Here is a 57671-nt window from a genome sequence, read left to right on the forward strand (position 1 = left end):
TGTCGTCTTCACCGCTATTTCAGCCAAGCAAACGCTCGACCGCGACCGTCCGAACGGTGGGCAACGCCTCCGCGGGAAGCGGCCCGCGAGCACGGCAATCCCATCGCGTAACGCATCAGGTTCGAGACCCCGCTGACCTCGGAATCCTGCAACTCCTCGCCGGGAATGACTGTCACGCCAATCCTCGAACGTGCTGCGGGAGCGGATCAGGAACATTCGGCCGTGGGGCAGCGAATCGAACGAGATCTCCAGAGCTTTCTCCGCACGTTGCCATGCGACCGGAGCAAAAGCGGCCGGAGTCGGATTGCGGCTCCTTACGCCGGAAGCTCCTTGCGCCCACACCCAATAAGGCGAGGGCTCGAATAAACTGCCACAAAACATTCCCGGCGGGATTTCCGGAAACCGACGCCTATGAGATCGACCTGGCGCCGCCGGGCGTTCATTGGGATGAGTTACCCGACGTGTCGACGACGCGGATAATATAAAACGCCCGGTCTTTGCCTGCCACGGATTCACTATAGGGAGTCGCCTCCCACAACGGACCCTCGACCGCCTCAAAACCCTGCAAATCATCGGATCGAAGGACGACGAAATGGGAAAGATCAGGAATCTCAGGGGAATCCCAATCCAGCCGGAGAATGTTATTCTCGATTCCGATCCGGATGTCGCGCGGTCCCGGAGGGGGCTGGGTGGAAGGAGCGGCGACGAAGATCGCCAACTCCACCGTATGGAGATAGCCGGCGCTGTTGCGGGCCTCCACCATGAAATAATTGATTCCTTCGGCTCCCTGGGGCGGCGTGCCGCCGAGAAGTCCATCCTCCGAGATCGTCAGCCACCCCGGGCCCGATACCTTTTCGAAGGTCAAGGTGGCCGAATCCGCTCCGTCCGCCAGATGGGGTCGCAACGACCTCAAGTAATCCCGACCGTAGGCCGCCTGGCTTTCGCGGATCCGCTCCGCCACCGCGAAGAATGGAGCATAGCGGCCCTGCTCGGGATGGACGACCGCCCGCAAGGCCGAGCCGGAATGCTTGCCCCAAGCCATGCGGAAGCCGTCGAATGTGATCCGCGGAGTTCCGTTCTCCCCAAACCGGACGAATACCCGGCCATCGAGATTCCGCTGGGGGATGCTCGACGAAACGGTCGGCGCTCCCAAAACGGATTCGGACGAAACATCCGCCGGGTTCAACCAGGCGTCCACCTTGCCGGTTTCCAAATCGATCCTCGCCAGAATGAGGTGCGTGACATTGCCGCCGAAGACGCCGGTGACTTCACCCCAGTTCAACACCCCGACCGATGAACCGACTCCGAAATTGGCGGCCTGGCTGCCGATATAAAGTGCGGCGCCATCACTGTCGAACAGAGTGATCCCGCTCCGGTCCTGCACCGAATTCACCGAAACCCGGTTGACCAGGAAGGAGACCCATACCCATGGACCGGTGATCGGTTCCAGCGAATAACGGCGGTTGACATCCACATTGAGGGCGGCGGTCATCGACAGGGACCCGCCGTCCTCGTTACCCTTGTTGACGTAACCCGTCGCGGAATAGGTCAGGTTCAGATTCGGGTTGAACATGATATTGGAGTTACCGCTCCAGGTGCTCCCCGCGGACCATCCCCTGCCGCCCGAGACTCCGCTGCTCGCGATCGCGACGGACTCGGTGCCGTAATCGTCCCGATCAAACGAATCGACCACCACCGTCGCCGGCACATGCACGGTGAAATCCGCTCTAACTCCCTTGGGATCGAACGACTGCCCGGCATCGTCCACCACCCAGGGAGCCAGCCAGCCCGGGAATGTCGAGGTCAATCCCATCTCGCGCCGGTCCAGACTCGGGATGCCCATTTGCAAGGCAGGAGAGCCCGGAAGGAAACGGAAGTCGCGATTGGCCAGATCCACGAACATCGGATCGGCAATCACGCTGTTCTCGTCGATGCCGTGCGACCGGTTCGTGTTGAGCCAGTTGGACAAGCTGCTTTGATTGGGAATGTTAGGAGCCCAAAAAATATTTTCATCCAGATTGTCCACCCGTTTGATGTCAGTGAAATTCGGCGCGCTTGGATCAACATGACTCGAGTCGCGGTAAAAGACGCGGTAGTCCTCCTGCAACTGCACCATCACATTGCGGCGAATCGTGCTTTGATCATAATCGAGGATCCCGATAGCCGGCCGCTGGGGACCGGCGACCAACCAAAACATACTGCCGACACGGTCGAGATGGGGATGCGGAAGCGGGTGCCCTCCCTGGTGAACGTGATCACTGCTGCGCGTATCCACGAAGACATTGTTCAAAACATCATTTCCTTTGGCGAAGGTGACAGCGGACCCGGAATTGTAGAATACGATATTTTCCTCAAATGTGGTCCAGTCCTGCTGTCCGTCGAACCGCACGACTCCGGCGGAATGCGCCGATAACGTGTGGTGAAAATAATTACGCCGAATCACGTTTCCGGTACTGGACATCCGGATGTAGAACGGATTTCCGTCCCCCAGCAATTCCACATTGCGATAGATCTCGTTGTAGGCGAAAATATTGTCGCGACTGTACAAATACGGACCGAAATCATGGATCGTGACCTCTGTCCCCGTCATGCTATCCATTTCCTCGAACGGAAGCCGGCTCCAATCGATCGTCCGGGCGAGCTCACGCTCCCGCGCGCCGAACCCGTGTTCCCGCCATTGCCTGGAAAAGTGAGCCGCCATCACCCCGCCGACGCTGATGCCGTTGTATGGGGTGTGGTGCACGCGGTTGTGCGTGACGGTGTTCTCACCGCTCTGCCAAATCAGGATCCCCGGGGTGTCGTGCTTCTCGAGCCCGACATGGTGAATGTGATTGTTATGAATACGATTCCCCCGGTTCATGAAATCCGCGCCGATCTTATCCCCGATGAACGCGATACCGGTTCCGCCGATGTAAGAGATCTCGCATCCCTCGATGGCGTTATTTTTTGAATACAAATCGAAGCGGATGGCGCCGCCACCGGTCGCGGTGAAGAGACTGTTTTTCACCACGCAGTTTTCAGTCCAGCGAAAGCGGACCAACGCGTTCGGTTTGTCCCAGAACTCCCAATCGTGCTGGAGCCCGACATCGTGGTCCTTCATGTCGTCACGGGCGCCGTGCTTGAACGTCAGCCCGTCGAACACCAGACCTGAGACCGGGATTTCGTCTTCCGCCGATCCCGCGATGAGAAACATCTCCCGCAGGGTCGGGATGATAAGACCGGTCGGCTTTTGGCCGTCGCGCGGCCAGTACCAGATTTTCCGGCTCTGGGAGTTCATGATCCATTCACCCGGTTCGTCGAGGACGTCCGGCACATTGGCGACGCGGAACCGGCTCGGATCATACGCGTTCGCCCGCCGGGCCAATTGGTATGTCCCGGCGACGGTGGTCCGGGCGATCCGATCGCCGGTATGCACGGACGCAAGGGGAAGCAGGTTGTGGCTCCATTGGAAAGTCGGAACAATCCAGATCTCGACATCTGCCATATTCTGGTAATTCCGCAGACTTCCCGGCGGAAAATGAAGCGTCTTCCGATCCAACACTCTGGAATCCAAATGATCCAGTTCTGGTTTCACCTCCGGACCGAGCGCCCGGGGCAACCGCCCCGCCTCGTCGAACATCGTGGTGAATCGATCGATGCCATCCGGAAAATCCGCCACCCACAACTTGCCCGACGCGGCACTGGCCAGGAACGCCGGATCCTGGGTGGCCTTGGTCCAACCGGTGACCGGCACCCCGGAGCTGAAAACCGGCCGCTCGTTGGAATACGCGGCGTAGGTGATGGTGAATCCGGGCGCGGCCGAGTCCTCCGGTCCGAAAACGATCGTCTCCGTCACCCGGTAGAGTCCTCCGCGGATCCAGACCCGGAAATTCCGCTGGGCGTTCACCCCTTTCAACTGCCGGATGGCGTCCCGCGCCTCCTCCACCGTTCGAAACGGGTCCGCCTTGGTCCCGGCGGCCCCCTCGACTCCATCGGTCGAGACATAGAGGGTCACCGTGGAAGCCCCTCCCCCGGAAGCCCAAAGGGTGCCCGTCCCGTGGCCGGCGACCAAAATGCCAACCGCCAACAGGAGGCCGGACAGGAAAGAAATGGTTCCCGTCCGCCCGCGTCGGAGCAAACGAGGTTTGTGCAAACTCTCGAACGACATAAAAAGTGATCCCGTATTTCGCTTATTCGACCCCGGTCTCGAACCGCAGCCGGAAAGAACCGTTTTCCTCGCCCATCGGCACGCGGATGCCACCTGTTTCGGTCAACATCTCCGGAGTGATATCCACCGGATCGGCATCATTCGAACGACGAAGAGTCACCCGTCCCAGCGAGTCGAGCGCGGTGACGGCCCGCAGCCCGGCTTCCTCGTCGGCGCCGTGGAAAATGCGGAGGTTGTCGAGGTTGATCCGGACGTTCGAGTTTTCATCCATTCGAACCTGAACGGATTGCGAGACGGATGTGATCACCCGCGAATTGTCCGTCACATCCGGCGAACCCAGGGCCGCCAACGAGGTCACGTTGGACGGATTGAACCAGGCGCTAAAGGTGTCATTGGCGATGTCCAGGCGGGCCAGAATCAGATGGGTCGTGGAGTCCGTGTTTCCCGGAACACTGGCCAGATTCAAGAAACCGATCCCTTGTCCGATCCCGAACTCGTCACGCCGGGTTCCGACGTAATAATTGTTACCATCGGCGACAAACACGACCCCGGTCCGGTCGGAATCACTGTTGACCGAAATCCGGTTGCTGAGAAAGGAAACCCAGACATATCCTTCAGTGATCGGCCCGGACGCGAAACCTCTATGGATGGAATCCCCGCCGCTGGTGTTCTTATACATCGATCCGCCGCCGACCCCTTCCGTTCCCGGGCTTGTGTTCAGGTAACCGACGGCATCCAGGTAGACGTAATTTTGGTTCGGCGCGAACTGGATGGCGGCGGAACCAGACCAAGGTCCCGTCCATCCCGCTCCGCCGAATTTTCCGGGCAGCGGTGCGAAAACGTCGCCGTATTCGTTCAGGCGGAACTCGTCGAAGGCAACGGACTTTCCGTCGGCAAGCGATGCTCCGGCGATTCCGGCCACCAACAAAATAGAAAGCCGACGGGCGCGAAGGAAAAGTGTGCGTAGATTCATTTGGCGTAATGGTTTGGAGGTTAAAATGGATTGGGTTCGATCATTCTTCATCCGGCACGACACGCACGCGGTAAAACGCTCTCGGCTCATCGGTTCGGACCATGATTTCCCCGGATGCGCTCAGCTTCTGCGTCGTCAGGTCGACCGGCTCCCATTGGTGCAGGTTCACTGATCGTTCAACAAACAGCGTCCCCATCGGTCCGGGATCGGGTTCCAGATTCACCACCGCCCGCAATCCCGCTGCTTGATCTTCTCCATAGGAAACACGAAGAGCGTCGAGATTCATCCGCGTGTTATCGGTGTTTTCGCGCAACCAAACCTGGATGGTCGGGGTCACCGACGTGAATGACCGGCTCGAATCGGAAAGATGGGGGGAACCCAACGCCGACAATGAACTGACATCCGCCGGATTGAACCACGCGCTGAACGTGTCGTTGGCGACATCGATCCGGGCGATGATTAAGTGGGTATTACCACCGGTGTTTCCGCTGACGCTCCCCAAGTCTTCGAGCCCCGAATTAGTCCCCAACACAAACCTATTCTGCCGGGTGCCAAAATAAATAATTCCTCCGTCGGTCGAAAGCTGCACTCCGGTCCAATCCGTCAGGGCGTTCACCGATAACCGATTACTCAGGAACGAAATCCAGACATATCCTTCTGTAATAGGCGCGGTGGAGAAATTCCGATCGATGGTCCCCTGTAAATTCACGTTGCGAAAGATCGACCCGCTGGTTTCGTCGGCTCCGCTGTTCACATATCCGATGGCCCCGGTGTAACGATAATTCTGGGTGGGGATGAAATTGTAGGTGTTATGTCCCGACCAAACCGACGTCCATCCGGTGCCTCCGGAGAGGCCCTGCAGGGAAAGCTGGGTATTTCCATAGTCCGCTCGATCAAAATCGTCGTAAGCCACGGTTTGGGCCATCGCCTGGACGCAGAAGAGGCTTGAAAGGCATGCGGCGGCGGGCGCGAAAAGGCGGGCAATCGTCTTTGATGTATCCATTGTTTCCGTTAAGTTTTAAGGGTTCGCGAGGACAGGATCGTCATTCGTGAGGTTTCCGATAGGCTATGACTATTCAACGAACGCGGCCGAACCGCGCCAAGGCGTTTCAATAGTAGAATCCAGACAATTCCTATGGGGAGGGCATGCGAATGCGCTTCCCCACGATGTCACGAGTCCGAAAAAGCGGAACTTCCCAAAGCCGAATCCCCTCGACTCCACCTTCGGGCAAAGACTGTTTGAGAAGGAAGAGAGGGGGGAGCCTCAGTAGGGCCCGGGCGTTTCGTCCTCGAACTCACCCCGGCTTCCGCGGGTGAAGCGCCGCATCAGTTCGGCGTGGGATTGCACCCCGAAGTGTCGGTAGATCTCCTTCACATAATCCGACACCGTGTGGACCGAAAGATTCAGCCGGTCGGCGATCGACTTCCGACTCATCCCTTCCAACAATAGCGCCAAAACCACCTGACACCGTCGGGAGAGATCGGGAGTTCTCACGCCGAAATCGTCCGGCCAACCGGCGGCGTGCAACCACGGCACTTCACTTAAAAGAATATGGGCGATCCGACGTTCCCGTTCATCGAACAACGGCTGGTCGGCCCGCCGGTAGATCCCGATCAAACTAAAACATTCCCGGTTCAGCGGTTTGGCCGAGAGCATCAACGGAGCAATGTCGGCGGCGATCCAAAGGGGATAAGTCGCCATCGTCGGAAACCGGTTCGTCGAATCGATCTGTTGCCGCAAACGGGTGATATGGGCCCCCTTTTCCTGAAGCTCTCGGGCAAACGGGGCCATCAATATTTTCATGTCCGGATGCGTGCTCGCCTTCACCAGTCCAACGAACCGCTCCTCATCGAATCCTCCATGCAACACCGATGCATACGAAGGATCCCGGTCGGGATGAAGATACGCCAACGACCATACCCAACTGTCGGCCCCGACCAACCCCACCAACCCTGCCATCAAAGCATTCTTCGCCGTCGCATGATCAGCCCGCAAAGCCGCAATTTCCGCCACCAGACGGACCATTGACCGAGCATCCGCCTCCGAGATCATAGGAATCATGAAAAAAATGAAATGGGCTCATCACTTTCCCCGGGCAAGAATATTTTGCCCCCCTCCAAAAAACCAAATAAGAATGCCACCGAAGGCGCCTCCCTCCCTGGCCTCGAAGACGACAAACTCCCTGGCGCCGAAGGCGACAAACTCCCTGGCGCCGAAGGCGACAAACTCCCTGGCGCCGAAGGCGACAAATCCTACAGCCCAGTCCGAAGGGCTGGGGAATCCGACATCAACAATCCGCGGCCTGAAGAGTCGCAATCCCGGACCGATCCAACCGCCCGCCGTCCTCCCTCCCCGGCCTCAAACGCGACACCCTCCCTGGCGCCGAAGGCGACAAATCCTACAGCCCAGTCCGAAGGGCTGGGGAATCCGACATCAACAATCCGCGGCCTGAAGGGTCGCAATCCGGGCCGATTAAACCGTCCACCGTCCAGCCTCCCTGCCGCCAAAGGCGACACCCTCCCTGGCGCCGAAGGCGACAAATCCTACAGCCCAGTCCGAAGGGCTGGGGAATCCGACATCAACAATCCGCGGCCTGAAGAGTCGCAATCCCGGACCGATCCAACCGCCCGCCGTCCTCCCTCCCCGGCCTCAAACGCGACACCCTCCCTGGCGCCGAAGGCGACAAATCCTACAGCCCAGTCCGAAGGGCTGGGGAATTCGACATCAACATTCCGCGGCCTGAAGGGTCGCAATCCGGGCCGATTAAACCGTCCACCGTCCAGCCTCCCTGCCGCCAAAGGCGACACCCTCCCTGGCGCCGAAGGCGACAAATCCTACAGCCCAGTCCGAAGGGCTGGGGAATTCGACATCAACATTCCGCGGCCTGAAGGGTCGCAATCCGGGCCGATTAAACCGTCCACCGTCCAGCCTCCCTGCCGCCAAAGGCGACACACGGTCATCCCCCGACGTCTTGTCAGGGCGCGGCCGCATGGACCATCATCCAGACCGCCATAGCCATCATCATCAGATTTTCCGAGAGGGAAACAAAGCCGAGCGGCACCTTGCTGCCCCCGCCGACGCAGGCGCACTTGAGATCGCGCTTCTCCAGATAAACGGCCTTGAAGACGGAGATCGCGCCGATGGTGCTGGCAACAAGGACAATCGGTGCCACCACCCAGGTGAACAGCGCGGCGATCATCATCGCCCCGCCGATCGTTTCGATAAAGGCATACACCGTGGCATACGGCACATATCGCCGCGCTACCAAGTCGTATTGAACGAAACCGGTGGCAAAGCCGTCCAAGTCCCGCAGTTTTTGTATGCCGAGCACGCACATACTGAAGGCAATGAACAACTCCGCCGTCCGGACCACGGAGATCTCTTCGGACATGGCCCAACTCGTAGTGAGGGCCATCAAGAGAGTCACCCCAAAGATCGCGATGACTGGCTGGTAGGTTTCCCCCGCCTTGAAATCCGGCCCCAGCTTGAGATGCTCCCGCAGTTCGTCGTAACCTCCGAGGCGCTCTCCTTCGAGAAAGATCTGAGGTGTCTCATCGACCTCGCGTTCCTCCTTGAAACGTTGGTTCGCCTCCATGCTTTCGAGGTGATGGTCGCTTACCTCAAACCCATTACGATTAAGGAGATCGAGAGCCTTGATCCCCCACGGACAAAGATGGTCGGGAGTGACCATGCGGTAAATGTCTGCTTTCCTCCTCATTTAAAGCGAATCGGGTTCGACAACGCCACTATCGGTCATTCCTGAAAATTCCGCAACGTTGCGATGAAGCCACGCCTTTCATCGATTCCCTGTCGCGTTACGCTAAAGTCGCTGGACCGCCCTCCTCCCTATTTCAGGGCAATTTTTGAGCTTCCTGATAGGCACACTATCCATCCCCCGCGACCGGCGGACGTCGCCAGAAACAGAGGGGCCGTCAATCCCCCTTTTCGGCCCTCACCCGGAAAAAACCGCGAGGCTCATTCGTCGGCCACGCGTAATGACGGATGGTCCTCGCAGGGGTCCGCTCCACTTCGGCGCCAGCATTCGGATGAACTTCCCAATCGTCCAGGAAAGCGGCCACCTCGATCCACACGGTTGTTCCTTCGACCATTCGCGAGCGCCCGAACCTGAGTGAGATCGATCCATCCGGTTCGCTCACCACCCTCGGCAAGCCACTACGATCGCCCTCCCTCAACCCCAGCGCGAAGGCGAGAAGATTGGGCACGCCCGGAATAAAACCGTCCGCCGCGGGATCGCCGGACAATCCGCCAAGTTCGCGGGCCGCCCAGGCCTCATAAGTCTCTGTTACCGTCAATTCAATGGGCCCGCTGATCACCTCTCCTTGCGTGTTCCAGGCCCGCAACCGATAAACTCCGGTGTCCGGTGCGATGACCCCATTCAATAACAATTCCAGAGAATTGACGCCCCCGAATCGCTCGTCGCCGTCCAGAGAAACCCCATCGCGAAGCCATTGGAAATTCAATTCGCTTCCCCACAACTCGGCGGCAATCGACACGGTTTGTCCCGAACTCCGGATCATTTCCGAAACATCGGCCAGCGCCCGCGGCTCAAGAAAATCCACGATGATTTCGAGAAGTTTACCAGCCGCGCCAAACTCGTTTTCGGCCACCAGGACCGCAGCGTAGGAACCGGCCGTGGCTGGAGCCCCCGTCAAACGTCCGGTGGCGGCGTCGATTTCCACTCCCGGGGGAAGACCGTAAGCATGGAAGAAGGCGGGCGAACCGTTGAGCGTTGGCAAGAAGTCGAAATCGATCGAGACGACTCCTCTCAAGGCCTCCCCGATTTCCCAGCTCGGGACCCTTTCACCCGGATCGGAAACAAACAGCCAGATCGTGCGCTGATCCGTTCCGTAGAGGTTTTCGACTGTCAGGATGACCGGGAAAAGTCCGCTTTCCGCGGGAACTCCGGCAATCCGCCATGGTTGAGTGTAACCGCTCAATCCCGCGGGAAGTCCTTCCACGGAAAAATTAGCGTCCCAGCTGGGACCGTCATACGTGATTGGATACGTAAACGCCTCCCCCACGCGGGCCACCGCCCCCTTTGGACTGGTTATCGCCGGAGGTTCCCCTGCGGCCGGCCGCACCGAAAATGGCACCTTGCGCAGAGGCGAGGTCCGGTTTCCGCTGATCGCTCCGAACGCGACTGTGCCTGACTGAAAGGTTTCGATCTTCCCCGAAACAATTCCGGTTCCGGAATCCAGCGAAAGCCCCGCAGGGAGATTGTAAGCGTAGAATAGAGCCTCCGGGTCATTCGATTTCAACTGGAACTCCACCTCTTCGCCGTCCAACAGATTCCAATGTCCGAAGTCCAACGGGTAAAGCTCAGGAGACCATGCCTCCGCCGAACCGAGAAAATGGCCCGGGCCCGAAGCGATGTAGCGATCTTCCCACAAGATCAGTGCTTCCAAATTGGCTTCGCCCGGTAACGTTCTCGCCTCCCAATGCTCACCGGTAGCCGAAGTAAAAATCACCGAGCCGGGTCCGATCATCGCCCACTCGTCCCGGCCATAGATCAGCGACCGGTAGGTCCCTTCCGGCAACCCTTCCGGATCCACCCCCTGCCAGGAAATACCGTCCAGCGATTCGAGCAGGATTCCTCCTTCTCCAACAATCATAAACCGGCCCCCGCCATGATCGATTGAAATCAGCGCCGCGTCCGTCCCGGAGTTCGCCGTCTGCCATTCCAGTCCGTCCGGGGAATACAGGATTGTTCCGCCTTCACCGATCGCTAACCAAAACGTCGGGTCCGCCCAAATCCGGATCAAATCGGCTTGGGTTCCAGAATCGACCGGCGTCCACGAGAGCCCGGTTTCAGAGGTCAACAGCGTTCCCTGCTCTCCAACCGCCACAAATCGGGTTCCGTTCCACGCCACATTCCGAAGGGTGGCCTCCGTCCCCGAAGCGACCGAACTCCACCCCGAGGCACCATTTGCCGACGTCCGGATCGCTCCCCCGGCGCCGACCGTAACAAATCGATTCGCTCCGAAGGCGACTCCATATGGGGAATGCCCCCCGCCGATCGATCCCGTCAACCAGAAGCCCGTCGCCAAGTCCCTGTAAACGGTCTGTCCGCCCTCTCCCACTCCGAGCAAACGCCCGCTCCCGAAGGCAAAGGAGCGCACGGCCGGAAAGTGGGTCCACCACCTGGGCCAGTTCGGTTCGTGTACCCAAAATTCAATCACATCAGAGGTCACCCCGTCTTCCCGATGGAATTCGACCTCATACGGATAAAGTCCGGGGGCGCTCGGCGTCCCTTGGATAAATCCTATCGGGTGCCAGGCGAGCCCCGGGGCGCTGCCGGTTGCCACCATCGTGTAAGGCAATCTGTATCCCGCCCATGGATGACCGACCTGCGGGTAATACTGAACAGTGACTCCGACGGCGCCTTCGGCCAATCGTTCCGTTAGAAACGGCGGATCCAACGCATGTTCCGGATGCACTCGCATGGTCCACCGGGCGATCGGTCCCGGGCCCCGCGAACCGACGGCGAACGCTTCGACAGCGAAAGTGCCGATTCCTTCCGGCACGCCCGAGATCTCTCCGGTGACCGGATCAAACGTCAGCCCCGCCGGCAAACCCGATACGACGAATTCTTCGACCGGTGCCGCCTCCCTTTTCAATGGGCAAAAATAGGGCTGCCCCACTATCAGATTCCCTCCGCAACTTGAAATCATCGGAAGCCATTCGCCGGAACGCGAGTAGACGCCCCCGTCGGAACTCAACCCAACCAGCCGGCCGTTCCCGTAGGCCATACCGGTCGTCCCGTACATTTCAGGGTGAACCCGCCGCTCCCAGGCATGGATGGCGCCAAGGGGCGTCGAGTAAAAATTTTTCGAACCGAATGCCAACAGCCTTTCTCCATAGGCAAAGACCTGTTGAACCGTATCTCCGATACTCAGGACCAACATCCAACTTTCCAGATCCGAAGAGCGGCAAACGAGACCGGGATCCCCCGAAACAAAGTAGTCCCCATCGTGATACACCGCGCTCAATAACCGGCCGACCTCGTTTACTTGTTGCGAGTCCCATTCGATTCCTTCAACCGAGACATACGCTTTCCCTTCGTCGCAAACCGCGAGAAACGTTCCCCCACCATGGGTCACATCGCGGAAATCCGCTGATGTTCCAGGCGAGCCGGAAGTCCACGCCGTTCCGTCAAGCGATGTCAAAACCGTTCCATCTTTCCCAACCGCGACGAACCGTCCGCTCCCGTAGGCGACCGCGCGGAGATCGGCCGTGACACCGGAGGATCGGTCGTTCCAAACGTCGCCGTCTTCGGATACCAGGATTCGTCCGCCCTCCCCGACGGCCACCCACAGATTTCCGCCATAGGCCAACCCGCGCCAGGCGAAACCATCCGGCGCCCGAACGACCGTCCAATTGATTCCGTCAAGCGATGCCAAGAGACTGCCGTCTTCTCCCCCGGCGATAAAACGGCCATTCCCGAACGCGATCGCCGTCATTTTACCGGCGGTTGCGCTCTCCTGATTCTCCCAACCATCCGGAGGAGGGATCACGTAACGAACCACCCGTTCCGCGGTCCCAAAATGATTGCTCGCTTCGAGAACCATCTCCCCCCAACCGGATACGCCGCTTTCCGGGCGCCAAACCTGAGTCAATAAATCGAACGACAAGCCGGGCGGGTTCTGAGAGATCCGCACCTCCGAACTCGCATCTCGACGGTTGATCACGAACATCTGGGGAGCAACGGTATCGGTCACCGTATAGTTTTGCGAAAGCCCCGGCGGCATTCCCTCGTCCGCAAAGATGGTGATCTCCCAGGGACGCGTTGGCGCGACGCCGGCTTCATTCTCCGCTCCCAGGAGCACCCGGTAGGTTCCGGGCGCTTCGACGCTCCCGTGGATCCGTCCGGAATTCGAATCGACCGCCAAATCTTCCGGCAGCCCAAATGCGTAATAACGATGCGGCTCATGCGTCGCCGATATCTGATACTCAATGGGCTCGCCTCGGGTATGGGTTGCGGTGGTCGAACTGACAATCTCCGGCGTCGGCGAAAGCCCGGGGATTCGCCGCAACAACCGCCCGCCCTCTCCGACGGCCGCCACAGTCGGACCGTGGTTCAAGGCGTTAAGATAGAAATCCGACCCCGCGAGCCGGTCCCAGAGCATCCCATCCGGCGAGGAAAATAGATTTCCCCCGCTCACCACAAAGAACTGGTCTTCCATGAACCCGATGTCGCGCGGAAATTGTGGGATTCGCTCGGGATTGACCGCCCACCGATCCCCATCGCGAGTCGTCCCGATCCACCCGTTTTGGTGCCCCACCGCGAAGCGTCCGTTTCCGTAGGCCACCCCGATCTTTCCGTAACCGAGATTCACCGCTGTGCGCGTCCAGGCGTTTCCATCCGGCGATACGGCCGCCCAGCGCACGGCTGCTCCCAGGGTCATCCCCCCTCCGCTCGCGGCGGCAATCAATCCACTGGAGGTCGCTTCCCCCTCCGTCCAGACTGTTCCGGCCTCCGAAGTCAAGACCGGTCCGGCCTCCGAGAACGCCATGAACTTCCCGTCAAGGAATTGTACCTTCCGCAGATCGCGGTCCGGTGCCGCCTCGACGTCTTCCCAGGTCTGTCCATCCGTCGACCGCAGGATGACTCCTCCGTTTCCCACCGCGACAAACACTCCCGCCCCATAGGCGACGCCCCGCAAATCGCCATTCGTTACAGGTGGCAAAACCTCCCATTCGTCACCATCCAATGAATACAAAATCAGCCCTTGATCTCCAACAACGACCCAACTCCCCTCTCCTTCCGCGATCCCCCTCAAAATCCCCTCGGTTGGCAACACGACGGTTTCAAATTCCTCCCGGGCCACCGCCAGCACCAGGGTTTCGCGGCGGATTCCGTGCAGGTTCGATGCTTCGATTTCGACCTCATAATAGCCGGGATCCACGATAACACCGGTCAAAATGCCAGTCGCCGGATCATAAACAAGACCGTCCGGCAAATTCGTCAGGAGGATCTCGCTGCCCGGATGAACCGGTTCCATTCGGATCCGCACATACGGCAAAGGTTTACCGGCTGCCAGTCGAACCGGTTCCGCCCCGGTAATCTCCGGCGGCGGCCCATCCAATGGATAAATCGTGACCGCCACCTGTTTCGAGGCGAACACCCCGTCGGCATTTCCCGCGCCGATCCGCATCTGATATTCCCCGGCCAATTTGGGGCGGCCGTCGATCAAGCCGGTGGATGGATCCAGGGTCAATCCGGGAGGCAGTCCGCTCGCCGTATAATGGACCGCCCCCGGGGCCGCGACTGCATATTCAAAGAGCCGCCCTTCCTGTCCCCATGCGGTCGAAGGCCCGGCGATGACCGGCGCGGCCGCCAGGACCCGCAATTCGCGCTCCACCGGTTCGGCCGGGTGATACCGTTCATCCCCGGCCTGGCTCGCGGTTAGAATCACCGTTCCCGCCGCATGCACGGTGATGACGCCGTCGACAACGGAAACGACTGTGGGGTCGCTGCTGGTCAACGCCACCGGCAATCCGCTGCTGGCGACGGCCCCGGCCGGGAACGGCGCCGCGCCCGCCACCACGGGAAACAAGACCGGAAAATCGATCGTCTGCGCGGCAGGGTGGATCGTCAAAAGACGCACCACCGGATCCGCCGCTTCGTAGCGGTGGTCGCCCGCCTGGCTGGCGGTGATCTCAACGGTCCCCGCCCGATGGATCGTTACGATTCCGTCGGCAATGCTCGCAATCACCGGATCCGAACTGACGAACGTCACCGGCAGACCGCTGGTTGCAGCGACTTCCAGCAGAAAGGGTTCGTCCCCGTATTCCTTGTCCGGCACCGAAGCAAATTCGATCGTTTGCGACAATTGCCCCACCTCCAAAACCCGGGAAACCACCGGTGCTGGATTGAACGCCTCATTCCCTTTCTGATAGGCGTGAATGGCCACCGTTCCGGCCCGCTGGGTTCGTAGTTTCCCATCGAATACATAGGCGATCGATGAATCGTCGCTGACAAACTCCACCGGCAACCCGCTGCTGGCGGTCGCTGCCGGAAAAAAAGCATCCCCGGGAGCAACCGGCTCCATTTCGGGAAAGTCGATATTCTGCGGCGTTCCGGTCAGCGAAATCGTCCGGGTGAAAAAACCGGTCGATGTGCCGTTCGCTCCGCCCGGCGCACGCATCTTCGCCCGAATCCACGACAGAGAACTTGAATCCTCCACAAGCTCCCACGCTCCTGTTCCATCCCAGGCCCCGGTCCCCAGTTCCTGCCAGACCTCTCCGTCAGCGCTCCCCGCAAAGGAGACCACATTGCCACCCGGGGACGATCCGCCGCGCCGCCAGCGAATTCTGTCTCCATCGACATAAAGGAAGTCGGCCGCGTCGTAATTGCTCAGACGAACCAGCGAGTTCCCCGGGGGAGCGCTTCCCGAGTAAACCACCGACAAAACCACCCCGGCATCAGGCGCCGGAGCGACCGCGCCAATCGAGCTAATCGACAAACTCTCCATAGTCGGCCGGAACGTTTCGACCGTAGCTCCATCCTCCGAGATCGCTGCGAATCCCCGGGCCTGCCGGGAACCGATGCTCGAAAACATTCCCCCTACCAGAATCCGTCCGTCCGCCTGTAAAGCCAAAGATCCAATGCCTCCCCCGCTCCCCGTGACAACGGCCGAATTGAAGGCGGTGTCCATCGCATAACTCGGCAGAAGCCGTCGCAATTGACCCGCCTCCACATAGAGGATCTTGCCATTCGGTTGAACCGCCACCGCCGAAACGGTCAGAATCGAACTGCCGACCGCCGCCCGGAAATCCGCGTCGACACTCCCGTCCGGATGAAGACGGATAAGCCCGGACGGTGGTGCGAAGTTGATGCTCAGGAAATTCCCCCCGACGATGATTCCCCCTTCCTGGTCCATCGCCAACACATAGACCGAACTCGTGGGGCCGTTGCCCTTGGCTTGATGAAAAGCGAGATCCGGCTGACCGTTGGACGCCAACCTGACCAGGCGAACTGGCCCCCATTGGGTCGAAAAATCCCCGCCGACCACGATCTTTCCATCCGGCTGCACCAAGATCGCCCGGACCTGGCCCATCAAAAAGGATCCCAGGTTGGCCGCGAACTCGGTGTCTCTCGTGCCATCCGGCATTAAGCGGATCAGTCCGCTCATCGCATGAGCAATCAGGATTCTTCCATCCGGTTGAATCGCGACGGTCCCCACTCCCCCATGCAAATTCAGCCCCGCGATATTTGTTCCGAATTCACCATCCGCGCTTCCATCCGGCAGAAGCCGGGCCAGGATTGGCGTCGTTCCGCCGACCACCAATTTGCCGTCAGGCTGAAAAGCCAGGGCCGAGATGCTCTGCGCTCCGGCTGGTTGTGGGGGGAAATCCGCGGCAAACGCCGCGGCAAAAGCCGCATCCGGCTCCCCTGGCACACCTCCGTCGGCCGCCGCCGCCGCCGGCGTCAGTCCGAAAACCGCCGTCACCCAGATGACAACGGCGGCGAGAATCCAACCGGATTCAATGCGGGAACGAAGGACAAAGCCGGACCTCCAAGTGGCAAATCGAGAGCAAGGCATATCGCAAAAAATCAGGTGACGGGAAAAGTCTCACCGCGCACCCAAGGGAGCCGCGGCACCGGAAAACATTCTTTATCGACTCAAGCGCCGCCGCAACTCCTTTCGGCCGCGCGCCATGGAAGATACGCGACACGACCCCCGTAACGATCAAGCCACGCCTTCATCGACCCGCCCGAAATAGAACGCCCCCAAGACACCCTCGAATCGTCAGTGGAAGATTCGCTACACGATCTCCGTAGCGATGAAGCCACGCCTTCATCGACCCGTCCTGGACAGAACTTGTTTTACGTTCGCCCCCTTCTACCTCGTCCATTTTATGCGAACTTGCCCAATCCTAACCGCCCCCGTCAACTGGTGCGCCCGGTCATAGGCGAACGTCCAGGAGGTCGGCTGGAATCCAACCCTCCGATTTGACCACCCTGCAACCCGCATGAACAGTGAAATTTCATAAAAGCGGTAGCGGGAGGACGGCTCCCAATCACCCAGATGGCGACCCTTCAGGCCGCAGAAAATTTGCCTCACCTACCCAGCCCTTCGGACTGGGCTTGTGAATTACGCGCCTTCGGCGCTGCGGAGGCTATGGGAGGGATGGCATCTGCCGTCCTTCGGTAGCGTCGGCTTCAGAAGAAGGTCGGCTGGAAGCCAACCCTCCGATTTGTGACCGGAGAACGGATCCGACCACCCAAAATAGCGACTTTTCAGCCTGCTGGAAAATCGGCCTCACTCCCAGCCCTTCGGATTGGGCTTTAATATTACGCGCCTTCGGCGTTGCGGGCCCTCGGTTTGGCACCGCATACCGACCCGGACCGGCACTCACTCGATCTCAACTTCAATGCGGACGAAGAGACGAGTGATGGCGGTTCCGGTGACAAGGACGTCGACTCGATGGCGTGGACCAGCGGCGCGTCGACGGTGATCGTGTTGCCCAGGATCGCGGTGATAACACGGGGCGTCTGCGCGCGGTAGGCCTGAGGAGTCCAGTTTTCAACATCGTCGGCGTGGGGAACGTTGTTGGCGAAAGCAAGATCCCTCAATTGATCCATCTTGATCGCCTCGATCCACGCTTGGTTCGGGGTGCGGTGGACCATCAAGCGGTCTCCCACGTTGAGACCGGCGGTGGAGGCGACGTTAAACGAACGCGCCCCACTCGGCACCACCGAATCGGTGATCGGCGTCTCGGTCCCGCTGATCCGGGCCCAGCCGGCGCTGCCGAAAAACTCAAACAGGTCGGACTGCGTGGTCGCGGTGAATCGAACGACGGTTCCGCCGGTGTGTTGGCCCTCCCCTCGGATCACGACCCCGTCGGCTTCGATCCGCAAGGAACGGGAAACGTGATAAGTCCCGGCCCGCAACAAAAGCGTCCCGCGAAATCCGGCGGAGGAAAGTGGCATGGCGCTGAGCGCGTCGATCGCGCCCTGTATCCGAGCCCGGTCGTCGTCGTTCCCCGGCAGCGGATTTAACGTGATCTCCACCGGGACCCATGGAATCGCCACCCCGCCTCCCCAATAACCGGCCCGGGAGAAATCAATCATGATGTTGTCGGTGGTGCTCTGCCCCTCGTTGGCGTAACCTTCGTAAACAAGTCTCCCGTCGGGACCGACCTGGACCAGCGACGATTGATTTTGGTCCGAAATACCGGCGGCCCCGCTCAGGACAAAGAGGGCGAGAAACAGGGCCGGGCGAAACATGCGAACGGATGGATGGATCATCAATTGAGGAAAGTCCGGATTCAGGGAAGAGGATGGCGGTTCATTCGATCGGACGCAAGCGGGAGCTCCTGCGGTGGAGCGTCTGCCCGGTTGAAATTCCGGCATCAGCCGGTCTTTAGATCAAGGTGGGGACGGCCTTAAGGCGGAACCCCAACAAGGGGGCCAGAAGAAATAGCACTGGCCAAATTCAACCGGTTCACGGGTATGTAATATCGAGGCTGTAATTTAATGTAATTGTAGAATATTAGAGCGGAAAACTTTCAACGAATTGACTTTATTAAGAATACCACCATACTGTTGAAAAACAACAACAAAAATACCCCCACAGACAAGACTCCTGAAAGTTCGTTTTCACTGTTGTTTTAAAGATGGGATTAAAAGAGATGTTTTATGGTTCTGTCGCTGCAGCGAACCGATGAATCATCGCTCATGTGGCTCAAACCGGTCAAGAGCGCTATGATTCACATCGTTAAAATGTTTCGATCATCACGTATACGCGCGCGATATGGAAGGTTGTTCCCCATTGAATGACCCGTCGAATTGAGGAAAAACCCACTGAAAATCATCAGCGAAGCCCAATCAAAAACCAGCACGGATTCACGGGAAGGATGCACGGATCAAGACTTCGTCATAAAACGATTCGGATTCCTTAAACACTGATGTAGTAATATTCTAGACCGACCGTAAACAGAGAACAAAAATAGATTACAATATCACTATTTTTGCTTTGCTACGACCTGCCGAACATGCTGAACTCATAAAAACCCGTTTGTTAAAGCATCGAACATCAATCTCAATCAATTCGACTTCCTTCTATTATGTCTCGACTGAAGCCACCCTCCGTATTCCTGTGTCTCCTATCTGCGGCGGCAGCCCTGCACGCTGCAGACCCCAAAGCAGCGCCCGACGTCATGATTTTATCGGAAGGAGAACAACCTCCGGAACACCTTCGGGATGAAAACCGGGCGTTCCAGGGAATTCCGGGCCTCGACGGCGCCGCCAACGGGCGGTTATGGGCAACCTGGTACGGAGGGGGCATCGGGGAAGGAGCTCCGAACGTCGTGATGCTGTCCACCAGCGATGACGAGGGAGCCTCATGGAGCGGCTTGCGCATGATCATCGATACCGAGGACCCTGTGCGCTGCTTCGATCCGGTGGTCTGGACGGATCCCGCCGACCGGCTCTGGCTCTTCTGGAGCCAGGCGATTTCCCACGGAGTTAATGCCCATACCTGGGCGATGATCACTGAAAACCCGGGCGACTCACATCCGACCTGGGGAGAGCCTTTTCTGATCGGGCCGGGAGTGATGATGAACAAACCGACCGTAATGGAATCCGGAGATTGGCATTTGCCCATCTCGGACTGGGAAGGACGTCGCCTCCGCACCCCAGGAGTCGCGACCGCGGCCACGGTCGTTTCGCGCGACAACGGACAAACTTTCAAGCCATTGGGAGCGGTTTATTCACCCGTGGAACACCGCCATTACGACGAACACATGTTAGTCGAGCGGAGCGATGGAAGCCTCCTGATGTGGCTTCGGACCCGATATGGAATCGGAGAAGCCGTTTCCGAGGACGGCGGGAAGACATGGAGCGACTTAACCCGTTCGGAAGTAGAACATACTTCGAGTCGCTTTTTTATCCGCAAACTGCAATCCGGCAACCTGCTTCTCGTGAAACATGGACCGCTGGATGAGGATATCGGCCGCACCCACTTGATGGCTTATATCTCCCGGGATGAAGGTGAATCCTGGGAAGGGGGACTACTATTGGAGGAACGCGATTGCAGTTACCCGGATGGTTTCCAGGCCGAGGACGGCACGATTAGGATCATTTACGACCGCAGCCGCCGAGGGGACAAAGAGATCCTGATGGCCGCGTTCACGGAGGAGGATGCCCTCGCCGGACAGGACGTCAGTGATAGAGTCCAAAGACGCGTCCTGGTGAATCAGGCCTTCGGTGATGTCGCGAACTTCTTTGAGTATGACGCCAATGAAGACGGCGAAGAACTCCTAACAGGTGACGCCGCCGAATGGCGTAATCAAAACAATGATACATTTGAGGCCCTCGTTTTGAATGCAAGGCTCTTCACCGACCGCGACTATACGTTGGCCCAGTTGCCCGAAGAACTGGAAGGAAGCCAATTCCTCAAAGGAAAGATAGGGAAAACGGAGGTAACCTGCACCCAGGGCGGAATCGTTTACGTGATAACCGCGTCGGACGGCCGCAACCAGTTCAGCTTGCACGACGAGCTCTTAAAGAAAGGCTTCACGAAGGCCGCGATCCCCGAATTCCTCCTGTTCAGGCACAGGCGGGGCGCTGACAACATCTGCTCGGTTTATCAAAAAGAAGTGACTCCTGGAGAGACTCTCGCATTCGGATCCTGGGGCATCATCGTGATGCCGTAGGCAAACCGGGGCTGAAGACGCCGCCCAGCTTAATAGATCCCGGCTCACCTATCGCCCCCGGTCTGCGTCGTCGGCGCCGCAGGGGGGCGAGGAACAGGTCCCGTAACGGTCCCACCGCCGAAAGTCAGCGTCACACGTCCGTAAGGATCATCGTCGTCTGGCGCCTGCTCGGTCTACAGCCGGGCGCCCGCCCGAGAATGCGCCTTCCGGCGGCGGGCAACCCCGCCGCGATCCTGCCTTTCACCGATTCTTCGCGCAACGCGACCACCGTCCGCTCCAGGAACTCCTGTCCGCCCGCATCGACGAAGAGGCGCTTGCTCCGGCCACTACCGGTGCCAGCGGTTTCCATCCGTTGGATTCCCTTCCGGATTCGCCGAGCCAGGAAATCGGGCACACTTAACTGCGGCGCCGGCATCCATCCGCCAGATTTCAATCCCGCTATTGGTTTAGCCGGACATTCCAATGGTGCAGGTTGACCCGACGACCGTCGGAAGCGTATGCGATACTTGATTGGATCAGGAGCGATTCCGGGACGTTCGGGTCGTATTTCCCAATCACTTCGTTGGTCGAATAAGAATCGAGATCATCGGTGGCACCTTTGTTCAGGAAAATCCCGTCGTCCCAGTGAATACCATCCTTCGAAGAATAAAGAACGAGATGGCGGGGGTCCGGACCAAAACTGCCGCTACGGCCGTGCATGAAATAAAGTCCCCCGACCCTCGCCGACATTTGCGGATTCCGGATCCGCTTCGCAAACGGAGTCGTTTGGACCTCCGACCAGGTCACGCCCTGATCATCGCTGGTCACATATTGCAAAACCGTGCCGTCGTCCTCGTTATTGTAGGTGTAAACAATGATGTCGCCGTTCGGCAACGCTCCGATCGTCCCATACCATTGGCTCTGGTCAAACGGTAGCACGCTTCTCTGGGAGAAACTTTCGCCGTTGTCGATCGAAACATAGAGGCGGAAAAACGAGGGGACACCGGACGGAGTGAACCTGTCATGAAATAATATATACATCGTATCCCCATGGGTCATTGACCCTTCATCTCTCGACAGTTGCCACTCCTCGGCCAGCGGATCCAATTCCTTCGGCTCGCTCCAGGTCCGGCCGTGATCGTAACTGCGCAGGAAAACCGGCGTGGTGCTGTCCCAGGAATAACCCGTGAGATCGGTATGCCTCCGGGCGATGGCGACAATCGTTCCGTTCGGCGCGGTCATAACTTCCTCGATCAATGCCGACCCGAATTCGTCCCCTTCCCAGATGTCCATCGAGTAATCGAGTATGTGCGGCTCCGACCAGGTCGATCCACCGTCCTCGGAGATCCGGTATTCGGCCCAGCCCGCTACCCCGTGTCCGTTGCGAACGGTGGGAGAAACATTACTGTAAAAAGCGAGAATGTCGCCGTTGGCGGCTTCAGTGATCGACTGCCCGCCGTGCCCGGACCGGTTCTCCGCCTGGTGGTCGACGTAAAGGAATCCTTTGTTGGGAAGATCCGGCGGCAGCACATACGAAAGGCTGTCATTCAACCGGGCTCGGGCTCGAAGAAAACCCCGGTCGCCCTGCCGGATTGGATCGGTCAAGCGAGCCCGAAGTAGCGTGTCACTCTCCTCCCAGGTGGTCACAATCGCCGGATGCGAGGTCCACCGCAACAGGTCGTCGCTTCCTTCGATCACGATCGAAGCGCCAGTCGCGTCAGCACTCCGGTTAACGGTAAGGGTCAGATGGTTCTCGACCACGGCTCCCCCCGAAACGGAGCCGTAAACCCGGAGGTTCTCCCCGGGCAGGCGACCGATGGCCAGAGTTCGTCCCTGGTCGATCTCACCACTGGCGCCCCACCCCGCCAAACGGAAGGTTGCCGCGGAAACTCCCTGGAGATCCGGAATTCCGCTCAAGTCCACCGGCGGGTAAAAGTGACCGTCGTTTAAATGACCCAAATTCAGTGGGAAGGGCGATCCGATGGGAACGAAACTCCCCGGACCGATACGGTAGCCCCATTGCGCTGTTGTGGGGCCACGACCGGCCGTTCGAAGATTCGCCTCGATCCGGGAAAGATCCAGCAAACCTCCGTCACTGGAAGCCACGGTGAATTCGATCCAATACCCGTCTTCCATGGCTGACGCAAAGTCGCTCCCGATCCCGCCCCACCCGCGCCCGGAAAAACCGTTGGCCAAACTCTGCTCCAATACACCGCCCCCCATCTCCAGGGTCGCTGTTTTCACTTGGACGGGCACGCGGGTGGCGTGGAGTCGACGAACCGTCCCAACCCCGAACGTATCCCAGGCGAGGACAAAATCATTCGATCGCTCGGTTGAAATAACTTCCCCCTGGGGTAACCCCTCCAACGATGCGCTGGTCGGGTCCATACCAAAGGCGTATTTCGCCAGATTGGAAACGTTGTTTCCACTCGCGTCGGCATGGAGGCGGCTCAGGTGGGCGGGGAGATTGTATTCAGAAATCCATTCAGCAAACCGCTGCATGGGAGTGTCTCCCGGGCTTACGTATCGCTGGTGAAGGTAATTCTCCACCAGTTCCAGCTCGGCATCGGACAAAGGCCGGTCGTATACCACGACCGCCGCGACATCTCCGGCGAAGAAATCCTGCGGGTCGGGAGCCCGGAATTCCGAATCCGCTCCGATCCGGGTGAACAGATGCCCCTCCGGAATGGCATCGGCTCCGGTGCCGGAGGCGGAGAATCGCCCGCCGGACTCATTCCTTACCGCGACCAGGGCCGTGCCATCCTCGTTCCAACGACTGATTCCAAGATGGAAGACGTCGGCGGTCACCGAGCCATTGGCGGTTCCGATGGTCCGGGCGCCATTGATGCGATTCCGATTCTGGACACGGAGACTGCCACTGGCATTGGGAAACATGTTGTGGACCCGGAATATGGTTTCGAGTTCGGGATCCTCGGGGTCCAGTGTGGTGAAAGCCGAGTTGATGACCCTTCGGTCGTCGAGGACGAAAGGCCGGAACGCAACCAGCGTAGTCCTGCCCCGCCCGTCAAAATCGACCGGGTTCGGCGCGATTTCCAAATACTGGTTTTCACCGTTAAATCGAACCACGCCCCGGCCGCTGGGGGTTCCTCGGAGGATGTAGGTTGGAGCAGGCGGAGGACCGTCGGGATCCCAAACATAGCCCGCGGCATGATTGCCCCGGCCGGAAAGGTCGGTCCAGGAAGTGACAAATCCTTTTTCATTCGTGACAACCTCGCTCGCGCTCAAGTGAAGGATCAACCCGTCGGTAACCGGTAACGCTCCCGCTCCCTCCGGGCCGGGTCCGGCGCCGAGGTAAACCTGGTGCAAAAACGATTCCACCTGTTCCAACTCACCCGGCGTAAGTTCGCGATCGAATACCGCCAGCGCTGCGACTTCGCCGGCGAAAAAGTGATCGGGAATCGCCGGGTTGCCGAAATCCGATCCCGCTCCGATCCGGGTATTCAAGTGGCCGAAAGGCTCCGCCGTGCCCCCGGTCGCGGACGCCTGGACACGCCCGTTCTCTTCGCCGACCAGGATAGCGACGGTTTCTCCGTCTTCCCGCCACAGGTTGACGCCAATATAAAATTTCCCGGTTTCCAGGGTTCCATCCGGAAGGCGGGCCGTGATGGAACCGCCGGAGGGGTTCCGATTCTGGACCGCGAGCCGTCCACCGGTTTCCGCCCACAAGGCGGATGTCCGGGTTCGGCCGTTGGGCTGGTCTTCCACGGGTTGAGCGGTGTCGATCCCGGAATGAGCGGTGTTGGTCACCCGTCCCGCCGTAGTGCCACCATCCAGAATGCCGGCCCGAAACACCGCTAGAGTCGTCCGCGCCCGACCATCAAAGTCGGCGGGATTGGCGGCCAGTTCGACATACCCTCCCCGGCCGTCGAAGCTCACCGCATCTTTCCCGGAAGGAGTAACCCCGGCGGCGATCGAAGGCAATGCCGGCCGGTCATCGACCCGCCAGGCGTGATTGCCGGACCCCGAACGGTCGTTCATTCGCCGGACCTGGTCCCCCTCCAACTCAAGCGCATCAGCGTCGAGATAAGCGACCAAGCCGCCGGTGACCGGGAAATCATAAGGTAAGGCGGACGAACCGCCCGCGGATTGACCGGTTGCTATCAGGCACCCGGTCACGAGGAAGCCAGCCGCGAAAGCGGAGAGAAGTGTTTTCATATTAAACGGGAGTGCTCGGCCGCGTGGAAACGACAGGGAATTTCACCAACCCATCGCCCACGGATTGGCGATCTGATCGATCGACTCGACGTGACCGTCGAGAAAGACGTAATTGCCGTTCCGCCCGTGCATCGGCTCCGTGGGAAACCCCACGAACGACGCGTCGCGCCCGTACCCGTCAGCGATCAGCCAAATTCGACTCGGCGGAATGTCCCGGGTCACATCGGAATACAAACGCGGATACGTGGGATTTTCGCCATCGCCTGGGTGCCCTAGCGGATGGATATGCCGCCCCCGACCGTCACGCTGACTGTCATTGGCCCGGTAGGGACGGGGCGATATCGGATCGCCGTCCCGCCGAATCGCATCCGTATTATACTTTTTCGCAAAAGAAGGACACATGAAGACCTGGACGATGTAGGGTTCTTGCCCGGGGATATAGTCGCCCTCCCCGAGATACGGAAGCATCTGCCGGACAAATTGCCGGTCGCTCCAGGGCGGAATATACCAGTGGGCCGGACCAGGCATGCGATCGCTTTCCGGGTGCTCACTCAGGAAAAGATGCACCGCCGCGCCGATTTGCCGAAGATTGTTTTGACAATTGGAATTCCGGGCGGATTCCCGGACCTTACCGACCACCGGAATCAGGATTGCGGCAAGAATGCCGATGATCGCGATGACCGTCAGGAGTTCGATAAGTGTGAACGCCCGCTTTCGCATAATAGGTGAATTCATAATATTATACCCTTTGCTCCTTCAAATTATTCCTCCAACGTGACTCGCACCCGAAGAAAGCCGCGTTCCTCGTCCTCCATGGACTGCTCCAGTCTCACCCGAACGAAGCTAACACTCTCTTCAACGATGGCGACTTCCGGAGGTTCGGCCGACCAATTGACCATATCATAGCTTCCCTCAATCCAAGTCGTGATGCCAACCGCGCCGGGATCCTTGTGAATCGCGAGAGAAAGGAATCGCTCGGGTGTGTCGCTGCGGACCGAACCGGATACAATGAGATTGTCTCCGCCGAGCCGTCCGATCGCCAAAGTGCGGCCTTGGTCGATCGCGCCGGAAGCCCCCCACCCGACCAATCTAAAAGTGACAGACTTGGCGTTTTGCAGCGCCGAAATTCCGGACAGATCAACCGGATCGTAAAAATGACCGTCACCGCCAGTCCCACGATCAAGAGGAAAAGGAGCATCAATTGGCAGGAAGGTAGTTCCGTCGAGGCTGTATCCCCACTGAGCCGTTTCCGGGCCGCGGTTGACGGTTCTCAGTTTGACCTGAAGTGAATCCAGATCGAAGGAATACCCTCCTTCCGCTTCTATGCTAAACTCGAACCAATGGCCGTCGGCCAGGGCTTCTTCGAAATCGCTGCCAATTTCGCCCCAACCGCGCGCCGAAAAGCCGTTGACCAAACTCTGTTCCAAGATCCCCGGCCCCATCGTCACGGTGGAGGGCTCGATCCCGGGTACGTTGGTGGTGGAATCGACCTCCCGAACAGTGCCGGTGCCGGCGACATCCCAAGCCAACAAGACCCCTCCTTCAACGTCGAAGGTGATAACATCCATAGTCGGCAGCTTATTAGGGTCGGTCGAAGTCGGCTCCATCCCAAAGGCATATTTCTCCAGGTTGGTCACACCGTCGCCCAGAACGCTGACCAAGGGGCCGCGCAGGTGCTCGGGGAGATCGAAGCCCGCGATCCACTTTTGGTAACCGAATTCCATGTAGCGGGCGAAAAGGTATTCCTCCATTTGTTGTAACTCCGTCTCGGACAACTCACGATTGAAGATCACCACCGCAGCCACATCCCCGGCGAAGAAATCGATCGGTTCAGGATCACGAAATTCGGAATCGGCTCCGATCCGGGTGAAGATATGCCCTTGCGGCACCGCGTCAGCACCGCTTCCAGAGTTGCCGAAACGCTGGTTGGACGCGTTCCGCACCGCGATGGCGGTATCCCCGCTTTCTTTCCACTCGCTAATGCCGAGGTGGAAGGTGCCGATGGTGACTGTTCCGTTTGGCGTCCCGATCGTGGCGGCTCCATTGGTGGAGTTCCGATTCTGCACCCGGAGGCTACCATTGGCGTTGGGAAACATGTTGTGGACGCGATAGATCGTTTCGAGATTCGGATCCTCCGGGTTCAGCGTAGTGAAAGCGTTGTTGATCACCCGACGCTCCGCCAGATCATCGGGACGAAAAACCACCAGGGTGGTACGGGCGCGACCGTCGAAATCCGCCGGGTTGCTGGGAATTTCCAGATACTGATTAACGCCATCGAAGCGAACGACATTCCGGCCGGTCGGGGTGCCCCCTTCCACCCGGATTGGATTCGGGGGAACAACTCCCGATTCGTGGACGAAGGCCGCGGCATGATTGTTCCGCCCGGACACATCCGTCAATTGGGTGATCGAACCATCGGCTTGAACAGTGTTCGCGGCATTGACGTGGAGAATCAAACCGTCCGTAACCGGAGGCAAGTCGAGTCCGCCTACCCCTGGTCCCGCTCCGAGGTAAGCATCGTAAAGGAAGCCTTCGACCTGCGCCAATTCCGGTGGTGACAACTCCCGGTTGTAGACCAGGAGAGCGGCAATCTCACCGTCGAAGAAATGGTCCGGATTGTCGTTGCCGAAACCCGAACCGGCGCCAATCCGAGTATGCGCATGCCCCTCGGGCTCGGCGAAGGCCCCGATTGCTCCGCTCTCGATCCGCTGATTGTTCTCATCGATTAAAATCGCCGTGGTGAACCCATCCCTCCACAGGTTTCCGCCCACATAAAATTTCCCCGTCTGCAAACTCCCTTCCGGCGACCGCGCGGTGATCGAATCCCCATCGAAATTCCGGTTCTGCGCAGCCAACCTGCCTCCGGTTTCCGCCCAGAACGCATTCGTGCGGGTCCGCCCGTTGGGTTGATTCTCCAGCGGCTCGTACGAATCCAGGCTGGCAAAAGCTGTATTGGTGATCCGGCCCGCCGTCGTTCCTCCCTGTAAAACATTGGCCCGAAACACGGCCAAAGTCGTCCGGGCCAAACCGTCAAAATCCTCCGGGTTCGACGGCACCTCCGCGTATCCCATCACTCCGTCGAACCGGATCGCGTCCTGACCCGAAGGGGTCACTCCTTCGACGAGATAGGGCAATCCGACCCGTTGTAGAGCATGATTCCCAGATCCAGATCTGTCATGCATGGCAATGACCTTGTCGCCGTCAAGATCAAGGTCTTCACCATCAAGGAAAACAATCAAGCCATTGGTGACAGGCACACCATCGGGAAGATTCGCGGGCGCACCAAAGGCGGAGAGAACAGGAAAAATCGAGGCCAACAAAAGAGGGATTATTGATTTCATACCAAATGATTTGTGGGTGATTGATACGGGTTAGAATGATTTATGATAAATCACAGAAGCGGTTCCAATAAATGGCCAAAAAAAGGCAGGGGACAACTGCTTTGTTGTGTTATTTTAACACGCGGGATTGAAGTCCTCTTGCGCAAAGACCGTCATCCCTTTGGCGGGAAACCATCTCCGTCAGCGCACTCCCGCTTCGAGGAAGTGGACGCCTGCGGAGGAACCGCTGAGGAGTTGAATCGTCAGCTGATTTTGTCCGTCAATAAGCAGGCCGAGCGGGATCATCCAGGCACGGTATTCATTTTCTCCAGCCAGGCCTTCGGGATAAGGGGTCGGGTAAACCGGGGTGATGTCGGCCGTGACAGTCAATTCCGTCCCATTCAACACCGCCCGCCAGGTTGACGCTGGATCAAATGGAAGTGTGTGCACCCGAAGCCGGCCACCTTCCGTCCAGCCTCCCGCGGGTTGCCTGAAATTCAGGTCAAACGTCACGGATCCCCCGGGGTTCAGCGGTGCGCGGTGCCGCAAACTCCGGAACCCGAATTGACTCGGGGGATGCGAGTGGCGCTCCACGGAGTAATGCTGTGGTTGCGCCGCCAGCCAGCCCGGATCGCCGAGGTTGGCCAGCACATGAAAAGGCGGCCCGTTGCCCCCCTGGTTGCGGTAATAGGCCATGTTGAAGAAATTCACGCCATTCAATCCGTGCCGGTAGGCCAGGTGGGCACTGGTATAAATCTGCTCATCGGGAGTGAAAATTCGCCGTTCGCCAGCCCAGCCAAGATCGCTTCGCGTCCGGGCCGTCGATGCGGCGTGATTGATTTCCAAATACATCGCCAATTCGGGGTAAAGGAAACGGAGAATCGGGAAGTCGCTTTGCTGCTCGGTCTGATAACTGATCGAAAGCGTGGCCAAATCGACGCCTGCCTCCACGAAATCTCCCAGGTGGATCCCGAGCCGGGCAAAGGCGCTTTGAAAGGCCGGGATCCGCACCGCAAGCCACCGGTATTCGCCGGGCGGGGCGGTATGATCGAGCATCGCGCGGACTTGCCCCACGAAGGTGGCCATGACCTGGCGCCGAACTTGATCGGGGGTATTGGACGGAAAGTAGGCGGCATGACGCAGGAAATCGAGTTCGATGCCGTCGATGTCGTATTGCCGCACCACTTCATGGATGAGACCCAGTACGTGTCCGCGCACTTCCGGGATCATCCAATTGAGCACCCGGTCGTCGCTCGACAATGAGGGACCGAGCCGGTATTCCGGGTTCTCATGATAAAACCGGCTTCGGTGGCGCATGGCGCGAATCCCGCGCCATTCGACCCACGGTATGTCGTCTTCCAGAACGTCGAGATAATGATGGTCGTTCAACCGCATTGAAAGAAAAGGCGATTGCCCCCGCTCCCGCGCGGCATTGATGAAGGTCTCCACCGCATCACCCCCATGCCGGACAAAATCGGTCATCACCTCCGAGTGCGAACTTCCGAACGTTTTTCGAAACCAATCGACGTGTTCTTCCATCGGATACATCGCGCTTTGCCACATCGGAACCCATGTGAAGGAAGGGGCCAGCAGATGCACCTCCACGCCTTCGTTCACCTCGTCCACTGAACCCTCGATCAACGCCTCAACCCCTTGCGCCGGGTAACCGGCGAGCACGTTGAAGAGATCGTTGTTGTATAACACCTTGAACGTGGGCTTTGGTCGGGGTTCCGACTGTCCGGCATCGTATTCGAAAACCGTAAAAATTCCCTCCGTGACAACCACCGGTGCCGCATCGGCCGTCGCCTCAACCCGGTAGGTCCACTCGCCCGTTTCCGGAGGCGCGAAGATCGCCACCCGGTTATGATCCGCACCCGAGCGATACGCATCCCGAGCCGGAACCCGGATTTCGGTTCCGTTCCCGGAGACAAAGACGACTTCGAGATCGGGTGCCGGCACTGACCCGGCGCCCGCCCAAGAGACGATCACCTCCAGAAGACTGTTCACTAGAATTTCGTCGTCGGCGCCACTGTGACGAAGATTTACGGAAACTCTTTCCGGCCCCGATCCCTGAGACACCCGGACCCGGAGAAACGCGGCTTCTCGTTCTGTGAACGATTCAGCCAGACGAGCTTTCAAAACGCTCCCGTCGTCCACCTTCACCACCACTCGATCCGAAGCCGAACTCCACTCAATCAAATCAGTACTCGCCTCCGCGACATAAATAAGATCGGTCGCGTCCGGATTCTTCGTCGCGGTGAGGGTCAGAAAATCCTGATCGTCGGTCGACTCCACGGCGATCTCCGGCAGGCCGTCCCGCGAAGCGATTCTCGGGTCTTGACCGAAAGCATATTTCAGGAAATTCGAAATCCCATCGCCGCTCGCATCCGCCGATGGCCCGCGCAATCCCGCCGGAAGGTTGAAACCAGTCTCCCACGTCAGATACCTGTCCGACGTAGACTCTCCCGAAATGTATCTTCGAAACAAATACTCTTCGACCGCTGAAACCTCCCAGGGGAAAAGCGTCCGGTTGTAGACCACGACCGCCGCGATATCGCCGTCGAAGAAGTCGCGCAAGTCGTCGGTTTCAGCCGCCGACCGAACTCCGAGCCTCGTCCAGAGATGACCTTCGGGATTCGCGTTCGCCCCAGAGGCATTACCGGACGAACCTTGGTTCATCTGGTCTCGCAGGATAGCCACCGTCTCGCCTCCTCCGGTCCAAAGATTGCCGGCCACATGAAAATTTCCCGCTTGAAGCGTACCCGCTTCCGTTCCCGCGATCACCGATCCCCCCGAGGCAGTCCGGTTCTGCGCCTGGAGGCTTCCGCCCGGGCCGGTTCTCATTCGGTGCACGAGGTAGTGCGGACCGGCCGATCCGAGTTCCGACCAAGCTGAATTGATCATGGTGCCGACACCGTCCAGCTGACGAGGCCGAAAAACCACGAACGTCGCCTTCGAACGACCGTCGAATGCCGTTGGATTCCCCGCGATCTCCAAATACTGGCTTTGACCATCGAACGAAACCAAATGACGGTTTGCCGGAGTGGTTTGAGCCGATAGAAGCGGCGCGGTCCGAAAACCTTCTTCAAAGACGGCGACGGCGTGATTATCCCGTCCCGACAGATCATTCATCTGATGGACCACGTTCCCCTGCCCTGACACATTAGATGCATTCAGGTGAAGAACAAGGCCACCGGTGACCGGCAACATCCCCGCCGCCCCCGGTCCACTTCCCAAGTAACGTTCAAACAAATGCTCTTCGACTTCATGCAACTCGGCCGCCGTGAGAGCGCGATTATAGACAAGGACTGCGGCGATCTGACCCGGATAGAAATTGACCGGATCGGGATTGCGGAATTCGGAAAACGCGCCGATCCGAGTTAACAGATGCCCAGTCGGGTAAGCGGTTGCACCGGCGACGGTATTGACAAACCGTTCGTTGCTTTGGTTCCGCAGAGCCACCAGGAGTTCGCCGCCTTCGGAAACCCGGGAGACCCCGACGTGGTATTGCCCGGCGCTGAGCGATCCATCCGCGGTCCTAACAAAGACATTCCCATCGAGTTCATTGCGGAAACTTGCGGTGAAGGTGCCTTGATTTGCCGCCGAAGCCAACAGATTCTCGACGCGAAAGTTCGACTGAAGATGCGGGTTGGTCGGGTCGACCGTCGCATACCCGGAAGTGATCAACCGACCCGCCGCCGCAAGATTATCCGGTCGAAAAACTACCAGGGTCGTCTTCTCCCGTCCGTCGAAGTCTTCCGGATTCGGCGCCACATCAAAATACTCGCCGCCCCCGTCGAAATGAACCGCGTCCATTCCGGAAGGGGTGGCTCCCGTCGTGAGCCTTGGTCTTCCGGGCGGAACAACCTCCTCGGCGTGGTTTCCGTTGCCGGACCGGTCGATCATCCGCACCACGCGGTCTCCGTCCGACTCAACCGCCTCAGCGTCCAAATACAAACGCAGACCGTCTGTCACGGGAAAGCCCACGGGAATACCGGTCGCCTCCCCCCCCGGAAGAGCCAAGGTAATCGCGCCGACAAGCCACCACACCGAACGTATCTTAAATTCGGATACGCGTCTTATCACCTTCCCCACTTCCCGCCTCCCGTAGTCTACCTTCTCCCCGTCACCATCCGTTTCTTTCCGTATGAACATTTCCGTCGAGCGCCTGGACATGGCCGTCTAGAAAGAGGTAATTACGATTTGATCCGTGAGTGGTCGTCTTCAGAGTCGTAGCCGCCATCGCCGAAGTGGAACGCCCTACCTGATCCGAATCGGTCATGAGCCAGACCCGGCTCGCCCCGTATTCCTCGGACAATTGCGTGAAACTACCCGGAGGGAGGGCTTCAGCTCCTCCCGCCGTATGGGCGTGACCCAACGGCCGCAGCAGGGTGAATCCATAAGCGTCGCGCTGGCTGTCATTCGAGCGATAAGCCCGCGGTCGGCTATCGCCCTCGTTAGTCATCGTCCGTACCCCAAAATGGGAGTCGTAGGTAGGGCAAATCAAGACGTCGATGGCATAATTTTCCGGATACGTCTCCAAATCAATGTCCAGATACGGAGCGAGAACCCGGATCAGTGAACCTTCCCGGGTCGGATTCACATAAACCAACGCCGGTCCGGGCAATTGATCGGAGTGATGGTTGTCGGCCATATACGCGTGGATAGCCGCCCCGATCTGACGTAGATTACTCTGGCAGACCCCATTGCGGGCAGCCTCCCGGACCCGACCGGTAATCGGGATTAGAATAGCGGCCAAAATACCGATGATCGCAATGACCGTGAGTAGTTCGATAAGCGTAAATCCCCGCGAGGATTTGAGTTCAAGTTTAAGTCTCATAAATAATCTCCTGTTTTATTGGCGTAATACTCGGCTACGACCTATTGGGGGATTCGCACATCAGTTTCCTGATGTGACCCGGGCGCGCAAGAATGATCTCTCCTGATCGTCGACCGGAACCGCAAGCCGCGCGCGCAACACGGAATCCGTTTCCTCCACGATGACGACATCGTCGACGTTCCAGTCGACCAAGTCAGCACTCGCCTCCACCGCCACGGTCACCCCTGCGGCGCTCGGATGTTTGTTGACCGTCAACATCGGAAAATCCCCCGTCGCTTCGGGAACGATTGCTCCGGTCAGGATTAAATTGTTCCCGCTGAGTCTGCCCACCCCGAGGGTTCGGCCGGCATCGAAATCCCCACTTGCATCCCAGCCAACCATTCGGAAGGTGACGGAACCAACTCCCTGAAGTGCCTCGATATCGGATAGATCGACCGGATCGTAAAACGCGCCGTCCCCGCCGGAAAACGTCACCGCTGTCGCCGGTTCGATCGGATGGAAGGTCGTCCCGTCGAGGCTGTAAGCCCACTGAACGGTCTGAGCCCCGCGGCTCGCCCGTCGAAGATTAAATTCGAGCGTCGAGAGAGCCATTACTTCCCCTTCCGCCGCGTCGACGGTGAATTCGATCCAATGGCCATCGGCCAGCGAAGCTTCAAACCCGGCGTCGACCTCCCCCCATCCTGTCGCGATCAACGCGTTCGCCAAGGCCATTTCGGTCAGGCCCGGCCCCAGACTCAAGGTGCTCGGTTCAATTTGCGCGGCCATGGTGGTCGAACCGACCGACCTCACCGTGCCTGTCCCGCTCACATCCCAGGCGAGCAAAATCTCGTCGTCCGGACTGTCGATGGTCAAGAACCCAAACTCCGGCAAGCCCTCTCTCGACGCAACCAATGGGTTCATCCCGAACAAATATTTCTCCAAATTGGTGACTCCATCTCCGCTCGGATTCGCGTCCGGCGCTCGAAGAGCCGGCGGCAGATCGAAGCCCGCGATCCAACCGTCGTAAAGCATCGGCTGCAGGTAACGGGCATACATGTATTCCTCCATCTGGAAAAGTTCCGACGGTTCCAAGGCGCGATTGTAAATCACGACAGCGGCGATGTCGCCGTGGAAATGATCACGGAAATCATCCGAGTCCGCCCCGGAGCGGTTGCCGAGCCGGGTCCAGATGTGGCCTTGCGGAACCGCATTGGCGCCACTCGTATCCGCGACGGTCCGGGTGTTGTCCGCCGTCCGGAGAACCGCGAAGGTGCTGCCGTCCGATCTCCACCAGTTTACTCCCAAGTGAAACTCGCCAACGTTCAGAGTCTGCGCTCCGGTTCCGACGAGCACGGATCCCCCGGTTTCCGTTCGGTTTTGCACTTGGAGACTGTCATTCGTCCCCGTCCGCATCCGGTGCACCAGGTATTGGGGACCGGACGAACCCAATTCGGACCAGGCCGAATTGATCATGGTGCCGACTCCGTCCAAAACATGGGGGCGGAAAACCACCAGAGTCGTTTTAGGCCTTCCATCAAAAGCGGATGGATTTCCCAGAATTTCCAAATATTGGTTCACCCCATTGAAGTGCATCGCCGCCTGCCGGGAGGGGGTCGCCTCCGCGGCAAAGGTTGGGGCGAGCCGAGGCGGTGCGTCCGCCAGAAGGCTCACGGCGTGATTACCCCGATTCGACTGATCGGTCCAGCCATCCACATACCCATTCTCCACGACGGCGCCGGAGGGATTCAGGTGCAGTACCAGTCCGTTGGTGACCGGCGGATTCAACGTTCCGCCGGAACCGAGATAAGCCGCATGGAGATAGAGTTCGACGTCGGTGACTTCCGTCTCGGTCAATTCACGGTTGTAAACCAGAATCGCCGCGATGTCTCCGGGGAAGAAGTTGAGCGTATCGTCGTTTCTAAAACCGGAAAACGTGCCAATTCTTGTCATCAAATGACCTTCCGGAGTCGCCGTCGCCCCTTCGATCTGATTCATGAAACGCTCGTTGGCTTCATTTCTCACCGCTACGATCAAGTCGCCCCCTTCCGTGACCTGCCCCATACCAATGTAAAACGAATCCTCCACCACCGTCCCGTTCGGGGTGCGAACGAACAGGTTTCCGTCGGTGGCGTTGCGCGCGCTCAAGGTCAAGGTTCCACTGTTCGCTCCAGAAACCATCAAATGATCCACCCGGTAGTTGGGTTCGAGATCCGGGTTTGCGGCATCGACTGTCGTGTAACCAGAGGTCAGAATTCTACCGGCGGCGGCGAAATCATCTGCACGAAACACGACGAATGTCGTTTTAGCCCGTCCATCGAAATCCTCCGGATTCGAGGCGATCTCCATGTAACCGCCAACTCCATCGAAATGAAGTGAGTCCATTCCGGAAGGAGTCGCCCCGACGTTAAGCAACGGCTTCCGCGGCGGCGGAGTTTCCATAATCTCCAGGGCGTCGTTGCCTCCGCCCGACCGGTCAATGGCACGAATGACATTAATGCCGTCCAACTCCAGAGCCTCTCCGTCGATGAAGACGCTCAAGCCGCTGGTGACCGGCAGGTCGGAAGGGAGGTTCGGGGTCGCTTGCGCGGAAGGGACGGAAGCGGCACACAGGAGAGCAGCGGAAAATGTAGCGATTCCAAATGAGCGAGTGTGATGATTCATGCGGTATCAATTAACTGAGGTTAGAAAGACTCGTCGGCACGATTCGCCGAGGAACTCTGATTCGCTCACCTTCGCGAGAAATTGACCCCATGGCAAAGAGATCCTCATGTTATTCTAACACGGTGAGAAAACCATTCCTCGGGGGCATCCAGACTTGAACCATTCGATCAGCCTTTCAACCGGCGCAACTCACGGCGCATCAGGGCCGCTTCCATGAACAGGCACTCGGTCGGCCGCACGCTGTAGCGGTTGTCCCCCGGTCCCTCTCGCGTCTCTCCCTCCTGCCTCAGACCGGACTCGCCCGGCGATTCATCGCGGCACAAGAGCCCCCACTCCGTCGCATCGAGCCCGTGGGATTGGAAAACTTCCTCGATCTGCTGGGCGACCACGCCGGTATGCCAGCGGGCTCCCTCTCCTTTCAGAGCCACCGCGTCGTTCCATTTGAAGCGCCAATACTCCACCGCCTCCCAAGCATCGAGCACCGCATCCGGAATGGGCTCGACCTGCTGTTTCTCCCGGCGGTCCGAGGTGTTGATCACCCCGTTCGCGGCGTATACTTCCCGCCACATAGCGTCGCGAGTCCCTAGGCTTTTTTGATTGTGGCCCCCCGGCGAGACGCCTCCCTCCTCGATGTTAAGAATCGCCTCCCCCTGCCGTTCGAATCGGGTGACTCCCCGCGAATTGAAACGGATACTCGCCGCCCCGAGAGCCCGCGCCTCATATCCGTTCGGCAAATCGATACCATTATAAAACGAAGTCCGCCCCTGCTCCCCCGCTCCTTGCGAGGAACCACCGACTTGAGTGATATCGTAAGTGATCCCCTGCTCCTGGAACCACCTCCTCTCCGGGATGCGGAAATTGATACCGCGGACAAAAATAGTACGAGTCCGGAAACGAGGATCGGCCTGCACCGCGATAGGGCCGTAATAGGTCCCCCTTTCCGGAGAATAGTCCGTCTGGTCGACCTCCATTCCCGTGGAATCGAAAACCGTACTGCCCGGTGACGGTTCCGTATGAAGATTGTCGAAATAAATCTCGGTGCCATGCCCGATCACGATATGCCCAGCTTCGAACGATCGGACCCGTGTCGCTTCAAACAACAGCCGGCGCGCATGACGCCGCCCTCCGGACATGCCGCGGGCGTCGATACAAATCGCACAGGCGAGCCGGTCGAGATCCTCCGCGTCGATATCGAGCGGGGTCCGCGGGTCCATCGCCCGTCGCCCGCTGTGATGTTCCCGACTGAAAAAGGTGCCGTTCACCATCCGGAAGTCGGCACCTCCTGCTCGCCCACGCCCGTCGCTTACCGCCCGCCCCAGGACTTCGTCATAATAGGGTCGGTCGGCTGGGTCAAGGACCGGCCCAGCCAACCAAAGCCCTTTTAACCCGCCTTGCACGAAAACGTTTTCCCCGAAAGATTGATCGAACCCGGAATACTGGGATCGGCCTCCGCCCGTCCGCCCCGGTAATTCGACTCCGTCCGGCGTGACGAAACCTGGGAGATTGGCCGATTGGGTGCCGTCGTAACGGATACTCGCATCCCGCCAATAGCCCAAGACCCGGACATTGCGAAACCGAACCTGCGGCACCGTCCGGACGAAAATCCCGACATCCCATTCCGCACCAAGATTCCCGGGCGATCGGTCGTCATAGTCGACCGACAACAACACCGCAATATCTTCGATCGCCACCCCGGCGGCGGAGATGTGGATTCCGGTCGAAAGCGGATCATCCTGCGGATCGGCCGCGCTCGCCCGGTATCCGCGCCGGGTTTTCACATACCTTTGCCCGGTCCCGGTGAAAACAAGGTCGGTGATCCCGTGATGGGAGGCAGCCGGGCTCGGACCGAAGTAACTCGCCCCGCATCCGTCGCCCCGCATCCGCTGCCCCGGCCGGATCAAAAGGAGTTCCTTTTCGTGCACGCGGTAACGGCCCTTCGGCAGAAAAACATTGCGCCCGGTATCGATCGCTCGCTGGATCGCCGCGCGGTCATCGGTCCCGGAATTGGCATGGTCCCGGTAATCATGGACAGCTCCCGCCCACTCTACGTTCGCCTCGCGTCCCGCCCCCCACTCGACCCTCCTCCACTTCCGTCGCCGGGCATCGACGAAATCGAACACTCCATCATCCTCACGAACATCGAATCCGTCGCCCGCCAAACGCAGGGTCCCGCCGCCCAGCCCGGTTCCCCGGTGGTATTCGGCGACCGAGACGGTCTCGCCGTTCTCCGCAACCCCGTCGAATGCCCGAAGTTCGGCGACCGTTCCGAAACGCCATCGGCAATTCCCGCCAGTGACCGCCGGGCCGGTCTGCCCGCCGAAGATCTTCGCGGCCGGAATCGCGCCCGTCGCCGCCATAAGAGCGGCCGCTTTCTTAAACAGATTTCTTCGGGTCAGATTCGGATAGCGCATATAGAAAGGATCATGAAGGATGGAGCGGCCAAACGAAAGCCCCCTGCCGAATCTCGCGGCCGTTAGCCGGATTCTTTTACACTCCCCCCTGAAGGATTCAACGACATCTCCGTGTTATGCAACCACAGCGCAAGGCCCCTTTCGCCGACCTCCCACCTTCCACCACGTCCTCAGCTTCCGGTGAACCGTATCCGTAATATAGTGACAACACCTCTACCCAAGCTATTAGAAACTCCGGTTCCTCTTTGCGGGGCCGTTTAGAAAATCGGATCCTTTCCGGAAGTCGCCCTCGGCCCTTCCGCCCGGGCCAACAACCACGTCCGCCCCGCCCAGGAAAACGCCCCGTGATTGAAGACGTCCGCCACCTTGAAATCCGCACTGCTCGACCGAACCTGTCAGACAAAACCGGGCACGGCCACCGCAATCCCCAGGTCTACACGACCATCGATGGAACGGCGTTCAATATTCCGGCGAACAAGGAGTCCGCGTCTCGACCTTATCCGGATCCGCCCGGCCGCTCAGACCAGAGGTGTAGAGGAAGAGCCCTCGCGGCAGAAACATCGGTCGACCCGTTTCCGGTAAAATCAAACGCGTGAGCGGCGCAGCCGGCGCCGTTTCGGACTCCGATTGCGTCGCGTTCCTCAGCGACCATCAACCGGGCGTTCCAGACAACGGTGCGGTTCTCGATCGTAAGCTCCGCGGGAAGATTCAATCAGGCTCACCAGATCATGATTCCCCATTTGCCGAGTTCGAACGTGTCGCCTTCGCTGATTTTCTTTTGATACAACGAACAAAGATTGTTGCTTCCACTTGAGTGCTCGAACAACAGGAACTCCGGAAGAGCGACGCGCTCGAAACCCCACTGGAGAAGAGTCGCCTCAACGCTGTCCCGATTCCGCTCGGGCGCCGGTGTCGCGACGAAAACAACTCCGTCCCGGTTCGCCCGAAACTCTCCTCCGTTCATACTTGTCCTGGCATATCTGCGTCCTTCCAAAACCTCCGGAACTTCATGCCAGGTATAACTGCGGTCCGTGAACAATCGTGTTCCTTCGTCCACTCTGCCCACCTCGCCATCATTTAACACGAGCTCACTCGACGAGCCGTTCGCCAAAGGCACACCATCCTCATTTCGATTCCGCGATAATTCAACCTGGGGCAAACTCGAAACCGGTATCCTCAAACGGGCCGAGTCCGACACGATTTCGCCCGCGATCACATCTTCCTCCGTGAACACCGCCATCATGATATGACCGCCCCTTGCCCTACGCCTGTCGTAAACCACAAAAATCCGCCCGTCCTCAGCCTGAAACCCGTCCGGATACGAACAACTGCGGCTCTCCAGAATCAAGCCTCCTCTCCAGGTATCGCCGTCGTCCTCAGACAAATACGCGGCCAAATCCCGGCGCTCCCGGGCATGATCGGCGTGCTTCACCAACAACAGATTCCCGGATGCCAATCGCTCGATGTGAAATCGGGATTGCACATGCGGAATGCTTCCCCGCCGAACTTCGCTCCAGGTAGTCCCTCGACCCGTCGAAACGCTTTCCCCGATCGGAGCCGGCCATTGCCCCTCGGCTCCCGGCGCGTCCCGATCCGCCGCCAGTCGGACGAGCATCCAAAGGGTTTCATCGCGGCGCTCGACGATCAAATGCTCATCGTAGTTCCGCATTTCCCTCGGCACGTTCGCCGCTCCCCGGACTTTCCAGGTTTTCCCTTCGTCCGTTGAAACGACCATTCGCGCACTATCATCGGTCCGTCTCCAAGTCGACGCCGGCAAGACCCATTCGCCCGCCGAGAGCACCGTCGGTTTCCCCATCAGAACACCATCGGTCAACCGCCGGGGCTCCGTCCAATCGGGTCGCGCCCGCTCGCTGTCTTTCGCGGTCATCGCCCATACTCCGGCGACACTTCCATCGTGCCCGGTCGCCTGCGCCCAAAACAGCCACAAGCTCTCCGTCGGATCGAGCCAAAGCTGCGGATCGAACGCCCGAACGGTTCCGTCAGGACCATCGGGATCGATCACCAACGCCTCCTCCCAGGTCGTCCCGTCATCGCCACTGGTCGCCAGGACCACATAATTGGTGTTATCTTCGCGTTCGGTCGGCCCCGCATACCACGTGACCCATAAACGCCCGTCGCGCCCCTGCGCGGCACTTGGAATTCCTTGGCGCTGCCGTGCTTCGATCCGATGATCGGGCCCGGGATCGGTGGTAACGATTGAAGGGGGCCGCAAGAACGCTTCCTCCCCGGCGGAACTTCCAACGGCGACCACCGATACCGACGTCACCGTCGTCCACGCGAGAAGACGGGTTAGAAATGTTGAATTACTCATAATCTGAAACGGACTGAACATCAAAATCAATCGAGACGGCGCCGAACCACCGCCTTGGCCGGTGTCGCGGGCACTGCCATAGTGCTCAGGATGTGGAAACGGTCTTCCGGGGCGCATTGGCCCCAATACTGAAATACTGGACGCTCGTTGGCGGCGTTGCAAAAGGATCGATACCGTTTCCCCATTCTCCCGACGTAAAATCCGCCTGCTGCCAAAGAACTGGCGGGGAGTCAAAAACACGATCGAACCATCAACCGGGCTCCGGTTTTGCCCCCGCGATACGCCGTCGTACGCGTCCTTTGACCTGGCCCAAATCGTCATCATGTTCTTACAATAATATATGGCGCAAAAATGCCATTTTGATGCGGCCCAGATTTTAAGGGGCACTCAACGGCTTATTGCACTCTTTTTGTTAGTGTAAGCCTTTACACCTAACGTATCTATCCCACCTGTTAAGCCAGGCCCACCTGCACCGACGTATCCATAACTAGCTCCCGATGGATCAGGGGATACCCAGAATGCGTAAAGTTTCCCCAATTTTAAATGGAAACGAAAACGCACGACCTTTCCCGAAAGAGACTTTAAATCAGGTCGATTCTTCCATTTTACCAGGTGAATAGTGCTGTCGGAAACAATTCGCTCGCACTCTTCCCTCGTAAACCCAGCAATCAACGTTCCCGCGCTGTCGAGCAGCTCCACAATGAGTTCTCCATCTGGACAATCGACATTCACAAACAAATGGCGGCCCTGGAACTTGACTGGTCTGGTCGTGAGAACTCCCCCCCTGCCTTCCGTCGACATTGAAGCGAATCCATCGCGCCGAAGCACTGCCAATCCAGTGGCACCGTTCGCGTACATGCCGTTTTTATACGGGTCCTCATGGCGATTAGTTTCGTCCCCGCGAAATCCAGTGTAATAAAACCAGATCTGATCGTCGACGATAGTACAAATCCCTCCAACGGATTGAACATACCCTCGGTCCCAGGCCTCCTTGTCGCGCGAAGCGGAAATGAATGCCTCGCGATCTGGTCGGTGCCAATGGAAACCATCTCGGCTGTAGGCCGCCGTCAACTCAGTCACCTTGGGGAATCCATTTTCTCTACAAACTGCATTGGAAGGCCCAAGATGAACCTGAGGGAGACCGAGCATCAAACTTTCATATCCAACCGCGGATAGATTATAAAGCTGAGGATCATCGCCAATTTCCGGATCCGGAAAATCCAATTCATCCGCCTTCGTCCAAAATACAAGGTCTTCGTCGGTCCATCGGGCCCCCTTCAAAAAATCGGAATGTTCTCTGTAGTAACGCGCCCGCCCCCGTCCTCGAAGACGTCCGCTGGAACGAATGCTATAGATCCACTTTTTCCGAAACGGATTGTAAAACATTGTGCTTCGATCACCCAACTCGCCGGTTTCAATTGGGTCGCTCCAGTGAATGCCATCGGGAGAAACCATACTATATCCGCGCATGAGACGGCCGCCTGGACTACGCAGAAACATTTTGAAGCGCTGGGCCGGATCATCTGTCTCATGATCCAAAAACACCGTCGTCGAATCCGGACACAAATCGGGAATCAGCGCGTTAGTGCCCGAGATAACGCCAAGGTTCGGCCTCTCCCAATGGATGCCATCATCACTTGTCGCATATGCCATTGTCCCCAACCAAGCTGCCTCATACCACATCTTAAATTTATTGTCCTGGGGATCCCACCAGATACCCCCGTCTTTCGGACAAGCAACTGCAAGGCCGTGCTCTCCTTTCTCCAAATCAGTTTTCGCCTTGAAAATAGGATTTCCCTCATGTTTTACGGGATGATGAAACTCTCGCTTCAATGTGGTGTTCTGTATCAAGAAATCATCGACAAACAACTGCCGACCTACGTCGATCGGGATAACCTCTGGCGGCGCGTCGAGGTAGGGAACCGGCATCGGTGCATAGGATCTAAAATCTCGATGCCGGGGTGGCCAAACTTCCGGCAGATGAATCCCGTTATACAAAACCTCCCGCTGAGGTCCCACACTCGCGGCGGCGGAAGCTCCCCCCGCGGATGACCGAATCTGAGAGCCCAGCATGACTCCCGAGACAGCCCAGAGACCTGTCTTCATAAATTCCCGTCGGCAAAAAGTAACCCGTATTCCATTCATATCCATTTTCATCTCCCCTCAACAATTTTATCGTCTGGCACAATCATGTTAACCGAGTTCCTTCACTCTTCGGAGACCAGTCCTATTGGATGCGCCCTGGTTCCCGCACCGATCGTCCTATTTCGCCCGTGGCCGTGTCACCCAGCTCTTCCCGCATCTGGTTGATCAGTTTCTTCAGTTCGAGAACGATTTCCGGATGCTCATGCGCAAGATTCCGGGTTTCCTCGGGATTATCCACAAGGTTATACAATGCAAGACAATGATCAACAGGCCGCTCAGTCCCACGTTGTCCACCAAAACGGGGCACCGGAGCGTGCGCTTCGGTGTGTTCAACCTGAAGCTTCCACTGGCCTTTTCGCACCGCATGAAGGGCGCCTTGGTGACTGTAGAAAAAGAATGCTTCGTGCGGAGAGGTCGCCCCTGGTCCTCCGGTCAATAAGGGCCAGATATCTTTCCCGTCGATTACATTATCCGACAACTCACCTCCCACAAGGGCGGCAAGCGTGGGGACAAAATCCATAGCTGTAGCGATCTCGTCGCAAACCAGGCCACTGGGGATCTGCCCAGACCACCGAACGATGCAGGGAACGCGCTGGCCACCGTCAAAGGTCTGTTTTTTGGCCCCGCGTAAGGGAAAAGCCGAACCGCCATGATCACCAAAAAGTGTCCATGGGCCATTGTCCGAGGTGTAAATGACAATCGTATTTTCGTCGAGCCCCTGGTCTTTCAATGCCTGAAGCACTTGGCCGGTCGACCAATCCAACTCGGCGATCACGTCGCCATAAAGACCGCGTTCAGTCGTGCCGGCGAACTTCTCGCTGACGAACAACGGGGTATGCGGCATGTTGTGAGCCAAATAGAGAAAGAACGGTTCCTCTCGATTCCTCTCAATATAATCAACCGCCCGTTCGGTGTACCGACGAGTTAACAACCGTTGATCCGGATTTACTTCAATCACCTCACGACCTTCGTAGAACTGGACCCCGGCCTTACCCAACCGCCTCTCCTCTCGCGTGGACCGCCTCGGACCAAGGTCGTTTGAGGAAGGCGTCCCGTAGAACTCGTCGAAACCATGATTCCATGGCATAAACGGTTCGTGATCACCCAGGTGCCACTTCCCGATAAGCGTAGTGACATAACCTCGCTCTTTGAGAATCTCTGAAAGTAATTTCTCATCATCGCTAATACCAATTTTTTCTCCCCACGGAAGAATGACGCCAGGTAAACCAACGCGCTTCGGATAAGCGCCAGTCAATAGAGCGGCACGCGAAGCGGAGCATACACTCGAAGCGACATAAAAATTGGTAAACCGAATACCATCCGCAGCCATTTCATCTAAATACGGCGTCTCAAAACCTCGCGCCCCGTAAACCCCAATATCCTCGTAGCCCTGGTCATCCGTCAGAATCAATACAATATTGGGCCGATCCGCCGGATCTCGCGGCAATTTGGTCTCACTCGCCAAACAATCAGGATTGCCATGCAGCATCAATACCACCGCCACTGACGTTACAATGCCGACGTTTCCACTAAACCAATCGTTACATTTCATACATGATACTTAGGTTAAGAATAAATCCCGAGGCTGAAACCTGGCCCGTCCCCGCACAAAATAGCGCGCATCGATGGATGGCCCCAATCCAGCACTTTCTTTCCATAATCAGGTTCTTCGTTCATAAACGATTACAGGCACTCGCCGCAATCGTCCTCTGAATACATAGCATGAATTCACATGGCAGGAGGCACTGGTTTGTGATTGATTTTGCGTTTCTCTGCCCAAGCGTCGCCTAATCGAAAACCAAACGAATGCCGCGTTCTTCGGCATAACGTGCAAACTCACAGTCCCAGAAAACCAAGCGGCAACCGGGTGATTTCGAGGTCTTCCTTCCCGACCGAATAAAGGGTGTAGAGCCACCCATCATTGACCACCGAGCTGTTATAGGCGAAGCCACCTGTCCGGCCGCCGATGCCGTCGAATCGGTAACCGCGGGGAGCGTCGTTCCGCAATGAATACACCCGATCAAAGCGGAGACCGTCCTGGCTGACCGCCAAGGTCAGAGGATCACGGAAAAGGTATTCGCCCGAATCAAGTTCCGCGATTTGCCCTCCGATCAACAGAACCATCCCATCAGGCAGTGTCACAGCTTCGGTCCGGTTCGGGGAATCGGGAATATCGGTCGGATACGGCGTCGCCCACTCGCCCACTTCGTCCCGGAAACTCACATACATCCTGTTGTTGTGACGCATACCCCGACTGGGGTGGAACCTGAGCAATAAGACTTCCTCTCCGTCCGCGGCCCGGTAGGTGAACGGTTCGATCAGGTTGGCGCCGTCGACGCCCCGGCGCGGGACTCCCTCGCCGAACTGCGCCCACCAACTGACCACCGAATTTTCGCGATACCACCCAAGGATAGCTTCCGCCGTTTCCGGCGCGGAGTATGGATCGCGCCCACGCATGTATTCCGGCAGGATCTGCGTTCGCGGTTCCGGACGCAAAGTAAACGGCTCACCCCATTCCCCGTCGCCCAACCACTCCCGAGCCACGGGGTAAGATGACCCCGCCGTTCCGCCCCGACGTCCATACACGACTGCAAAACACCGGTCGTCGACTACCACCCACCGGTCGGGCCGCAGGGAAACGCCCGGCTCGCCCCGCGGGCGAACCGGCTCCGGAGCCGCAAACAAAACGTTCGGACCATCCCATTTCATTCCGTCAGCAGAAGTTGAATACAAAACCCGCTGACCGGTGGCATCCTCTCCCAGCGGATGATTGCTCCACATCGCGAAAAACCGTCCCTGAAAATACCCGAGCGCGGCATGATGATTAAACGCGCCGTCGGCACGCGATTTTGGTCGCCAGACGACATGGTGCTCCGCTTCCCGAAGGATCGGAAAGCCGCCGCCCGGTTCACTTAAATTCGCATATCCCGCGTTCCACATCGGGATCACCGGTTTGCCGGTTGCCGCAACCCGTTGGCCTTCGCCCACAAAAGCCTTGGCATGGTTCCCACGGCCCGACAGATCGCGCATCTCCGTCACCTTGCCATCCGCAACAACGACTTCCGCGGCATCGAGGAAAAGGACGAGCCCATCCTTCACCGGGGGCTCGAAACCGCTCCTCCCCTCCGCCCGCAAATAACGACCGATCAAGAACGCCTCGATCCTTCTCAATTCATTTGCGGAAAGAGCGCGATTATACGCTAGAACGGCCGCGATCTCGCCGGAGAAGAATTGATCGGGATGGTGCCCTCCGCCGGCTCCGATCCGGACGAAATGGTGTTTGCCTGGATTGGCGTTCGCCCCGTCGGTTTCGCCTTCGAATCGTTCACCGTTCGCCCGAACCGCAATCGCGCGCATAACGCCATCCGCTTGCCACAAATTCGCCCCGAGCACGAACTCTCCCGGCGGCAGCGAGCCTCGCCCTGATGAAACCGCCACCGATCCTCCGGAAGCGTCGCGGTTTTCCACCCGTAGTTGGTTGCCTCCCGCCGTGTATATGCTATGCACGGAGGGCCGACCGGGAGCGCCGGGGTTTTCCGCATCCACGGTGTCGAACGAAAAACTGACCACCCGGCGGAGCCCAATCTCGTTCGGCCGGAAAACCGCCAACGTGGTTTTAGCGCGACCATCGAATCCCGCAGGATCGGCGGACACCTCCAGGTATTGCCGAATGCCGTCAAACAAGACCGCCGGACCTCCTGCCGGAGTAACCCCCTCGACCAGCGACGGAGCTGGACGAGGCGTCGTTTCAGTCGTCTTGAACAAACGGGTGCCGACTTCGACCTCAAGTGGGGGGACGGCTTCGGTTATGGAGGCCGTCCCCAAGAGGCATGCGACGACCGCCGCCCATCTCGTCACCCGCCTGGCCGACGATCGACGCACCTTCTTCAGTCTCATCCGCACGTCTAGATTACCAGCCCCACTCGTGGCGATGGTCTCCGACGGACAGCGCGGCGACATGGCCATCCAGGAAAAGATAGTTCCGGGTATTACCATGCACCGGGGTATTGGAAATACCGATATTGGCGACGTTATGAGGACGCCCATCCGAATCCGCGATCAGCCAGATCCGGCTGGGAGGGAGTCCCGACCGATCCAACAATTCCGAATACCGCGCGGTCGGAACATCATCCTGGTTACCGCCCCGCTGCCAACCGAGAGGGTAAAGGGCGACCCCACGGGCATCGCGCTGACTGTCGTTGGAACGCAAGGGACGGGGTCGTCCGGCCACATCCCTCGGATCGAAAATCGCGGCGTGGGCGGGACAGACAAAGACCTCGATCAGCGTCTCCGGATCATTGTTTTCGAGTCCGACATATGGTCCGAGAACCCGGCTGAACTCGCCCGACATGAATGGATCGATGTAGATAAAGGTCGGTCCCGGCATCACATCGTCGCTATCCACGATGTAAGCGTTGATGGCGACTCCGACTTGGCGAAGGTTGCTGCGGCAATTCGCGTCCCTGGCTGATTCGCGGACTTTTCCCACGACCGGAATCAAAATCGCGGCCAGAATGCCAATGATGGCGATGACGGTCAGCAATTCGATCAGAGTGAATGCGCCCCGGTCCCGGCGCGAAAGGTGTAGCAATGGATTTTTCATACGTTCGTATTTTGAATTTTGCGGGTCTCCTTATTTCAATGATTCATCGATTTCACTCGTCGAGCGAAATCGAAACTCTAAGAAACTGTTTCTCGGAATTACTGATCGGTGCGACGGCCCGGGCATAGAGCAATCCCGGAGTGTCATCAATGATCTCCACTTCACCGGGTCCGGAGCGCCAGTCGATAAGGTCGTTGCTCACTTCCACCAGGAAGGTCACCGACCCGGCGTCAGGGTTAGTTTCCAACGAGATCGTCAAATACTCTTCTCCGTTGTGTTCCTCAATCACCGGCGCCGGCAACCCGTCCCGAGTCGCTTCGGTCGGATCAAGTCCGAGGGCGAATTTCACCAAGTTCAGAATTCCGTCGCCACTGGCATCGGCATCGGGTCCCTGGAGGTGCTCCGGCACATCAAAACCGGCGATCCACGCCTGGTAGGCGCCTGGCACTTCGCCGGAAGTCATGTATCGTTGGTACAAATACGTCTCTACCTGCTCGAGCTCGGAGGAAGACAACTCGCGATTAAAGACCACGATGGCGGCCAGATCCCCATGGTAAAAATCGTCGACCGTGGCGCGGGCCGAGGATCCGATCCGGATTCGCTCGTGATCCGCCGGATTCGCGTCGGCTCCGGAAAGGTGTCCGACGAAACGCTCGTTCGCCGGGTTGCGGACGATCGAATAAATATCCCCGCTGGCCATCCAGTGGTTGATCCCGACATGAAACTGGTTCAGGACGACCGAGCCGTTGGGGGACGAAACCAAGGCGGTCCCGGCGGAAGCGGTGCGGTTCGAGATGCGCAGATTGCCCGACGCTTGGGTGAACATGCTGTTGGTCAATTCCCGGCCCGGTGAATTGGCGACCTCGGTATTGGTGATTCCATATCGCATATCGATCAGGCGGCGCAATCCGAACGTATGCGGACTGAAAACGGCGATGGTGGTTTTCTCGCGCCCATCGAAACTGGCCGGATTTCCGGCGATCTCCAGATATTGCCGGACTCCGTCGAACCGGACCGCGCCTCTGCCCGCCGGGGTCGCCTCCGCCACAAAGACCGGTGCGATGCGCGGCTCCTCGAAGAGGAAGCTCTCGGCGTCGTTCCCATGAATGGAGGTGTCGACCATTTTAGTCACGATGTCACCTTCGGTTTCGATGTTGGCGGAATTCAAGTGAAGCACGAGTCCCGCCGTCACCGGCGGTTGCCCCGGATCCCCGCCCGCCGGGCCGGCGCCAAGGTAGACCTGGTGGAGATATTCCTCCACCTGGGTCAACTCGGACTCCGACAACGCTCGGTTGTAGATCAACACCCCCGCCAGTTCGCCCCGGTAGAACGATTCGGATTGCACGTTCGGATTTACCCCGCTCGGTCCCCCGGTACCAAGCCGCGTGAACAGGTGGTCGGTCGGCTCCGGATCGACACCTGTTTGCTGGGTGACGAAGCGTTGGTTGGCTACGTTCCGGACAAACAACTGCGTTTCTCCGGCGGTATTGACTGTCGTCCCCCCAACGTAAAATTCCCCTGCCGCCACCGAGCCCGCCGGGGAGGAGAAATTCAGATTCCCGCTCGCATGACGGTGGGTCACCCGCAACGTGCCTCCGTCGGTCGTGGTCGCGAAGAGGCTCTCGGTCATGTAGTAGGGAAAACCGGCCCCCGAGGCGTAGCCGGACGTAATAAAACGGCCCGGGAGACCGAGTCGCCCGGCCCGAAACACGGTCAGGATCGTTTTCTCCCGACCGTCAAAGGATTCCGGATTCGGAGCGATCTCCATGTATCCGCCCTGCCCGTCGAAACTGATTGCATCCATTCCCGACGGCGTGGCTCCGGCGAGGAGTGTCGGTTTGCTCGGCGGTTCCGCACCCTCGACATGCACCTCGGCGTCGTTTCCTTTACCGGAAAGGTCCAGGAATTTGAAAACTCGTTCCCCCTGCAATTCAACATTGGCGGCACTCAAGTGGACGCTCAGCCCGTCCACGACCGGAAGAGGACCTCCGGATCCCGTGCCCAGATAAAGCTCATGGAGATATTGCTCGACCTCTTCGATTTCGGGCTGGGAAAGCTGCCGGTTGTAAACGAGAAACGCGGCGATCTCCCCGCCGAAAAAGAGTTCTGGCGTCACTGTGTCGGTCGCGGTGCTTGCCGCCAACCGGGTGTGAATGTGGCCTACCGGGAAAGCGTTGGCTCCAATCGTGTGATGTTGGAAACGCTCGTTGGAGGTGTTGCGAAGGATCGATACTGTGTCCCCATTCTCCCGCCATTGAACGGCGCCGACGTAGAATTCGCCCGCGGCCAACGAGCCGGACGGGGTCGAAACCGCGATCGATTGCCCGTCCGGATTTCGGTTCTGCACCCGCAACGCGCCGCCGGCCGCGTCCCCTGAATCGGCCCACATGACGTTCGTGCGGGTCCGTCCCGAAGGTTGATTTTCGACCGACACCCAGTCGTCAATGATGGCGTAAGCGGTATTCGTGATTCGACCGGCGGTGGTCCCTCCATCCAGGCGATCGGCCCGGAAAACTACAAAGGTTGTCTTCTCGCGACCGTCGAAATCGTCGGTGTTACTTGCGATTTCCGCGTATCCGCCGACCCCATCGAAACGAACAGCGTTCTGACCGGAAGGCGTCACTGCTTGCAATAGAATCGGTCGAGTCGGCCGCGGTGGGGTCATGTCGAGTGCGTCGTTGCCCGCCCCCGAGCGGTCGGTCCAGCGGACGACATGGCCATTGTCCAGCTCCACTGACTCATCGTCCAAGTAAAGGCTCAAACCATCAGTGACCGGAAATCCGTCCGGCAAGTCGGCGAGAACGTGGCAAGTGAATCCCACGAAAAAAAGCCCGGTTAGGGCGAGGAGGAGGGTACTGAGTGAGGTGATAAGCTTCATAGGAGTTGGGTGTCAGTCGAGTGGTTCAATTTTTTGAGATCTTGTCTGAAGACTCCCTTATCATCACGCACCGCGGTCCGATTTCAAAGAGTTCATCATGTTATTATAACACGACCTATTGTCCGCATGGGGAGGGTTCATACGGATCGGAAGGCGATTGGTTTTCGGGCGAAGCGCTTTGGAGTGCGGTGCGTCCCCGCACCGCTTTCGAAATGATCCGCGATGGCCGCACGCTCGACAGTCATTCGACCACCAGGGTTATTCGCGCACTCGAAAGCTCCGCGGGGACGTGGAGCACTCCAAAGAGGCTCCGCCTCGGAAACCACAGCGTACAGTCCGGATGTTGCTTAGCCTCTGTTCAACTTCGCTGTTCATGCTGGTTGCAGAGCGGCGAAATCGGAGGGTTGGCTTCCAGCCGACCTGCATCCGACACCGACGCCGACGGCGGACGGCAGGATGCCATCCCTCCCAGTGCGGGCGATTTTCATTTCATGATATTCGCCCGTGCGCAGCGCGAGATGGCGGCTTCAATGGAAACGTCACCGTCCATACGGACCGGAGGGCGCTCTCGTTTTCGCGCGAAGCGCTTGTTACGAAATGATCCGCGATGGCCGCACGCTCGACAGTCATTCGACCACCAGGGTTATTCGCGCACTCGAAAGCTCCGCGGGGACGCGGAGCACTCCAAAGAGGCTCCGCCTCGGAAATCAAGTTTCATGCTGGGTTGTTCCCGGGCTCAGTCCGGATGCCATCCCCACCCAGAGAGAACTACAAGCCAAGGGACGAAAGCGGCACCCGGGTGATTTCGATGTCTTCCTTACCGATAGAATAAAGGGTGTAGAGCCACCCATCATGCACCAGGGAACTGGAATACGCGAAACCACCGGTGCGACCGCCGATGCCATCGAACCGGTAACTAGTGGGAGCGCCATGGCGCAGCGAATAAACCCGATCAAAATGATACCCGTCATCGCTTATCGCCAAGGTCAACGGATCACGGAAAAAGTAACCGCCGTGGTCCAACGCAGGGGCCATTTGGTTCCCGACGAGAATCACTTGACCGCCCGGCCGGACGATCGGCTCGGTGCGACTCGGCGAGTCCGGAATATCCGTCGGATACGGCGTCGCCCACTCGCCGTCTTCATCCCGGAAACTCACATACATCCGGTTGTTGTGACGCAATGCCGCCCCGCTCGGATGAAATCGCATCAACAATACCAACTCTCCATCGGCCGCCCGATAAGTCAGGGGCTCAATCAGATTTGCCCCATCAATCCCGTTGCGGGGCACCCCTTCGCCGAACTGAGCCCACCAGCTCACTTCCCCGTTGGCCTCATATTGAGCGAGAATCGCGGCGGCGTCATCCGGATTCCAATACGGATCGGAGTCTCGCATGTAAACTGGCAACACCCCTGTCCGCGGTTCGGGATGGAGGGTAAATGGGGTTCCGAACGTCCCGTCGGGGAACCACTCCCGGGCGACCGGCAACGACGAGTTCGCCGTTCCCTGGGTGCGGGAATAGGCGATCGCGAAACAACGGTCGTCGATGACGATCCACCGGTCCGGTCGCAAGGTCACCCCCGGTTCCCCTCGATCGCGGATCTCATCCGGGGCAGGAAATAGCTCCTGGGGAGCGCTCCAAGTCGCACCGGTCGGGGAAGTGGACAGGAGCACGCGCTGCCCGGAAGCGTCCTCCCCGAGAGGATGATTGCTCCACATAGCGAGAAATTTTCCGTTGAAATATCCGAGCGCGGCGTGATGGTTGAACGCTCCTTCCTCCCGTGCCTGGGGATGCCAGACCACCCGATGCTGCGCCTCGCTCAAGATCGGAAAACCTCCCCCGGGCTGGTTTAGATTCGCGTATCCTGCCGACCACATCGAAACCACCGGCGTTCCGGGGGGGACCGAATTGGGAGCTTGCCCGGTGACGGATTCGCTGGCGAACCCGCGACGCCCGAGTTCCAGCCACTTCCGGTTACCATCGAGCGCCAGTTCCACCCGGAAAAACCGTTGCCCCTCCCCTTCGAACGGCATCGCGGATCGAAGCGACAAGCTCGCCCCATTCGATTCCCGCAGGAGGAAATCCGACGGTCGGGAAGTCCAGTCGACCAAATCCCGACTGGTCTCCACCACCAAGTCGACGAATGGATTCCTCGCTGCGGATAGAACCGGCACGGCCTCGCCGCCCACTTCTTCAACCCCGACCCTGGGGAGACGGCTTCTATCGGGGGAATGCGGATTGAGTCCAAAAGCAAACATTTCCAAGTTGGTCAATCCGTTCCCGAAAGCATCCCTGTCGGGTTCGGTTTCTTCTCCGACGAGCCCATGCTCCGTCGCCCATTGATAATATTTCTCGATCGGATCAAACGGCTCAATGTATCGTTCATGCAAATACACCTCGACCGCGGTTCGTTCCGCTTCCGAGAGTTCGCGGTTGAACACTGCCACCGCCGCCAGTTCCCCATGAAAAAAATTTGCCGGAACCAATCCACCCGCCGCGCCAATACGGGCTCGCTGGTGGTCTCCCGGATTTGCGTCAGCGCCGGTGGTGGAGGCCGACGCTGTTGCTCCCGCTTCATTGCGAACGAACGCGATGGTTCCCCCATCCGCCTGCCACAGGTTTCCTCCAACCACGAATTCTCCCGGAGCCACAGAACCCGGCGGAGTCGAAACCGCGATCGAGTTCCCGGTCCGACTTCGGTTTTCGACCCGCACCGCCCCACTGGTGTGAGTATATATGCTGTGCGCGGAAACCCTCTCGGGAGCGGCGGGGTCTTCCGAATCGATAGTCCCGAAGGAGAGATTTACCACCCGCCGGAGTCCGAACGAATCCGCCCGAAAAACCGCGAAGGAGGTTTTCGCCCGGCCATCGAAATCGCCCGGATTCGGCGCGACCTCCAGGTATTGGGTTTCGCCGTCAAATCGAACGGCCGGGCGACCCGCCGCGGTGGCTCCAGCTCGATAGGTCGGACCGGCTCCGTCCACCTCCTCGGCATGGTTTCCCGACCCCGAACGGTCGATCATGCGGATCACCCGGGATCCGTCTTTCTCGATCGAATCCGCGTCAAGGTAAAGCACCAGCCCTCCGGTAACCGGAAGCCCTTCCGGCAAGGTTCCAGCGGATACTGAAAACATCCACCCGGCGCCGCACGCCGCGACGGTAAAACAAACGACTCGACGAAAGTTGTCTTTGGATCTCATCATGCGGAAGATCCATTTCGGCGCCCGCCCTTCATATCACGGGAGCCGTCGAATTCCGGTCCGCCCGCCGCCACATAGCCGCGACTGGCCCCAGAGGCGTCCGGCGCCACCCAGAAGGAATAGAGTTTGCCATTCTGCAGATAAAAGCGGAAGCGGACCGGCCGCCCCCTCAATCGCCGAAGGCCGTCCGTCCCCCTCCAACTTAACGCGACCCGAGTCGAATCAGTCGATACCGCTTCACTGTTTTCCCGACTGAAGGGACCGATCACGTTGCCTTCGAGGTCCACGACTTCCGCCCGCAAACTTCCGCCGGATGCATCGACATTCACGAACAGTCGCTCCCCGTCGAAGGTGACCGGCCGGGTGGTCAAGGTTCCGCCGGAGTTCCCGGCGTTCATCGAGACGAACCCGTCGCGACGGAGTTTTGCGATCCCGGTGCTTCCGTTGGCATACATCCCGTTGAGCATCCAGTCGGGATTATGGTTCGCCTGATCTCCGCTGAACCCGGTGTAGTAAAACCACAGTTCGTCTCCCATAACCAGGCAGACGCCGCCCACCGATTGGACGTATCCACGATCCCAATCCCCCGGTCGTCGGGTCGACTCGATAAAAGTCTCTCGGTCCGGACGATGCCAATGAAACCCATCGCGGCTGTAGGCCAGGTTCAGATCGGTGATCTTCGGGATCCCCTGCTCCATGCAAACGCTGTTCGTCGGGCCGCGGTGAATTTGGTAGAACCCGAGCATCAAGCTCTCGTAGGCGACGGCGTCGAGGTTGTAAAGTTGCGCCCGGTCTCCGATCTCCGGGTCAGCCGGATCAAGCCGGTCGGCTTTTGCCCAAAACACCAAATCGTCATCCGTCCATTTGGCTCCTTCCAGAAAGTTCTCATGCTCCCGGTAATAACGGGCCCGTCCACCCGGCACCCGGAGGCGCCCGCTGGAGCGGACGCTGTAAACCCATTTCTTTCTGAATGGGTTATAAAACATCGTGCTCCGGTCTCCGAGGTCGCCGGTCGGCACCGGCGGACTCCAGTCAATCCCGTCGGCAGACACCATGCTGAACCCCGGCGAAACCGCTCCGCCGGGTCCCCGCAAGAACATCTTGAACCGTTCCGCGGGATTATCGGTATCGTGATCGAGAAACACCGTGGTCGAGTCAGGCCGGAGGGTGAAAACGAATCCGTTCGTTTCCCCATGGACCGGCATGGATGGCCTCTCCCAATGGATACCATCCGAACTGGTGGCATAAGCCATCGTGCCAAGCCAACCCGCTTCGTACCACATTTTGAATACACCATCCTTCGGATCCCACCATACGCCGCCCCCTTTGGGTGTAGCGACCGGCAAATTGCGTTGCTTCTCAAGATCCGTCTCCGGTTTCAAGACCGGATTTCCTTCATATTTGCGAGCCTTGTGGTATTCCCGCCGCAGATCGGTCTCCTCCACCAGAAAATCATCGACGAACAACTGACGCCCAACGTCAATCGGCACCACCTCGGGGCGGTCTTCCAGATACGGAACCGGCATCGGAGCCCGTGTCCGGGGATCGATGTCCACCGGCGGCCACGTCTCCGGAAGACGGATTCCGTTGGGCAACGTCTCTCCGCCCTGGACCCGACGCCCCCGAACGCCCCGTTCCCCGGCGATGGGGGCGCTGGGCCGATCCGAAGCCCGGGCCGCCCCCGAACCGATCGCCAAGCCAGCGGCGGCGGCCATTCCCTTTTTCACAAATTCGCGACGACTGAAATGTTCCATGTTTCCGTAATTTTCCGTTGTTTTGCTTTCCCTTGGGTTGAACTCATTTTCCCGACACGCCGGTGGCCCGATGGATCAACTGTTTCAATCGTCCCGTCTGCGAGACAATCCGTCCGGCCAATACATCTTCTTCGGTAAAACTCGCCAGCAGGATTTCCCTCGCCCGCATCCGGTCATGATCGTAGGCGATGTGAATGGTCCCGTCGGCCGCCTGGTCGCCGTCCGGATACGAGACCCCAATGCGCTCGTCGATCACAAGGCCGCCCCGCCAGGTTCGCCCGTCGTCGTGCGACAAATACGCCACCAACCGGGCCCGAAACGTGCGGCTTTCATGCACCCCTTCCCCGTGGAGCCATTCGCCGTCCAGCTCCGGATTGTGTTTAACCAACAACAAATTGCCGGATCGAAGGGTGCGCACGAAAAAACGGGCGGGCACATGCGGAATCGGCTCTTCGGGAGACTCTTCCCAACTCTCCCCTTGATCCCGCGAAAGTTTCATCACAATCCCCTGCTCTTCGTCCCGAACAAAGAAGCGAAGGTCGCCGTCTCGCTGCTCAATAACGCTGTGTTCGTCGAAAAGCACTCCTGGCAACCGGACCGTACTCAAGCGGGAAAACGTTTCGCCCCGGTCGCGGGTGACGTAGACATGCGACCCGACATCCTCCTCCGACCAACGAACCCGTTCCGGGGGCACGTAATGCGGCGAATCTTCCGTAAGGCCATGGTTGGGCCGCTGGTTCCAGATCGCGATCGGGAAAAGCCAATCTCCCGATCGCAACGCGGTCGGTTTGTTCAGCATGATCCCGTCCGTGATGCGGAACGGCTCCGACCATTCCGGTTCGGCCGCATCCGGATCGTCACTACGAATCGCCCAAACCCCGGCCCGTCCATCCCACAAAACATGCCCTTGGCAAAAGAAGATCCAAAGCCGTCCCTCCGGATCGGTCCAAATCGCCGGATCAAAGACCCGCACCTCGTTTCGAATCACCAGGCGGACGCGGGACCAGGTCCGACCATGGTCGTCGCTGCTGGCGGCCATGACGTAGTTCCCCGGGCCCGGCCCCGGCCCTCCCCCATACCAAACAGCCCAAAGACGTCCCTCCGGAGTGATCGCCAAACCGGGAATTCCCTGGAACGTCCGACTGCCGGGCCCGTATTCAGGCCCCGGATCCAACACCACCTCCGGGGGGATCAGGGCCGGATCATCGTCAACGGTCGCCGACGACATGGCGGGAAACAACAAACCGACGACAACCATCGCCGTCGCCACCAGGAAACAGGAGCGGGGATTCATCATGAACAAAAAGGAATTCGCACGGAGAACAGATTCAAACCAAGGGCGCCCCACAAACATGACAACGCCCCCGTTGAGTTTACGCCGCCCACCATAAGCTCCGGTCAAATCCGGGCACAACCCGGATCTCATGTTATGGCAACATGATTGGCTACTGATTCCTCAAGCCAGACCGGCGTTTTTTCAATGCCCAGACCACCGGCGGCGTCAGCCACAATAGAATCGCGACCACGCCGAGGACGGCGGCGACGGGGCGGGAGAAAAAGGCGAGGAAGTTTCCGTCGGCGGCGGCCAGGGTTTGGATAAACCGTTCCTCCAGGGGACCACCGAGGATGATTCCGAGCACCACCGGTCCCAAGGGAATGGCCCGGCGGTCGAAAAGGAATCCCAGCACCCCCATCAATCCCATCACGAGGACATCAAAATAACTTCCATTGATCGCATAGGAGCCCGTAATGCAAAACAGAAGGATCACCGGAAGCAAAACTCGTTTCGGAGTCCGGCGGATTAACCTGCCGGTCTTGATCGCCGCGATTCCCGCGACGATCAAAACCAGATTGGCCAGGATGAACAAAAGATAAATGCTGTAAACGACGTCCGCCTGGTTCGTGAAAATATCGGGTCCCGGGGTCACGTCTTTCATCAGGAGAACGCCGATGATGATCGCCGTCACCGAATCGCCGGGGATCGCGAATACCAGCGCCGGAATCCACGCCCCGGCCAGGGCGGCGCTTTTCGCCGCGGCACCGTCCCCCACCCCATCAAGCGAACCGTTGCCGTAATCGTCCGGGTTTTTCGAAAAACGCTTCGACGCCGCCACCGAAACCCACGACCCGATGTCAGCCCCCGCCCCCGGAAGCATCCCGACCGAAGACCCGATCGCTCCCGATCGCATCGCATGATACTTTCGCTTCCAAAGGAAGGGAAACGACTCACGGAAAACCGACGCGCCCTTCTCCTCCCCCTCTCCGGGAGTGCCGTTTTTCTCTCCCAGGGTCGGGGCGAACATATTGCGGAGGATTTCCGAAACGCCGAACAATCCGATCATCGCCGGAATGAAGTTAATTCCTTGATACAACTCCGGGCGCCCGAAAGTCAGACGGGCCTCCGCATGGACCGCGCTCAACCCAATCGCTCCCAACAACAATCCGATCGCCAACGCCAACAGGCCCCGCAACAACGATCCGCGGGAGACGATCACCGCACAGGTGAGGCCGAGCAAATACAACCAAAAATACTCCACCACACTGAACGTCTTCGCCGCAAAGGTAGCCAGAAACGGCGCGAACAGCA

At 58.7% G+C, this 57671-nt stretch carries 26 protein-coding genes (1 of these 26 running past the window's edge); 1 reads left to right on the top strand and 25 read right to left on the bottom strand.

Annotated elements, in window-relative coordinates; genetic code table 11:
* Positions 1–439: 439 nt before the first annotated feature.
* From ACWUI2_RS00005 to ACWUI2_RS00035, 7 genes are all read right to left on the bottom strand, one after another.
* Positions 440–4147 (bottom strand): right-handed parallel beta-helix repeat-containing protein, encoded by a 3708-nt coding sequence (locus ACWUI2_RS00005; protein WP_486980806.1) that lies wholly within the window; start codon positions 4145–4147, stop codon positions 440–442.
* A 22-nt stretch (positions 4148–4169) separates the two neighbouring features.
* Positions 4170–5120, bottom strand: a complete 951-nt coding sequence (locus tag ACWUI2_RS00010) for a hypothetical protein (protein ID WP_486980807.1) — start codon at positions 5118–5120, stop codon at positions 4170–4172.
* A gap of 40 nt (positions 5121–5160) precedes the next feature.
* A complete protein-coding gene (locus tag ACWUI2_RS00015; RefSeq protein WP_486980808.1) occupies positions 5161–6123 on the bottom strand; it encodes a hypothetical protein in 963 nt (320 codons plus the stop codon).
* A gap of 261 nt (positions 6124–6384) precedes the next feature.
* Positions 6385–7182: a response regulator transcription factor gene (locus ACWUI2_RS00020; RefSeq protein ID WP_486980809.1), complete on the bottom strand. Its 798-nt coding sequence runs from the start codon at positions 7180–7182 to the stop codon at positions 6385–6387.
* A 913-nt stretch (positions 7183–8095) separates the two neighbouring features.
* Positions 8096–8839 (bottom strand): MauE/DoxX family redox-associated membrane protein, encoded by a 744-nt coding sequence (locus tag ACWUI2_RS00025; protein WP_486980810.1) that lies wholly within the window; start codon positions 8837–8839, stop codon positions 8096–8098.
* Between the two features lie 214 nt (positions 8840–9053).
* Positions 9054–16688, bottom strand: a complete 7635-nt coding sequence (locus ACWUI2_RS00030; RefSeq protein ID WP_486980811.1) for a putative Ig domain-containing protein — start codon at positions 16686–16688, stop codon at positions 9054–9056.
* Between the two features lie 752 nt (positions 16689–17440).
* Positions 17441–18397 (bottom strand): hypothetical protein, encoded by a 957-nt coding sequence (locus tag ACWUI2_RS00035; RefSeq protein ID WP_486980812.1) that lies wholly within the window; start codon positions 18395–18397, stop codon positions 17441–17443.
* A gap of 911 nt (positions 18398–19308) precedes the next feature.
* On the opposite strand from ACWUI2_RS00035, the gene ACWUI2_RS00040 reads away from it, so the two are divergent.
* Positions 19309–20805 (top strand): sialidase family protein, encoded by a 1497-nt coding sequence (locus ACWUI2_RS00040; RefSeq protein WP_486980813.1) that lies wholly within the window; start codon positions 19309–19311, stop codon positions 20803–20805.
* A gap of 130 nt (positions 20806–20935) precedes the next feature.
* On the opposite strand, the gene ACWUI2_RS00045 is transcribed toward ACWUI2_RS00040, so the two are convergent.
* The 18 genes from ACWUI2_RS00045 to ACWUI2_RS00130 all read right to left on the bottom strand — a co-directional run.
* Positions 20936–21220 (bottom strand): ABC-ATPase domain-containing protein, encoded by a 285-nt coding sequence (locus tag ACWUI2_RS00045; protein WP_486980814.1) that lies wholly within the window; start codon positions 21218–21220, stop codon positions 20936–20938.
* 23 nt (positions 21221–21243) lie between these two features.
* Positions 21244–24960: a sialidase family protein gene (locus tag ACWUI2_RS00050; RefSeq protein WP_486980815.1), complete on the bottom strand. Its 3717-nt coding sequence runs from the start codon at positions 24958–24960 to the stop codon at positions 21244–21246.
* Between the two features lie 42 nt (positions 24961–25002).
* Complete coding sequence (locus tag ACWUI2_RS00055; protein ID WP_486980816.1) at positions 25003–25695, bottom strand: type II secretion system protein; 693 nt, start codon at positions 25693–25695, stop codon at positions 25003–25005.
* 26 nt (positions 25696–25721) lie between these two features.
* The gene (locus ACWUI2_RS00060) at positions 25722–28301 is read right to left on the bottom strand and encodes a hypothetical protein (RefSeq protein ID WP_486980817.1); all 2580 of its coding nucleotides are present in this window, start codon (positions 28299–28301) and stop codon (positions 25722–25724) included.
* A 180-nt stretch (positions 28302–28481) separates the two neighbouring features.
* Positions 28482–32255 (bottom strand): hypothetical protein, encoded by a 3774-nt coding sequence (locus ACWUI2_RS00065; RefSeq protein ID WP_486980818.1) that lies wholly within the window; start codon positions 32253–32255, stop codon positions 28482–28484.
* A 151-nt stretch (positions 32256–32406) separates the two neighbouring features.
* Positions 32407–33120, bottom strand: a complete 714-nt coding sequence (locus ACWUI2_RS00070; protein WP_486980819.1) for a prepilin-type N-terminal cleavage/methylation domain-containing protein — start codon at positions 33118–33120, stop codon at positions 32407–32409.
* 60 nt (positions 33121–33180) lie between these two features.
* Entirely contained in the window at positions 33181–35760 is a 2580-nt protein-coding gene (locus ACWUI2_RS00075) for a hypothetical protein (RefSeq protein WP_486980820.1), read from the bottom strand.
* Between the two features lie 167 nt (positions 35761–35927).
* On the bottom strand, positions 35928–38171 hold the full coding sequence (locus ACWUI2_RS00080; RefSeq protein WP_486980821.1) for a tail fiber domain-containing protein: 2244 nt from the start codon (positions 38169–38171) through the stop codon (positions 35928–35930).
* A gap of 718 nt (positions 38172–38889) precedes the next feature.
* Complete coding sequence (locus tag ACWUI2_RS00085) at positions 38890–40503, bottom strand: sialidase family protein (protein WP_486980822.1); 1614 nt, start codon at positions 40501–40503, stop codon at positions 38890–38892.
* A 387-nt stretch (positions 40504–40890) separates the two neighbouring features.
* Positions 40891–42432: a glycosyl hydrolase family 32 gene (locus ACWUI2_RS00090; RefSeq protein ID WP_486980823.1), complete on the bottom strand. Its 1542-nt coding sequence runs from the start codon at positions 42430–42432 to the stop codon at positions 40891–40893.
* Between the two features lie 298 nt (positions 42433–42730).
* Positions 42731–44200, bottom strand: coding sequence for a sulfatase family protein (locus tag ACWUI2_RS00095; RefSeq protein WP_486980824.1), 1470 nt, complete (start codon positions 44198–44200; stop codon positions 42731–42733).
* A gap of 284 nt (positions 44201–44484) precedes the next feature.
* Positions 44485–46545, bottom strand: a complete 2061-nt coding sequence (locus ACWUI2_RS00100; RefSeq protein WP_486980825.1) for an exo-alpha-sialidase — start codon at positions 46543–46545, stop codon at positions 44485–44487.
* Between the two features lie 13 nt (positions 46546–46558).
* A complete protein-coding gene (locus tag ACWUI2_RS00105) occupies positions 46559–47251 on the bottom strand; it encodes a prepilin-type N-terminal cleavage/methylation domain-containing protein (RefSeq protein WP_486980826.1) in 693 nt (230 codons plus the stop codon).
* A gap of 52 nt (positions 47252–47303) precedes the next feature.
* On the bottom strand, positions 47304–50129 hold the full coding sequence (locus tag ACWUI2_RS00110) for a hypothetical protein (protein ID WP_486980827.1): 2826 nt from the start codon (positions 50127–50129) through the stop codon (positions 47304–47306).
* A gap of 768 nt (positions 50130–50897) precedes the next feature.
* Entirely contained in the window at positions 50898–53333 is a 2436-nt protein-coding gene (locus ACWUI2_RS00115) for an exo-alpha-sialidase (RefSeq protein ID WP_486980828.1), read from the bottom strand.
* Positions 53330–55084 carry a glycosyl hydrolase family 32 gene (locus ACWUI2_RS00120; protein WP_486980829.1) on the bottom strand — a complete coding sequence of 585 codons (1755 nt, stop codon included), beginning with the start codon at positions 55082–55084 and terminating at the stop codon, positions 53330–53332. The genes ACWUI2_RS00115 and ACWUI2_RS00120 overlap by 4 nt, the downstream gene beginning before the upstream one ends.
* A 43-nt stretch (positions 55085–55127) precedes the next feature.
* Complete coding sequence (locus ACWUI2_RS00125) at positions 55128–56381, bottom strand: sialidase family protein (protein ID WP_486980830.1); 1254 nt, start codon at positions 56379–56381, stop codon at positions 55128–55130.
* Between the two features lie 148 nt (positions 56382–56529).
* Positions 56530–57671: the 3' portion of a tripartite tricarboxylate transporter permease gene (locus tag ACWUI2_RS00130; RefSeq protein ID WP_486980831.1), read on the bottom strand. Its footprint extends 382 nt past the window's final position; the window shows 1142 of its 1524 coding nt (coding positions 383–1524); the start codon falls outside the window, past its right edge; its stop codon occupies positions 56530–56532.

The organism is Verruconatronum alginivorum (genome assembly GCF_056590205.1).

Bases quoted from the DNA above. Each gene is read 5' to 3' on its own strand.
- ACWUI2_RS00090 (WP_486980823.1), bottom strand. From the start codon at position 42,432: ATGCCGGTTCCCTACCTCGACGCGCCGCCAGAGGTTATCCCGATCGAC.
- ACWUI2_RS00050 (WP_486980815.1), bottom strand. From the start codon at position 24,960: ATGAAAACACTTCTCTCCGCTTTCGCGGCTGGCTTCCTCGTGACCGGG.
- ACWUI2_RS00085 (WP_486980822.1), bottom strand. From the start codon at position 40,503: ATGAGTAATTCAACATTTCTAACCCGTCTTCTCGCGTGGACGACGGTG.
- ACWUI2_RS00080 (WP_486980821.1), bottom strand. From the start codon at position 38,171: ATGCGCTATCCGAATCTGACCCGAAGAAATCTGTTTAAGAAAGCGGCC.
- ACWUI2_RS00040 (WP_486980813.1), top strand. From the start codon at position 19,309: ATGATTTTATCGGAAGGAGAACAACCTCCGGAACACCTTCGGGATGAA.
- ACWUI2_RS00115 (WP_486980828.1), bottom strand. From the start codon at position 53,333: ATGATGAGATCCAAAGACAACTTTCGTCGAGTCGTTTGTTTTACCGTC.
- ACWUI2_RS00025 (WP_486980810.1), bottom strand. From the start codon at position 8,839: ATGAGGAGGAAAGCAGACATTTACCGCATGGTCACTCCCGACCATCTT.
- ACWUI2_RS00035 (WP_486980812.1), bottom strand. From the start codon at position 18,397: ATGATCCATCCATCCGTTCGCATGTTTCGCCCGGCCCTGTTTCTCGCC.
- ACWUI2_RS00060 (WP_486980817.1), bottom strand. From the start codon at position 28,301: ATGAAATCAATAATCCCTCTTTTGTTGGCCTCGATTTTTCCTGTTCTC.
- ACWUI2_RS00120 (WP_486980829.1), bottom strand. From the start codon at position 55,084: ATGGAACATTTCAGTCGTCGCGAATTTGTGAAAAAGGGAATGGCCGCC.
- ACWUI2_RS00100 (WP_486980825.1), bottom strand. From the start codon at position 46,545: ATGAGACTGAAGAAGGTGCGTCGATCGTCGGCCAGGCGGGTGACGAGA.
- ACWUI2_RS00110 (WP_486980827.1), bottom strand. From the start codon at position 50,129: ATGAAGCTTATCACCTCACTCAGTACCCTCCTCCTCGCCCTAACCGGG.
- ACWUI2_RS00030 (WP_486980811.1), bottom strand. From the start codon at position 16,688: ATGCCTTGCTCTCGATTTGCCACTTGGAGGTCCGGCTTTGTCCTTCGT.
- ACWUI2_RS00125 (WP_486980830.1), bottom strand. From the start codon at position 56,381: ATGATGAATCCCCGCTCCTGTTTCCTGGTGGCGACGGCGATGGTTGTC.
- ACWUI2_RS00095 (WP_486980824.1), bottom strand. From the start codon at position 44,200: ATGAAATGTAACGATTGGTTTAGTGGAAACGTCGGCATTGTAACGTCA.
- ACWUI2_RS00075 (WP_486980820.1), bottom strand. From the start codon at position 35,760: ATGAATCATCACACTCGCTCATTTGGAATCGCTACATTTTCCGCTGCT.
- ACWUI2_RS00020 (WP_486980809.1), bottom strand. From the start codon at position 7,182: ATGATTCCTATGATCTCGGAGGCGGATGCTCGGTCAATGGTCCGTCTG.
- ACWUI2_RS00070 (WP_486980819.1), bottom strand. From the start codon at position 33,120: ATGAGACTTAAACTTGAACTCAAATCCTCGCGGGGATTTACGCTTATC.
- ACWUI2_RS00105 (WP_486980826.1), bottom strand. From the start codon at position 47,251: ATGAAAAATCCATTGCTACACCTTTCGCGCCGGGACCGGGGCGCATTC.
- ACWUI2_RS00005 (WP_486980806.1), bottom strand. From the start codon at position 4,147: ATGTCGTTCGAGAGTTTGCACAAACCTCGTTTGCTCCGACGCGGGCGG.
- ACWUI2_RS00015 (WP_486980808.1), bottom strand. From the start codon at position 6,123: ATGGATACATCAAAGACGATTGCCCGCCTTTTCGCGCCCGCCGCCGCA.
- ACWUI2_RS00045 (WP_486980814.1), bottom strand. From the start codon at position 21,220: ATGCCGGCGCCGCAGTTAAGTGTGCCCGATTTCCTGGCTCGGCGAATC.
- ACWUI2_RS00010 (WP_486980807.1), bottom strand. From the start codon at position 5,120: ATGAATCTACGCACACTTTTCCTTCGCGCCCGTCGGCTTTCTATTTTG.
- ACWUI2_RS00055 (WP_486980816.1), bottom strand. From the start codon at position 25,695: ATGAATTCACCTATTATGCGAAAGCGGGCGTTCACACTTATCGAACTC.